We start from the raw sequence: 57671 nt of genomic DNA on the forward strand, positions 1-57671 counted from the left end.
CCCTGGCATCACATGCGCATTTTCAGACCATTCCACGGCTTCCAGTTTCGCTTCCCGGCAGAGCTCTATGATCTCACCGGCCGGTTTTTTGCGAAATGTGGCCGACACCATTCCAGGTATTATCATGATTTCCCTCCTACATATCCAGAACTTTCTGCCAGATTTCCTCATCTACAGGAATGCCCAGCTCCATGTTCTCTTCTCTGGTCCTCATCATGTTTTCTCCCGGATAGTAAACCGGACGGTCCGGGTTTACCGGAGCGGAATTCTTTAGATCGTTCAGTGTATCGTCGATATTTTGAAGCAGCTGTTCCCTGTCTCCGAAGGAATCCAGGCTGACTGCGATAAATACCTGGGAAAGTTCCGTTTCCGCCGGAAGCTCGCCCACCATTCGGGATGTCCTTCCGCCGGCCAGAACCGATGCGATTAAGTCCAGAGCCAGCGACAGGCCGGAGCCTTTCCAGTATCCGATCGGAATGCACTGGTGGGTCTCCAGGATTTCGGCAGCATTTTTCGTGATCTCCTGGGCTTTGTTGTAGCCTCCGTCCACCGGAAGCTCTCTGCCGGAGCGGGCATAGCTTTCCAGTTTTCCATAGGAAAACATGGACATGGCCACATCCACCAGCACGGGAGAATCCTTGTGGGGAATTGCGAATACCACCGGGTTATTGCCCAGTTTTGCGTCTCTTCCGCCCCACGGCGGCATGTTGGGCACCGTATTGGTCCAGAGAATGCCGATACAGTTCTCTTCTGCAGCCATCAGGCCGTAATTGCCCGGGCGCATCCAGTGGTTTGTATTGGACAATGCCACACAGCCTATGGCGTTTTGTTTTGCCAGCTCTATGGCGCGTTTCATGCAGGCATGGGCATTTAAATTGCCCGGCCCCTTCTGCCCGTCGTACCGTTCGAAGAAGCCGAAGGATTCCTTTAACACAGGAACTGCGTGAATGTCCACGCATCCCTTGTCAATGCTGTTTATGAATTTCGGAAAGCGGTTCAGGCCGTGGGTGTAAACTCCGTCCCGGCTGGCGTCCGCATAAAGTTTGGCCGATAATGCGGACTGTTTTGGTGTAAATCCCCGTTTTTCCAGCACACGCACAAACTCGGCATACATGGTATCATAGCTTACTCTCATCATTTTTCCTCCTTAACCTTTCACTGCGCCGATCATAACGCCTTTGACAAAGTATTTCTGAATAAACGGATAGATGGTCAGGATCGGCAGCGTGGCAACCACAATCGTGGCAAACTGAATGGTTTCACTGATCAGATAGTCGTCCGCTCCGGCCGTCATGGCGGAAGTATCGTTTTGAAGCAGAATCTCACGGAGAACCAGCTGCAGCGGATATCCCGACTTGTTGCGGATAAACAGCATTGCGTTAAACCAGGAATTCCAGTGAGTTACCGCATAATACAGGCAGATAACCGCGATCGTAGGCTTTACCAGCGGAACCATGATCTTCCACAAGATCGTCCAATGGTTCGCTCCGTCCAGTTTGGCCGATTCCTCTAAGCTGTCCGGCACGGAAACCATGGCCGTTCTCATGATAATCAGGTTATAGGTGCTGATGGCCGACGGGATGATCAGCGACCAGATGGAGTTATTCAGCCCCACGCCTTTTACTACCAGGTAAAATGGGATCATACCGCCGCTGAAATACATGCTGAACACGATTCCCATCATCATGATATTGCTCCACATCACATTTTTTCTGGACAGACAGTACGCCGCTACCAATGTGATGATTACGTTTAAAGTCGTTCCCACCACCACGATGAAAATGGTGTTCATATAACCGGTGATGATATTCCTGTTCTTAGCCACCGCCTTATAAGCGTCCAGGCAGAAATCCAGAGGATATAAAAGCAGTCCTTCATGGCGCACATAAGCGGACGGATTACTGAAGGATGCGGCAAGTACATGTAGCAGGGGGATCAGGATTAAAACGATCAGCGACGCCATAAAAACCACGTTGCACACATCAAATACTTTGCTTGAAAAGCTCGATTTCATCTTTGTTCTTTTTACCACAGCTTGTTTCGCTTTCATGAATGGTGCCTCCTTTACCACAAACCGTTGCCGCTGGCCTTTTTGCTGAGCTTATTGGTAATTGTAACCAGAGCAAAGCTGACCACACAGTTGAAAAGTCCAACCGCAGCACTGTAACTGTACTGGGCGTCAATCAGACCTTTCCGGTATACATAAGTGTTGATAACATCCGCCGTATCATAGATGGACGGGTTATATAAAAGCATGATCTTCTCATATCCCACGTCGAAAATCTTGCCCATCTTCAGGATCAGCATGATGATGATCGTAGGCATCAGGCTGGGAATCGTGATATAGATAACCTGTTTAAATCTTCCCGCCCCGTCCACTTTCGCTGCGTCGTAAAGTTCCTGGTCGATTCCGGCGAGAGCGGATAAGTAAATGATGGAATTCCACCCTATCGTCTGCCATAAATCGGATATGATGTAGATCGGCAGAAAATATGCGCTGTGATTTAACAACGTTTCCTGTTCAATTCCGAACAGCGTATGTAATATTGTTGTAATTCCGCCCGTACTGCTGGTCAGTTTCACAATAATTCCGCAGATAACCACCGTAGAAATGAAATGGGGGATATAAGTTATCGTCTGCGCCCATTTGGCGAACCGCTTGCTCTTCAGCTCATTTAAAAGCAGGGCGAGAATGATAGGCGCGGGGAATGTTAAAAGTGAAAATACGCTGATCCGTATCGTGTTTCTGAGCAGACGGCCGAAATAATAGTTGCCGAAGAAATTTTTAAAATGCTTTAGTCCTACCCAGCTGCTGCCGGCAAAACCTTTCGCCGGTTTGTAATCCATAAATGCGATGGACAGCCCGAACATGGGACCAAATTTGAATATCAGATAATATATAATGATGGGCAGCATCATCAGATATAACATCCAGTTATGCTGGAAGTCCCGAACTACGCGTTCTTTAAATGAAAGCTTCCTTACGTTTAAGGCCATTTCCTGACCTGAGCCTCCCGTTTTTTTCATATCCTACCACCTTTTCCTAAAGAATTTTCAAATCTATTACAGTTCCTTCCTTTGCCGAACGGTACACCGCTTCCAGCAGGCGGACGCTGACAACCGCCTCTTCTCCGTTTACGGGAAACGGATTTCCCGTCTCGATACACCGGTAAAAATCGTCGATCAAAAAGCCATGGCCGCTTCCCCAGTAATCTTTTCCCAAAACAGTTCCCGAAGAATAATCCGTGCTTGTGATCTCTCCGTTTTTCTCTGTGATCACTTCATTGCCCACCATCTTAATGCTTCCGTTTTCGCAGATAATCTCAAGCTCCACCGGCGCATTTTTCACGTAGCAGTTGGACGCATAGAAGAGAATCCTCTTTCCGTCTTCCCCGGTCATCAGAATATCCACCGTATCCTCCACCTCGATGGCCTCTTTCAGCCTTTTTGTGGAGACGCTGGCCTCCACCGTCTTCACCGGTCCGGTCAGCCACTGGAGCAGGTCAAAGGTATGTATCGCCTGGTTAATTAAAACCCCGCCGCCTTCCGTAGCCCATCTGCCTCTCCACGGAGACTGGGTATAGTATTCCGGCTTCCGATTCCAGGTCACCTGGCCCCTGGCTCCCAAGACCTCTCCTAATTCTTTGCTGTCCATGATTTTCTTCATATAGATGGAAGCCTCGTTATAGCGGTTTTGAAAACAGATTCCCAGATTCCTGCCCGCCTTGTCCCTGGCCTCCATCATCCGCTTCGCATCGGTTTCGGAAAGCGCCATGGGTTTTTCACACAACACATGCTTTCCCGCCTCCAATGCGTCCACAGCCATGCCGGCGTGGAGATAATGGGGGGTGCAGATATGAACCACATCGATATCAGGGTTTTTCAGCATTTCCCTGTAATCCGTATAAATCTCAGGAATTCCATACTGGGCGGCCGCCGCCTCTGCCTTTTCCGGCACGATATCGCATACCGCCGCGCACTCCGCATGTTCCACATTATTCAGCGCTTTAAAATGATTTTTAGATATCAGCCCGCAGCCTATGACGGCCGCTTTTAAATTCTTCATGAATCCTGCTCCTCTTTTCTCTTTTTCTCCTCCAGCTCTTTATACTGGGTCGGTGTCAGTCCTTCATATTGTTTGAAAATCCTGAGAAATGTCCGGTGGCTTCCGAAACCGCAGCTGACGGCGATATCCTCCAGGCGGTCGTCCGCCAGCAGCCGTTCTTTCACATGAACCAGACGGATCTTGTGAATGTACTGGGACAGCTTTTCTCCGTCCAGTTCCTTGAACAGCTTAGAAAGATAGGCCGGCGGCACATGAAACTGTTCCGCCATGGATGCCACGCTTAATTCAGCGTCGGAATAATGTTCCTCCACATAGGCTTTGACATCCAAAAGAAGCCTTCCCTTCTGATTTTCCCGTTCTTTTTTATTGATCTCAGTTATCTTCTGGCAGGTGGTCATCACCAGATTCTCCAATTCTTCCTGCATCCGAACTGCGTCGCCCCGGCGGCATGCCTCCATAAGGGCCTTTGAGGATACTGGAATGGAAGTTTCATGGGACGCCTTGCCTGCTGCCCGGATGATGCTGGACGCGATGTTGCTGACTAAAAACTGCATCGCTTCCGGAGTCAGGCAGTTCACCTGATTTTCTTCCAAAAGCTTCTTTATCTCCCTGCAGGCTTCTTCCCCGTCCCCGCTGCTGATGCTGTGCACCAGGCGGTTTTCCACATCAATAGGATATTTGAGCAGGGTGTCCACCGGAAGAAGGTTGATCTCACCATAGCTTATAATGTCTTTGCTCTCTTCTTTTTTCTGATAATCGAATACCGTCCTGGCTTCCCTGTAAGCCTTATGGCTCTCTTCCAGCCCGTAATGCAGCTCGCTTAACGCGGTTTGATAGGAAAGTTTAAAATGTTCCTGTATAAATTCCGATGACATCAGGCATACCCGTTTCACCGCCTCTAAAAACTCTTCATTATCCTTTTCCGGCCAGATTAAAAATACCAGTTCCCACCGGCCTTCCCTAAAGCATACGGATTCCAGTTCCTCGCCTGCGAGATTTTCTTCCGTCACATTCTGGAGGATGAACCAGGACATCTCCTGGGTGTCCACCTGCATCTCTTCCGGTAAAAATTCCACATTTTTCTCCATCCGGTAAACCAGGATACAGCAGGCCCCTTCTCCCACCCGGATTCCATATTGTTTCAGCAGCTCTTCGTCCATCATGGCAGATGCCCCGCTTTCCGTCAGAAGGCGGTGAAATAATTCCCTGCTGATGGCATTTCGCTGTTTATTGATCACACTGTTATTTTCTTTATTTTTAACTACAAGCTTGTGAACCGATTTGCTGATATAATCATAGGCGTCTGTGCTCATCTGAGCATCCGCCCCATCCTGTTGTTCCAGGATGTCCACCATATTCTTTAACGGCCAATAGTGGCGGATGGCCGCATAACCGATGGCAATGGCGCTGACTGCCAAATACAAAAGGATTAAAAGGGCTACCGTATTTCTCAGTTCGGATATCTGCATTACATACGCCTGTTCCTGGGTGATCACCGCATAATCCCAGTTCTCATATTGAGAATGAATATAGGATATGACGGAAGAACCCACTTCAAACCGGGTCTGAAATTCTCCCGGCTGGCTTTCCAGCGCCCGTTCCAGCAGCTTATTGCTCATCTCTTCTTCCATGGGGGAAACCGATACAATTCTTTTGTTTGTCCGGTCTATGATGCACATATTATCCCTGTCCTGGTTCAGCCAGTCCGACGCCTTTAAGATCTTGCCCACATCCATGACCATGATGGCATTGGCGGGAGGCGTCTGCCTGTTGCTGCTGTCCAGCGGCTTTATCAATACGGTAAGGGAATCTCCGTTTTTTGTATCCAGCGAAAATATCTGTGACGTTTTATAATCCTTGCTGATCACTTCAAACCAATCATCATAGCTGAATCCGTATCCGTCAAAAGCGATATCATAAAATTCCCTGCTGTCATTGTAGTAGTTGCCGGATACCAGAAGATCCATATTGGGGAAATAGAGATAGCAGTCATTGGCATTTCCCTCCAGGATCATCTCATTGGCCAGTTCCCTCACCAGTTCGTACAGTTCATATCGTGATTCGTCTTCGTAGGAAGTCTTTTTGCGGAGGCGTTTTACCGTTTTATTGAAATTGGCCTTATTGCAGAATATTCTTAAATTCCGCACATTTCGGTCCATCTGAAGCTGGGTCATTTCCAGCTGTACCGCATTGGTGTATTCCAGATCCTCTCTCAGGGCCTCGGAATACTTCATCGCGCAGAAGGAGATAACCGCAATGGCCAGAGTCGATATTATTACATAGGAAAGGCTCCATTTTGTGAACATCTTATATAGTTTTCTCTTTTTCTTTTCCATCATCTCTATGTCTCCTATATATTAGTCGAAAATGGAACGCCTCCGCATGTTAAGTTATAATATTACCGGCTTTTTGCAATGCTCCTGAAGCTTTTCAAGGAACAGATCCGCATCCGCAGGCAGATCCACCCACTCTCCGCCCAGCCAGGAGGACAGATGGATTGCATTGGATATCTGCAGGCCCTTGATCCCCTCTTCACCGGGTGCGATCGGTTTTGCTCCCTTTAATATGGCATCGCAGAAGTTATTGATAATTCCCGGATGGGACGTATATGTTCCCTTTAAAGGAATTTCGCACTCCCAAACCTCCGGTTTTCCCAGGCCCCCTTTATAGGTGCTGTTAAATTCCGGTTCGGGAACTCTCAGACGGTAAAATTTCAGTTTTCCATTCTCAACTACCAACTTACCATTTTCTCCGTCAATTTCCAAGCGGTTTGTGCCCGGCGCATCTCCGACTGTGGTGATATAACAGCCTGTGGCCCCGTTTTCATATTCCACCAAGGCGGTCAGATCGTCTTCCACATCGATATTTCTGTGCTTTCCATAATAAACGTTAGCTTTCACCCGTTTTGGCATCCCGCACATCCACTGCCACAGATCCAGGTTATGAGGGTTTTGGTTCAGCAGAACGCCTCCGCCTTCTCCGTCCCAGGTGGCGCGCCAGCCGCCCATATCGTAGTAGCTCTGTGAGCGGTACCAGTCCGTGACGATCCAGATCACCCGTTTCATCTCACCCAGCTCTTTGCTGTCTAAAAGTTCCTTCACCTTCTGGTAAAGCGGATTGGTTCTCTGGTTGAAATCCATGCAGTAAACCAGTTCCGGGTGGCGTTTCGCCGTTTCGTCCATGCGCTCGACCTGTTTCGCATACACTCCGGCCGGTTTTTCCACCAGCACGTGAAGGCCGTTTTCCATGGCCTCGATGGCTACGGAAGGATGGTAATAATGGGGAACTGCGATTAAAACGGCGTCACAGCAGCCGGATTTTATCAGTTCATCGCTGCTGTTAAACACCTGAAGTCCTTCGCCGAACGTCTCCCGGGCCAGTTTAAGCCTCTCCGGGTTCGTATCCGCCACAGCCGTCAGATCCACAGCTGGCGTTTTTCCTGCCTTGATGCTCCGCCCATGCTGGCTGCCGATGTTTCCATATCCGATAATGCCGAGTCTGACCTTATTCATTCGTCCGTTCCTCCAATTCCTTTAATAGTTTCAATGCCTGTTCTGCATCCTTTTCTATATCGTCGGTTTTTCCTTCAATGCTGATTCTGCCCGTATATCCGGCATTTTTTAACGCTCTCATAAATGCTTCGTATTCTTCGCCCTCTTCGGAAAGAGGATACCGTCTGCCGTTTCCTGACGCGATGTGGATATGGCCGAAGTTTTTAATCGTCTCTATATCCCCGATGCAGTCGTGATTCGCAGCTACATGGAAATAATCGGAGAGGAGACCCACATTGGGATGGGCCACGTCGGAAGCCAGAATCGCTCCCTCCGCCATGGTGCATATCATATTGGTTTCCTTTCTGCTCAGCGGTTCAATGACCACCCGGATTCCATATTGCGCGGCGATTTCGCCTGTGATCCGGTATACCTTCACCAGTTTCTGATAGGCATCCCCATAGGACAGATGCTCCGGGCAGCGTCTGCATTTTCCGCTTCCGAACACAACCACTTCTCCTCCCAGGCTCTGAATCAGAGCCATGGCCTTGTGGAGATAGTCTTTTAATTCTTCCTCGTCGGTATTTCCATCGATCAATTCCATGGTCTTTGGAAAAAGGATGTTGAACGCTTCACATTTGACTGAGGAATTTTTTAATTTTTCCTTGTATCCGCAAAGCGTTTCCGGTTCCAGCTTCATCGTAGCCGTAACCGATAATTCTATGTAATCATATCCAAGCTTTTCTAACAGCTCCAGGTTTTCAAGCCCTGTGCAGATTCCATATCTCATGCGATTCACTCCTTTTCCTTCAGGCTGACGTCGTCTGATCCCATTGTCACGGTTCTTTTATCCGGCAGCGTTACCGTTATCTGATCCTGGCTTACGAAAGCTTCCACAGCCGCGTCTTCCGGCTTAATAATGGTCAGGAAACGGACCGGCACAGGCCCGCCGGTCTTAACGGCCAGCTGAGGCGCAGGCTTTTTCCAGGCATATCCGTAAGAAAGCCAGCCTCCTATAGGTTCCTCGCTTCCTTCCAGGATTTCGTAGGACACGTCTTTCGTGGCCTTGGAGATCAGCTGGTAGCGTTTTCCTTTCTGTGAAACATAATCAAACAGCCCCTCTTCTCTCTGACTCAGCTGCCCGAATGCAAAGTTAAAATACAGCCTTATATCGTGTTCCTCAAGTCCAAGTCCAGTCACCTGATCGTCGATCACATAAATGTCCCCCGGCAGATGCAGCACTCTTCTTCTGTGGTAGATCGGGTCTTCCCGGTATACGTAGCCGTTATGGGAGATATCGATGATCTGGAAGTCCTCATTTTCCTCAAACCGGTGGCAGTAGGTTCTGACGCCTCTCACCCGGCTCACTCCCGGCACGGTTCCCATCTCATGATCGTCCACATACAGCGTGTTGTGGGCTTTGGCGGATAGGAAATAGTGTCTCCAATCCTTCCAGCAGGAACTGTTATAGATAAACCGCCCGCTGTCTGTCAAAATATCCTCGCCCTTTATATGTAATTCCAGATGTCCGGTGTCGTTATGGGAATGGGTGCTTTTCTCGCCCCGTTCCAGCTGGACGCCGTGAATGTGGAAATAACTGTCGTCTTCATCCCAGCCGGTTCTCATCACATAGATTCCGGCCTCTTTATATGCAAAATTCCTCTGTTCAGGCGCTTTTCCTTCTTTTCTGGCCGTCGCAAGATAGAGATAATCTTCCCTTCCGGTCAGCTCATACATGGTGCGGAAATAAGCGCGCATCTCATTTAAATCCACAGGGTCAAACGTCAGGTTCATTCCTTCGTAAAGAGAGGTATCGCATCTTCTTGTCAGAAGGTCATCTCTGTCTGCATCCCCGATCATCGGTGTGGAAAAGTCCGGTTTTACAAGGCTTAACAGGAAATCCGCCGATTTTTCCAATGTTGGCAGCGCATAGGGGGCAGTTGGAATATTGTTGGCTTTGCATAAGCGCCAGCACTGAAGATAAATTCCCGCCGCAACCATATGATAAATCGGGGTCCGTTCCATATGGATTCCATCGTTGTCAAAGGAATATTTCACTTCATGCATCATTCTGCGGTATCCCATTGACTTCCACTGGGATTTGATCTCAGGAAACATGATGCCGCACTGCATCAAAGTGCCGGATTCCATGGTCAGCCAGTTGCTTGACCGGTTGTGGTTGCTGTAGTGATCCATTAAGAAATCCGCGTGGTCGCAGACCTGGGTTAAAAAGGATACCCAGTCTTCCCGTCCCCAAACTTCGGATCTTCTGAACGCCTCCATACAGGGAAGCCAGGAAGTATAGATTCTCATGGCCGTTTCTATGGTTCTCCATGCATGGCCCGGAAACTTAAATTTAGTTTCAAAGGTTTCGTCTTCCATGAACGGCTTTGCCGGCCAGCTCTTTTCAAATTCTCTCATCTGATGGAGAAATTCTTTTGTGTATTTTTCATCGCCTGTCATCACATAAGCTCTTGCAAGGGGCTGCCAGTAGATGTGCCGGAACAAAGACCAGCTCCATTCGTTATCTCTGGATGTGTCCGCCGTAGGGTTATAGGACCAGTCGATCTCTCCAGGAAACTGATGTCCATAGATCTTATGCTCCATGACTTCCCGGGCGTCCGTAAGGGTTTCCTCATCCTGAAACGCTTTCATGTCTTCCTGTGAAAACAGATACACCGGCGCGGTTCTCGTGCGGAAATGGCGTACCACCGCATCCATACATCCTTCATAATCCTTCTGCTCAAACAGCTTTCCCGCTTCCGAAAGTCCCGGTACCCGGTAATCCAAACGGTTCAGCAGCTCTGTCATTCTATCCATGCTCATTTTTCTTCTTCCCTCTTTTTCATTTTCCTTATATCTAAAATGCTGTATCCGGGAGCGCCTGACCGGCTTCTCCCAGATGCAGCATTTTACTGTTTGCCGGAATGTCAGCGTGTCAGTGCACTAGTTGCTCACATAAAGATCATATGCTTTCTGCATCATAGCTGTCGCATCGTCCAGACCGAAATCTTTTAACTGCTTAATATAATTATCCCACTCGTCTAAGGATGCGGCTCCTGAGATAAACTGTGCTTCCATCTCATCTGATAAAGTTTTAACATTGTTCATGATTTCCGCATACTGTTCTGCGTCTTCGCTTGCAACGCTTGTAGGAGGATAGAAATGCTCGCCCATATCGGTCTTTTTACTCAGTTCCAACGCCTCTTTCTGATTATCCTGCTCATAATACTGTTCGATGTAGCGCGGGTCCTGAACGCAGACGCCTGATGTGGAAGCTCTTGTGTAAGCTGCCAATGCGTTAGCAACCGACAGTCCGTCAGGGTTCTTCATAATCACATCCGTATAAACCGGCTGGCCGTCTTTCATCTCATAAGTAAGACCTTCGATACCGAAGTTACAGCATAAATTGCCCTGTTCGCTGTACATCCAGTCTAACAGCCATGCTGCGGCGTCAACCTCTTTACACTGAGTTGAAATCGCTGCGGATACGCCGGATTTATCATAAATCTGGTTCATCTTGGAGAATTTGGCATTTCTGCCCTTAACAGCGGTTACCGGAACGGTACAGCGGATATCGTCCTGGGTAATTTCCGGGTCCGCCTCGTTCATAATCTGTGTATACTGTCCTAAGCCCTGTCCGAACGGCGCATAAACTGCGGCGCTCTTGCCTGTGGTAAAATACGTCTGGTTAGAAGCTTTATCCGCCACCAGATAATCGCGGTCAATCAAACCGTCTTTATACCATTCATTCATCTTAGCGATAAATTCTTTTCTGCTGTCTTCGGTCAAACCGTTCTTTACAACGCCGTCTTCCACATAAAATGAGTTCTCATTGTCAACCCAGTTGTCAAATCCCGGACACCATACCGGTTTCATCCACTCTTTTCTGGTGGTAAAAGGCACTTCGAATCCATAATCTTTAAACGCTCTTAAAACCGTATCCCATTCGTCGATGGTTTCCGGCAGTTCCAGTCCAAGTTCATCCAAAACGTCTTTTCTGACAATGATACCGGCGCTGAACTGTGTTGCGTTGGGCTGCTCCAAACCTCTCAGGAATGGGAAACAATAATAGCTGCCGTCCGATGTTTTCACCATCTTGTCAACATCCGGATGCTCATCCATCAGCTTTTTAAAGTTAGGCGCTTTGCTTTCCATCACATCGTCCAGATTGATGATAATGCCGTCGCTGATCGCTGCTCCAGGGCCGCCTGCATATGCGGTCCATTTATGCTCGATGATATCAGGATACTCGCCGCTTGCCACCATAATGGAAAATTCCTCGTCCTCTGAACCGACGGTAGGATGAATGAATTCCACCTCGATACCGGTCTGTTCCTTAACGTACTGAGCCCATGGAGTTTCACTCAGGTTTGGATATGTAGCGGAAACATTGGCATTTAATTTGGTCCACCAGGTGAGCTTCACCCCATCATAGGGTTTGTCTGAAGATGCCGCCTGAGAAGTCTCTCCTCCCGCGGTTTCTGCCGTTGAACCGGCCGGCGCCGCCGCCTCTTTTGCTGTCGTTTCCGGCGCAGAAGATGACGATCCGCCGCAGCCTGTTAATGACATGGCCGCCATGGACGCCGCTGCTGCCACGGCTGTGATTCGTTTCATTGTTGTAAATCTCTTCCTCATAATGTGTACCTCTCCTTTTCTTTATTTACCAGCCGGCTCCTGCCTGTGAAGGCATTTTCCGGTCATAATAACATGCTAAAAATATCTCTTTCAGGTTTCTGATCCGGCAGAACCGGTCTCCGTTTTCCTCAACATGTTCCAATTGATCTTCCCGTATCTGGTGAACCGGCATCTTAGCCAAAGCGTTCACCGCTTCCAAATGGGGAATTGCGCATTGAACGGTACAAACCGGATTGCCTCCATGCAGCACACATTCAATGGTATCATATAATTTCTGAAGCCGTTCGCCTTTTGGAACCTCCCCGTAAAAGCGCCTGCTTCCGTCGTTCATCTCCGCCACATAATCCATTATCGGACCATTTCCATAATCTTTTCCATAATAAATGGTTCCGTTTTCAAACTTGTACTCGGCCATAGGCCCTAATTTCTTCTCTTTCAGGTCATGGGTCGTATAGTAATAGATGGGAACCTGATTCTCCGTCCACGCGCAAACCGCCGCGGTGTCAAAATTCTCCACTTCTTTGTTCGCCCGGTACAATTCGGCCTCCACCTTTGACAGCCCGGCCGCCTGATCCATGGTGCCTCCTAAAAGGAAGGTCATGTTCTGGAACTGATGGGCGCAGGCGTTGTTAAACGGGCTGTCGTTAACCGCACACCCGTGGACCTCGATCCTTCCGGCCCAATTATTTCTATGGTAATAAGCTTCTCCGCGGCTCATGGCGTGAAGGGCTTTCATGTAAACCGGCCGGCCAAACTTTCCTTCTATAATATCCTGCTTTACCGCCAAAACATCTTTTGAATAATTCAGCTGATACCCCACCGAGATAAAGCGGCCGTGTTCCTGCGCCAGCCGGATCAATTCCTCCGCACCTTTTACGGTTGTGCACACAGGCTTTTCCGTCAGCACATGGGAACCGTTTTTTAAACACGTCTCTATCTGACGGTAATGAAGATGGATCGGCGTGGACACAATCGCCAGATCCGCCCGGTGTTCTTTATAGAACGCTTCCGGTGTTTGATAGATCGGAATGTTTTGTTCAGCAATAACCGGATATGTCTTTTCTGCATCCGGCATCACTTCACAAATGCCTTCGATTACGGCTGAAGTGACATCTTTTTCTGTCAGTTCTTTAATATAATTGCTGCCATAACCTCCGATTCCAATTAACAGAACCTTTACTTGTTTCATACCCTGCTCCTTAAATCACTGGTTATTATTGGTTTTTTCTCGTTTCGTCTGAATTTACCTTAACATCTTGGAAATCGGTTGTAAATTGACAGTATTTTTTTCAAGTGTCAATTTCTGCCGAGGGGGTTTTCTGCTTTACGTTCATTTATTTTTTGTCACATGGGGGATTATCCGATAGTTTTTGTCACTTGGACTAAGTAATTGTCACTTGTATGCCAAATAATGTTTGTGCAAAGAAAAAAAGCCGCGGGCAGCCGTGGCTTTCAAATTACAAAAAATGGTTCCCAAAATCATATTTGCGAACCATTTTTTTTACATAGAGGGTGAAGGCATTTTCAAAAATGCCTTCACGTTTTACTTTAATCTTCAAGGCATTTCTAAAAATGCCTTCACCCTTTACTTTAAAATCTATAACTTCATCTCACTCCGTCAACCGCAGGTATTAACTACCGCCTAACATAGAGAGTTTGTCACTCAATTCTCACCGTCACATTTTCAACATGAACAGATACAACAACATCTTCCTCAGCAGGATTCTGTACAGAAACGCCCACCTTGAACCATGCGCCCTTTTCTGCCTCCATTTCAATCGGCATACCAGGTGTCAAATAGATCGGTTCATAAGAGTTTTCATCCTCCCCATCTGTCTTTTTTAAGACAACTTCCGTATCCCCAAGCCCTTCTCCTGAAGAGATGGTTATCTTTCCTTTCGTTGGGGAGATTTCTTCGTCTGAGTAAACGAATTCATCCTGACTGCCGGCGGGTATCACTATTTTGATGTCAAAATCCTTATTCGAACCACAGCCGGCTATCGCGGCGATGCACGCCAATATTAAGAATACTTTTGCTAATTTTCGCATCATATTATGCCCTGCCTCCAAATTCCGCTTTGCAAAGGACGCATTCTCTGTCCTAAGAGAGCAAATACAAAATAACTTTCTTTTATTCTAATATCTGACTGTGCATATGTCAATTAACGCATTTCCGCTTGTCTCTTTCTATTGCCGCGCATAAACTCCCGGGTTTTATTCTTTATTTCTCTTTATTTATTTTCTTCCATGTATTCCCGGTAGTATTTTAAGTAGATATCCGTATCCCGCACTACACAGCCGGTAGCTTTTCCGGCGCGGATCAGGTCCCCACATTTGCCGCAGGCCACACATGTTTTCTTAGGATCGATTCTTCCCGTTTCAAAAATCTGTTTCGGGAATTCAGGATCAGCAAAGGACATGCGTCCAAACAGCAGATGGTCACATAAACCTTCTTCAATGGCTCCTGCTGCGAACAGATCGGAATACTGGCGCAGATAGGATGGGCCGGAGGCTGAGATCACCATACCGGGAACTGCTTTTTTCACTTGGCCGATTCCATTGATCATACGGGCTACACCGAACAGGGGATGCTCATCCGGAATGTATTTGCCAATGTCATACGGACGGGTTACATGAGTGGTAGCGTAAGGATTTCCCATGGTTAAGTTGACCATTGGAATCTTATAATCTTCGTACAGGGAGCGGATTAACCGGATCGGCTCCTGAAGATCAGGATTGATTCCGTTTCCTTCGCTGACGCCAAATCCATATGGATATGCATAACCGTCAAATATGCCGATTCTGGCAGTTACTAAAAATGATTCATCCTCATGGGCTTTTGCCGCTGCGATGCCATTTCTCAACAAACGGGTGCGGTTTTCAAAGCTTCCGCCGTATTCGCCCGGACGGTTATATGCGGAATTCAGTTCGGCCAGCAGATAGCCGTGGCATGATTTGATATCCACCGCATCAAAACCTGCTTCTTTGGCCAGCAGGGATGCTTCCCCGAATTTTTCCTCCAAAGATTTGAGATAATCATCGGTAACAATGCAGCTGTCGTCCGCTTTGCGGAGCTTTTCATTATAGGGGTGACGGTATGCAATTAACGGAGCCGGCTTTCCATCCGGATTGGAATAGCGGCCGCTGTGATTTGCCTGCATTACCAGATAAGGTGCAAAACCATTTGCTTTTCTTCCGGCCTCTTTAACCGCTTCGGTGAATTTCTTATAATCCTCCAGATTGTCTCTTGTCAGCATCAGCTGATGCGCGCTGGATCTTCCTTCCGGAACGATGGAAATGGCTTCGAACCAGATCAGGCCGCTTCCGCCAACCGCTTCCCGCACGTACCGACGGAGCGTCAGATCGGACGGAGAACCGTTAGGCAGTCCGTCCGCCCCTTCCATAGGAGCGATTCCCAAACGGTTTTGTAAAGTCACGGAACCAAAGGTGAGTTTTTCCTTTAACACAGAGGTGTCCTCTGCAAATGGAAGGTGAACCCCCAGTTCATCCGCTTTTGTACGGATGTCTTCTAAGCTTTTGTAATTAAATTTTTCATGTGACATAATAAATTCCTCCATGTTCTTTTCTTTTGGTTATCATTTGCAGTATCATTCCGGCCTTTTGCGGTTTGGCAACCGTCCGGCCTTCCGATGCCTTTGCCGGGTTACTGTTCACGGCTCCTTGGGCCTCTGCCGTCTGGTCTGGCTCCGCGCAGTATATACGGCCTTTCCTGTGACTTTGCAGGGCATTAGCAATTCTTAATGCGCAGAATTTTTCGTTCAAGGGAAATGTCCACCTGTTTGAGCGGAGCGAGTTTGGGCATTTCCCTTGGTTTTTAGAAAAATTCTGCACGTTTAGAAGTGCTTATGCCCGAAACCGGAACAGGAAAGGCCGTATATACTGCGCGAAGCCAGACCAGACGGCAGAGGCCCAAGGAGCCGTGAACAGTAACTTTGCCGGCTCCGGCTGTTTCCATGGCCTTTGTTTGAGTTTGACGTTTGGCTGTTTTGTAGACTATAATGATACTAATTGCTGCATCTTGTGATAGAAATTTTGTGTTAGAAAGGCGGGCAAAGCCATGATCTATACCCATGTTCCCGATATCAGCTGCTTTTATTCCGACGTTATTGACGATGAATTGTTCCTCCCTACCGCACATTTTGAATATGAAATGATCCTGATTACCGGCGGAAGGTCGCAGGCTGTGGTCAATCACAAAACTTATATGCTGACGGAAAAATCGCTGATCTTTATCAGCCGCCTGGAACGCCATAACTTTATTATCGAAGCGGAACCGTACTGCCGCTACGTGGTCACCTTGTCCAGCGATCTGGTTCTGTCATACACCAAGGATGCGGAGCTGATTTCCATCTTCATCCAGCGTCCAAGGGAATTCTGCCATGTGATGACGTTAAGCGATGAAACCTATCAGGCTGTTCTGCCTCTTTTTGCCCAAATGGCCGGCGAATACACCCGGAAACTGATGTTTTATGAAACCCGCAGCGCCGCCGGCTTCATCTCCATACTCATTGAACTGTACCGCAGCAACCCGGAATATTTTCCCATGAGAGGCCACAGCACCATGTCGGACGCGGTACTGAATGCCCAGCGGTATGTAAATGAACATTTTAACCGCAAACTGACTTTGACCGAGATCGCCGATCAGAATTTTATCAGCCGCCATGCATTGTCCCTGGCTTTTAAGGATATTGTGGGGACTACGTTTAAGGAATATCTTTTGCTCTTTCGTATTACGGAAGCAAAAAAGCTGCTGATAACCACGGATTTTTCCGTATCGCAAATCGCTGAAGCGGTTGGTTATGTCAATGTGAATAATTTCGTAAAAATATTCAAAGACCGGGAAGGAACTACACCGCTTCAGTACCGGAAACAATTTGTTGATTCCAGGTTATAATTATAGTAACACGTACAAAAGACCTGCGAAATAATTTAGAGTAAGCAAAAATATGCTTTTTGTTACCTAATATTATAAATCTTTATTTAGTGGACTAAGGTACGCCGGAAAGAAGGGGAAGCCCAGGCGGGCGGCGGAAGTAATCGGCGAAATGGGATTCGGGATTCGCCCCTAAGAAGTACTAAGACCCGCAAGGACAAAAAGAGACAGGACCGCGCCCATTCGCAGTGAACTCTTGATGACTTCACTGCTCAAGGGGCGCTTAGAACCTGATTCGGAATTCAGTTTCTACCTGTCTCTTTTTGTCCTTGCGGATCTAAGTACTTCTAAGGGGTTCCATACGATCCCATTTCGCCGATTACTTCCGCCGCCCGCCTGGGCTTCCCCTTCTTTCCGGCTGTTGCTTGGCTAGCTGAGGAAAAAAAGATTTGGTGGATGGGAGAGTAAGTTTTTACATCAACCATGAAGTCTTTTTCAGAAATGCCTTCATGATTTAATGTAAAGGGTGAGGTCTTTTTGTGAAATGCCTTCACGATCTATGTAAATTTGGCTTTACGTAAATACCGATGTACACTATTGTTTTTAACCAAGCCAGCGAAAACCAGCCCGGAATCGGGATTCGGAGCCGGGAGACGAAGGTCGGAGGGGCCGTCCGGGCCGGGGAAGGAAGATGCAGACAGATCGGATCGTATGGAACCCCTTTAGAACATCTTAGGCCCGTAAGGGCAGAACGAGGCAGGTAGAAACTGATTTCCGTGTCAGTTTCTAAGGCGCCCTTGAGCAGTGAAGTCATAAAGAGTTCACTGCGAATGGCGCCGGCCTGCCTTGTTCTGTCCTTACGGGCCTTAGTTGTTCTTAGGGGCGAATCCCGAATCCGATCTGGCTGCATCTTCCTTCTCCGGCCCGGACGGCCCCTCCGACCTTCGTCTCCCGGCTCCGAATCCCGATTCCGGGCGTACCTTTCCGCCAAATCTGTTAAATAACAATTTTAGTGTGGGAGACACTTAGTTAAGTCTGTCTCTACCATATAGATATTTAGGTTTCCTTCTTTATCTGAAGAGTAAACTATATGTTTTCCATCCGGCGTAAACACCGGATGCACATGAGCTGACTTCTTTCCGGAGCTGTCATGTGCGCACAGAAGCGACACCTCCGCCCTATGCTCTTCCTTATTATATTCAATCAGCGACACATATCTCTCGCTGTCCTTCATATCCGCTGAAATCATAGCCCGGTCCCCCACGCCCAGCGTTTCCGCCGAGTTAACGCTTACATGTCCCGGTCTCAGATATGGATAATAGAACCGTTCCTGATTTTTACCGTCGAAGTCCACGAATATATCCGCAAACATGAAAAACGGCATATCCGGCTTATACCGGTACGAATACTGAGCACCGATCCGTCCTTTCGGAGTGAAAAATTCATGCACCACGCCTTCCAGATTATGCTGCTGCACGATCAACGGCTCCACCTCGTCGGTGCTGACCCTGGCCGTCCACATTCTCTGAACCAGATGCCACGGGCCGTCATGGCAGAATAAGACGCAGTCTCCGTCATCCGGCTTCAAACTGGTATGTGTGATCCGGTGATGGCCGCCAAATACCACTTCAGCGGTATCCAGCTTGGTATCATAGCGGATCACCAGGCTGCTTGGCTCCTTAAAGAACCGTTCTCTGGCTCCGGGAGCCGCCTCTGCCAGCGGATTGGCGAATTTTGAGGTTAAAAGAGTTACCTCTTCCACCAGCGAAAATGCCAGATACCGGCAGTCATTGGTCATGGACAGGCTGTGGAAATTATAGGAATAGGGAATCCACATCAGCTCTTTGGATTCCAGCGTCTCCAAATCCACTTCCTTTAACAGCTCATTGCTGTAATAATAAGCTTTCTTTCCATCGGGAGCCATCATGGCGTGGGCTCCATGGCCCATCTTGATTGCCTCCCCCTGAGTCACCTGCAAAGCGGTGCCCGTTTCCAGTTCCAGAGTGTATAGTTCTCCGAAGCCCAGCTTTCCGATGGCGGGCGCATCCGGGTTTTTAACCACCGACGTGCCCGTAAAATCCGAAACAAATAATGTATATTTCCCGTCTCTGCTAAACTGCGGGGTGGTAAAATACGGCCGGTCATAAATTCCCTTATTGTCGGTCAGCCGCACGACTTCCACGCCCGTGACAGGATCTTTTTCAGAACTCATTTGAAAATGGTACTGTTGTCCTTTCATATAGCCCTCTGCTTTCCAAAACGAACCATTCTTAATTATTCAGTACGATCAGCGGTTTACCACGTTAACCGGGGTTCCGTTTAAATACTGAACCAGATTATCCACCGCAAAATTCATCAGCCGCTGGCGGCTCTCCTTGGACGCCCAGGAAATATGAGGGGTGATAATGCAGTTTGGCGCGCCTAACAGCGGATTGTCCGTTTTAATCGGCTCTGTGGAAACCACATCCAGTCCTGCTGCCGCAACCTTTCCGCTCTTTAACGCCTCGGCCAGGTCTTCTTCCACGATCAACGGACCTCTGGAGTTATTTAAGATGATCACTCCGTCCTTCATCTTTGCAATGTTGTCCTTATTGATAATTCCCTGTGTTTCCGGGAACAGCGGGCAGTGAAGGCTGATTACATCCGCTGTCTGAAGAAGTTCCTCCAGCTCCGCATAACGGCAGGTATCCGATTCCAGCTCCGGATTCTTATATGCGTCATAAGCCAGCACCTTCATTCCAAGAGCCTGGGCGATTCTGCCCGTACACTGGCCGATTCTTCCAAATCCAATGATTCCCATGGTCTTTCCGGCCAATTCAATCAGAGGATAATCCCAGAAGCACCAGTCTGGATTGCTGGACCATCTGCCTTCCAGAACCGCCTGGCTGTGATGTCCGATATGATGACAGATTTCAAGCAGCAAAGCGATGGCGAACTGTCCTACCGCGTCGGTTCCATAGGAAGGGATGTTGCAGACCGTGATTCCCTTTTCTTTGGCTGCTTCCGTATCCACCACGTTGTATCCCGTAGCCAGCACGCCGATGAAGCGCAAAGCCGGACATGCGTCTAAGACTTCCCGGGTCACAGGCACTTTATTCACGTATATGGCTTCCGCGTCTCCTATGTGGCTGACAACCGAATCCGTGTCATAGGGGATTCTGTCATATACAATCAGATCGCCCAGCCGTTCCAAACCTTCCCAGCTCAAATCACCGGGATTTTCCGTATAACCGTCTAAAACTACTATTTTCATATTCCCTCCAAAATCACTGTTTCAGTTCATCCGCTATTTTATTAATCAGCTCTGCAGACGGCGCTTTCTGGTCTATGGCCGATACCTTTGTGATCAGGCGGTACAGGTCCACATCCTTCTCCCTTGCAGCGTCTTCAAATAATTTGGCAAAGCTGGAATGGCAGCCGGACAGGCCGTATACAAGGTCAATCGGTTTTACCGGAGCCTGATAGCCGTATTCCGCCATGGCCGGAGCCAGTTCATCATCAATAAAATGAAGCAGGGCATATAAGTCTACATCTTCCATTTTACCTAATCTCTGGAATGTTGCAACCGCTATTTCAGTAGCGCAGTTTCCGGCACTTCTGGCCATTCCCATCAGGCCGCAGTCGAATACGCTTGCGCCCGCCTCTTCAGCAGCCAAAGCGTTGGCGGCAGAAAGTCCCAGGTTGTTATGTCCGTGAAATGCAACCGGAATCTGTACGCGTTTTACCATTTCCGATACATAGTCGTATACCTGATGAGGCATCATGGTTCCTGCAGAGTCCATAATTGTGATCTCATCTAAGCCGCAGGATTCCAACATAGCGGCTTCTTCCGCCAGATCTTTGGCGGATAAGATATAACCCTTCATCATGGAATAGCGGCATTTCATACCGTATTTTTTTACAAGGCGGATGCCGTCGCAGGCCATCTTTCCGTCTCCTGCATTGGCGCCGATTCTCAGGAAGTGAAGGTTGTAGCGGGCGCCCAGCTCGATATATTTTTCAATAGCATTTTTAACGCCCATGAACATGCCGATCTCCGCCTGGGACAGGTAAGGCTGCACCAGTTCCAGATATTCGATATCATTAAGCGGGGAAATGCAGTTGTTGGCCTCGTAAGCGCCAAGACCCAGGCAGTTTCCCATCTCAATCAGCTTAATATTGCTTTTAATGAGCCCTTCGATCATCATGGTCGTCAGTCTCGCGTCAAATCCTTTTCCTATTACATTTGCGCCGTCACGCAGCGTACAATCCATCAGTCTCATGGTTAATACCTTTCCTTTTCATTTATTTTTGTAACTGCTCAGAAGGGGCATATTCCCGCCCTATGAACAGTTACAGTTTTTTCTGATTTTCTTCCAGCCATTTATGTATATAAGTATAGTTTTTATCCCCTGCTCCCTGATTGGACGCCGCCCGGTACAGCTGATATACCAGGTTGGACACAGGAGTAAAACCGCTGATTTCTTTTGCAGTGTCAATGAACAGCCCCACATCCTTTTTCATGAGATCCAGCCGGAATCCCGGGGTGTGATTGCCTGTCATCATATATTTCGGTACATTTTTTTCAAATACAAAGCTTCCGCCGCTGCTCTGGTTCACGACTTCGCTCAGGACTTTATCGTCCACGCCCAAATCCCTGGCTATGCAGAGCACCTCCGCCGCAATCGCCGTGTTGGCCGCATTCAGCATCTGGTTCAGCATCTTAATGTTGGATGCGCTTCCCACGCCTCCCGTATGAATAATCTTTTTGCCCATGGCGTTGAAGATATCCCTATTTTCCTCAAATTGTTCATCCGTACATCCCACCATGATGGTCAGGGTGCCCGCTTCCGCGCCTGCCACGCCGCCGCTGACCGGAGCGTCGATAAACTGCACGTCTTTTTCCGTCTGCTCGATATACTGGGCGATGGCCTGTTTTGTGGTGCCTTTTGCAGAGGTCATGTCGATGCAGATCAGGCCCGGCTTGGCATTTAAAAGAATTCCGTCCTCCTTATACAGGCAGAGGATTTCCTGATCCGCCGGAACGATGGTGATCACCACGTCGCAAATCTCCGCCATGGTCTGAAAACTTCCGATAGAACCGCCTCCGGCCGCAATGATCTTCTGCTGGCTCTCCGAACTGCTGGAACATACCAGAACCTCAAAACCGCTTTTGCACAAATTAAGTGCCATTGGAAGGCCCATGTTGCCAAGGCCGATAAAACCTATTTTTTTACCCATGTCCCCTCTCCTTTCCGTTTATCAGATCGTGAAATCCACCTGATATTGATCTGCAAGCGCTTTTAATTCTCCGTATACGCTGTCAGACAGGTTAATTCCGTTTGCTTTTCTCTCCGCCCGTTTCCGGATCTCAATTTCTCCCGGCATGAAGATCTCTTCCACTCCCGGGTTCTTAGGCAGCGCTTTCATCTCCTGAACCATCTGATCCAGACTTGTCTTAAAACGCTCTAAGCCCACAAATTTATCCACATTAACCGCGCAGAAGAAATGTCCCACGTTCTGAGGATGTTCGAAATCATTCCAGAAATGATTAATATGAGGTCCTACTTCAGCTCCGCTAAGAATGCCGCAGAAGATTTCCATAAAGATGGCCAGTCCTGAGCCCTTTGCCCCGCCGATCGGAAGCAGAGTGCCGTTTTGCCCCTCCACAGGATCTGTGGTAGGTTTGCCGTCCTTAGTTACCACCCAGCCTTCCGGAATTGACTTGCCAAGCTTTGCAGCCAGTATGATCTTTCCCATGGCAACCACGCTGGGAGCCATGTCCAAAATAATCGGATTTCCCGAGGTAGGAGCGCCAAATGCGATGGGGTTGGTTCCCATATATTTCTGGGGGCTTCCCCATGGCGCCAGGTTTGGCGGCGCATTGGTTCCGGTAATGCCGATCATTCCAGCTTCCGCTGCCATTCTGGCATAATAAGCGGCCATTCCGTAGTGATTGGAGTTGCTGGCAGCCGCAAAACAGCAGCCGCTCTCTTTGGCTTTTTCAATACAGCGTTCCATGGCGTATTTGCCAACTACCATGCCCATGGCATTGCCGCCGTGTACATAAAGACTGCCTGCGCATTCATTTTCCACTTTACACCGGCCCCGGCTGTCCACCACTCCGGTTCTCAAACGTTTCATATAATTGGTCATACGGCTTACGCCGTGAGATTCCACGCCGCACAGATCCGCATCCACCAGGTTATCCGCGCAGACCAATGCATCTTCTTCCGATACATGTTCTGCCATCATAAGCTTTTGGCACAGGCTTCTCAGTTCTGTCCAATTTACATTATGTTCTACCATCATCCGCACCTTTTTCTTTCTTCATTAATTTCTATTACTCCGGCATTGCTGCAGGGCGGCTTTGGAGAAACTCCTTCGGTCCGCTCTGCATTCTGCCAATAAAACGTTAATTTTTATTTGTTGTAAAACTTGTCATAGCATTCCTGATAATATGCCGCCCATTTGTCCAGCATTTCCTGGGCTGTCATCTCGCCTGTCATGATGTACTGGCTGTCCGTATCCATCTCGCCGTAGATATCGTCATGTCCCGGAAGCCATGAATACTGGTTGTAGAACAATGTATTGTCATCCAGAAGCAGGTCTGCTGAAGATTCATACCAAGGCTGATCGTCGATCCATTTTGCATTTTCAAGCACATCCTGGTCTACCGGAACTACGCCCCACTGCTGGCAGTACTCGCTGACAGGTTCGCCGGTTGTCATATAAGTGATAAAATCAAATGCTTCGTCAGGATTCTTACAGGTTGAAGAGATTGTCATTCCGCCCGGCTGAATCATCAGGTTTACAGAAGTTCCTTTGTCATTTAAAGGCATACCGATGGCTTCAAATTTAGTCTGGTCTCCGCCAAATGCTTCCATATGGTTGGATGCTGATCCCAGGTTGTGAATAATCATGCCGGCTGCGCCTGAGTCAAATGCTGCCGCCAATTCTGTCCAGCCGTAGTTCAAATCGCCTTCTGCCGTGCATTTTCCATAAAGTCCAAGGTAACGCTCTACAAATTCCACGTTTTTCGGATCATTGATCGTACATTTTCCGTTTTCATCAAATACGGATAAGATTCCACTGTAAGCGTACATCATACGCTCCAGGAACTTCGCGCCGCCTTTTCCTCCGCGGATTGAAAGTCCATAACGTCCCTGATCCTTATCGGTCATGTTCTCAACTGCCTGGAATAAATTGTCCCATGTGTCAACCGTGGAGTTAGTCTCTTTCAGCCAGTCACTTCTCACCCATAAAACGGTGAAGGAAATGCCGTTCGGTATATAGTACAGCTGATTGTTGCCGGTTACATCATACTGGCGGACAGTCTCGATGGCCGCCGGAAGAAGCAGATCCTTTTTATCCCAATTATCAAAATATGTATCTAAAGGAATTACGTACTCGCCGTTGATATGGCTTGTGATATCAGGCCCTGACGAAAGGAAGATATCTGGTCCCTGTCCAGCTTCATAGGCGGTCATGATCTTGTCATCCGCAGAATCGGGAAGCGGCGTCACTTCGATCTTTACATTGGGATGTTCGCCCATATAGTTTTCAACCATCGTCTCCACATACTTTGTTCTCTCAGGCGTAACGAAATCCGCCCAAAGCGTTAAGGTGACATTCTCGCCTGACGCGGCTTTTGCCGTCTCCCCCTGAGCCGCCGCCTGAGTTGTCTCCGCCTTGCTTCCATCTGCCGCCGCTTTCGTTGTTTCGGCCGGTTTGCTTCCTCCGCCGCATCCTGTTAAGAGCATACTTCCTGCCAGCACCAGTGCCATTGTCTTCGCTAATTTTCTCATAACTAAACCTCTCCTTTTCTTTATTCTTTCATTTTTATAAGGCATATCGTTACCCCTTGACTGCCCCTGCATTCATGCCGCTGACCAGGTTCTTCTGAACATATGCGAACAGAAGGATCGGAGGAATGAGTGCTATGATACATCCGGCCGCAAGAGCCGAATAATCAGTGCTGTATTCACCAACCAGATATTTTAATCCTACGGAAATCGGGAATTTCTTCGCGTCCGTAAGAAGTGTATAGGACAACAGGTATTCATTCCAGCATGTGATAAATGCATATGCGATAACCGTTGTAAATCCGGGCCGCACTGCCGGAAGGATGACCTTAAATATAATCTGCGCCCGGTTGCAGCCGTCGATGGCCGCCGCCTCGTCAATCTCCTTTGGAATGCCTCCGATAAAGCTCTTCATCATCAGGCTGTTATACGGAAGGCCTGCTGCGATGTGAAGCAGACAGATACCAAACAGGGAGTTTGTCAGTTTTAACTTAACCATCATTAAAAAGATGGAGGACATATTGAAGATAAGAGGAATCATTTGCGTCATCAGAAGGATTACCATAAATACCTGTTTTCCTTTAAAATTAAATCTGCTCAGCGCATAACCGTTAAACAATGCCAGAAAACCGATAACGAACACGGAACCAAATGATGTGATCAGGGAGTTTACAAAAAACTTATTTAACTTATTGCTTGTCCACACATAAATGTAGTTAACGATGGTAGCCGGCCGCGGTATAATCTGAAACTCTCCTCTGATTACGCTGGCCCCTTCCCTGAATGACAGGGACAACGCCCACATGAGCGGTATTCCTATAAAGATCAGAAATGCAATCATAGGCAGATATAAGGTAAGAACGCGCATTACTTTCTTTTTCGTCTTTGGATTCATGTCTATTCATTCACTCCTTTTCCGAAGTTATTGGCTTTCAGGTAAATTACTACATAAACGCTGAGGATCAGGAACAGGATCACCGTCAGCGCGGCTCCGTATCCGTACTGTCCATTTTCAATGGATGTTTTGTACATGTAGATCGGAAGCGTCAGCGTTCTCCGCACAGGGCCTCCGTCTGTCATCGTAATAATCAAATCCACAGAACGGAATTCCCAGATTGTTCTCATAAGCGTTGCAAAAACGATGGATTCCTTCATATAAGGAATGGTGATAAGCCAGAAGTTCTTCCAGGCATTTCCGCCGTCCACCTTAGCGGATTCATAAAGCTCTAACGGTACGGTCTGAAGTCCGCCCAGCAAGGTGATGGTGAAAAATGGAATTCCTCTCCAAAGCTCCGCTATCACAACAGACGGAAACGCGGTCTGTACATTTTGTACCCATGCCTTCGTCATGCTTCCCATTCCAATGGCTTTAAGCACGTTATTCAAAAGACCGATGTGTTCATTAAAAATCAAAACCCACAACATAGTGGTTAACACGCCCGACACCGCCCACGGTGCGAAACAGAAGGTTCTTACAAGCCCCCGCCCACGAAACTTCTGATTCAGAATTAATGCGAATATCATTCCGAAGAACAGCTGAAGCGTAACCTGTGAAAATACCCATTTTATCGAGGTAATTAGGGTCTTCACAAACACCTTATCATCTGTAAAAATCTTTACGAAGTTTGCCATGCCCACAAATTCTGTTGCCTTTGGATTTCCGCGGTCATAATTGGTAACCGCATATCCAAACCCCCGGATCATTGGAAAAAAGCAAAACATTCCTAAAAAAACTAACGTCGGCATAATCAGCAGCCATGGAAAAATATTTTTTGCATTTTTCGAATAAATATTGTTCATCTTCCCCTTCTCCTTTTCAATTTCTTTGTTGTTTCGTCGTGTCGAAATCCGCTGTTTCCTCCCGATGCTTTAATTATAGACAATATGACAATTGTTTCAATCTAAATACAATTTATTTTTGTTTATATTTTAAACATATTCTTGTAATCCATTTTTATATATGTTATTATTGTATATAATTTAAACAGTATAGGAGGGATTCATAGAAAAATGAGCAGAAGAAAAATCAAATTATTAGCAATCGCACCGAGCGAAAGCATTCAGAGCCAGCTTTACGAGATTGTATCCTCCATGGATCAGGTAGACATGGATGCTTATGTAGGAAACCTTTACAGCGGGGTGGAAATCGTACAGCAGCGCTCTTCCATTGACTATGACGCCATCCTCTCCCGCGGCGAGACAGCTTCTATGATTAAGAAAGTAACTCCTATACCTGTCATTGAGTTTCCCCTCTCCTTCTACGACGTGCTCCACGCCATGAAACTGGCCGATAATTTCAATGAACCGTATGCAATCGTGGGATTTACCCCGGTCACCAACAGCGCACACCTGCTCCGCGATCTTTTACAGCTGGATCTGGATATCCACACTCTTTTTACATTAGAAGAAGCGGTTCCCCTGATGGAACGTTTAAAAAATAAGGGATACCGGCTGATCGTCTCCGGAATGGGCATCGATTCCATCGCCAGACGGAACGGTCTCAACTCCATACTCATAACCACAGGCCGGGAAAGCCTGACTTCCGCCATAGACCAGGCGGTCAGACTCTGCACCACCCTGGCGCAGGTTAGGGAAAAAGAAGAATTCTTACGCGGACTTTTGGAACAGAGCGATCATGAGATGCTTGTTTTTAACAAGGAAAAGGAGCTGATCTTCTCATCGCTAAAAACCATAAAGAAAGATTTGGCCGTCTCCATCGCCTCCAGACGCCTTCAAAACATCCAGCAGGCGGATTCCACCATCGTAAAAGCCAACAACGGCATGATAATAACGGTTCGGGAGAAAAATGTGGAAATTGCAGACTGCCCGTTCACCATTTTCTATTTTTCCCAGCAAAAAAAGCCCTACAACTCTCCGAAGAATGAGATCCGGGTTTTTTCCAGAGGCGAAGCCGTGGACACATTTTTATATCACTACCTGGAACTGTCCTCTTCCGGTTATGACGCTTCCCAATCCCTGCAGCAGATCATCCTGTCCCCTTACCCGGTCATGATACTGGGGGAAAATGGAGCCGGAAAGGAGCAGATTGCCGCCACCATCTACACCCAGGGCAAATACCAGAATCATCCCTATGTTGTAATTGACTTCGAACTGGCAACCGACAAAACGTGGACTTATTTATTGAATCACGTAAATTCGCCCATCAACAGCCAGGAGATCACCCTATATTTCCGCAACATTGAAAAATTAACCGCTGCCAAGACGGACAAGTTAAAATCCGTCCTATACGATACCGGTTTATGCCGGAGAAACAGGGTAATCCTGTCCTATACCACCATGCCGGGCGAAAAAATGCCTTCCCATATTCTGAATCTGGTAAACCAGCTTTCCTGTTTAACCATCCGCATGGTGCCTCTCAGAGAGCGCTCCAATGAGATACAGGCATTGGCCAGCCTTTACATCAGCACCGTCAATATCGATCTGGCAAAACAGATCATCGGCTTCACCCCTCAGGCCATGGCTCTCATCGAGTCATACCAATGGCCCGGAAACCTGACCCAGTTTAAACGGGTTATCACCCAGCTGGTAACCAACGCCGCCTCTTCCTATATACAGGAAGAAAGCGTAAAGCGGATGCTGGAATCCGAAAATTCCAACCTGGCTTCTTCCTCCGCACTTTCCAGCGTATTGAATTTGAATAAACCGCTGGAAGATATCCAAAGGGATATTGTAAAAGCGGTGCTGTCGGAAACAGGAGGGAATCAAAGCCAGGCGGCCGCAAGGCTTGGAATATGCAGGACTACGTTGTGGAGAATTATGAATAAATAACCGAGAAAGGATTTTAAAAAAAGAATGCCTGAATGCATTCTTTAATGTATATTATTTAGAGATATTTTTAAGGTATATTATCCGGGTATATTATTAAAAGCAGGTATGTTTTTTACCTGCTTTTAATATGGTCTATTCTATTATCTTTGGTTTTTCATTGTAAACTAATCCTTCAAAAAAACCATCTTTGGTTCTATATTCCATTTTTCTTTGCACTTCTCTTCAAGAGAAAAATCAAAACGACTGTCAGGACAATGAACATAAGGCAGATCGGTCTCTGTACAAATATCATCCAGCTCCCTTTCGATAATGTCAATGAGTTGCGCAGATTCGATTCAGCGATCGGCCCCAGAACCATTCCCAGCACAATCGGAACCGGCGGAAAACCAAATTTGTTCATTACATAGGCGACTACACCAAATACCAGCATGACATATACTTCAAACGGCGAGTTTGCAATTGCAAATGCACCGGCACAACAAACCACCATCAAAAGCGCCGTCAAAAGATCCTGTGGAATATGGGTAATTTTTACAAATACCGGCATCAGATACCGTCCCTGCAAATACATAAACAGCTGAGCTATTACACACCCGATCATCATCGCATAGATCACAGATCCCGACGATACAAACAGTTTCGGCCCAACCACCAGGCCGTGCATAGTAAATGCTCCCATCAGCGTTGCCGCAACCGCATCTCCCGGTATTCCCAATGTCAGCAATGGTATCAGACAAGAAGCTGTCGCCCCGTTATTTGCAGATTCCGGAGCTGCAATTCCTTTCAGTTCGCCTTCTCCAAAATGTTCATCCGGTTTTGCTCTCCTCTTAGCTTCATTATAGGATATGTAGGCCGCAATCGCGCTTCCCGTTCCGGGAATTGCACCAATAACCGAGCCGATTATCGAAGATTTGCCCATAGTAGGAAGCAGGCTTTTGACCTCTTTAAAAGATACCCGGTCGGATTTCATCCCTTTCATATCAAGACGGCTGGCCTGTCCCCCCGCTTCCGTTCCATTGATTCGGGCGATTAACTGGGCCACGGCATAAACTCCCAGCAAAACAGCGATCATCTTTATGCCGTTATACATTTTTATATTGCCAAAGGTAAACCGCGTCATTCCACTGACACTATCAATCCCAACCGTCGCAACCAGCATCCCTACCGATCCGCTGATCAGGCCTTTCATGATGCTTTTACCGCTGACAGATGCTATAATCGATAATCCAAACAGCGCTAATGCAAAATATTCCGGTGCCCCAAAGCTCATAGCCACCTTACTGATCTGCGGCGAGAAAAACAGAAGGCACAAGGCGCTTACAAGTCCGCCGAATGTGGAGGCAATCAACGCCATATCAAGAGCCTTCAGCGGATGCCCTTTTTTCGCCAGCGGATATCCATCCAGCAATGTGGCGCACGCTCCATTCGTACCCGGCGTATTGATTAAAATTGCGCTGATTGAACCGCCGAAATTTGATCCGAAAAAGATACCGCAGAGCATAAGCAGCGCCGGTACAGTCCCCATAGAAAATGTAAAAGGCAGAAATACGGTAATACCCAAATTCCCGCTCATTCCGGGAATTGCGCCAAATATAATACCGATAAAGGTTCCGACATTAATAAAAACGAAGTTTTCAAACGTCAGAAGCTGACCCAATGCAGAAATAACCAGTTCCATACTATTTCTCCCTCCTTTTCCTATGGTAATCTGACATGAAGCAAACGGGTAAATATAAAGTACAAAGCCACAACCGTAACGATGACAATCGCATAATAGGAAGCCTTTTTACATTTTGTGAAAGCCAATGTGGCCACTCCTAAAAGCATAGTTGAAACCAGAAAGCCGTGTGAAAAACCATAGCCGTACACCAAAAGGAGCAGCATATAACAGATTCCTTTTACTTCCTGTTTTATCTCCAATTCTTTTATCTCATCCCTTTTTAAAACTAAACTTTGAAAAATCAATCCCACGCCACATCCTGCCATAAGTATACAGAGCCCATATGGCAAAGACCGGGAGGTGATTCCCTGTACCGACTGATTTTCCAGTCCAACCTGTGAGGGAATGATCAGAAAAAGGATGATCGCCCCCAATACGGCCAGACAGCCCGCCGATAGATTTAATTTATATTTAATCCGCATCTGTTTCCAACTCCCCTTCCATTCATGCCAAATTCTTTCTATTTGTAATATTTATCATAGATTTCCTTACATTCATTTGCATAAAATTCAATTTCCGTACGCAGCGTATCGCTGTCCGTATTATCCGGTTCATAGCCGGAAGCTGCTGCCAATTCCTTGAATTTGTCGGTTTCCCTGCATGCGAGAACCGCCTGGAAAAATCCGTCGATTTCCGCCTTATCTACACCGGCGCGGGTAATGAGAAAGTTATAGGACGGGATAGTGATATCGTATCCAAGGCTGGCCATTGTCGGCACTTCATATCCTTCATATCCTGTATAAACATCCTTTGAAAATATACCGATCGGTATGATGTCTCCGCTCTCTACATACGGCTTAGCAAGCGTAGTTGTGGCGCTTCCGCAAATAGCATCGCCTGACATGCAGGCAAGAATATCCTTGTTGCTTCCATCAGAAGTAAGCGCCTGAGCATCCAATCCGGCTTCGCCAAATAAGGCGGTCTGAACAATATGGGTATTTCCGCCCGGTGTATTGGAGGCATATATAATCTGATTATTCTTTCCGTACTCCACCAGGTCTTCCCAGCTCTTTATTCCGCTGTCCTTAGAAACAAACAGTACAAACTCGTCGCGAATCAGGGAGCCCACCATTTCATAATCATCAATACTTATGTTTAAATCTTTATTCATCAATGGCGCCATTGTAAAAAGGCTCATACTCACAACTGCCATTTCATTGATGGACGGCTCATAGGCATTCAGATCTGCCGCTGCAACAGCCCCGCTTGCTCCTGTCAGATTATTAACAATTGCCGTTGCCCCATACTCTTCCTGAAGGCTTTGTGCGGTAATACGGGTGATAGTATCAGCAACTCCGCCTGCTGCCGCAAATACACGAATGTTAAAATCCCCCTCCGGTATATATCCGCCTGCTGCTTCAGTTTTTTCTGCTGCTTCTGCCTTTTCTGTTGTCTCCGCCTTCTCTGTAGATTCCGCTGCCACAGCTGCGGTCTGTCCGGCTGTCGTCGCTGTGTTTCCTGAATCGGAAGTTCCACATGCTGTCATGGCTGCCGCCATAGATACTATGCATACAAGTGATAACAAACGCTTTTTAAACATATTTTTTTCCTCCTGAATTTCCCTATCTGATTTTTAACGCTAATATCATGATATTGATTATTAAGTGCTTCTTGATGAAATACTGTGCATTCATCATTTTATAACAACTCCCGTCCATGGCCTTTGGTAAAGGAGCAGTTTTAGAATTTTTTATTGTATATGGAATACTCATTGTTCTGCTTCTTCTCGCCGGGTCCAACCGGGGCAAAGCGCATCAGATAATATTCCGCATCTGCCAAACAAAAGTCTTCCGTATCCTTAATACATTCCCACATCTTAGCGCATAGATTTTTTTTCTGTTCCTGATAGTGAACATTATGATTTAAATTCGTCATTTCAAAAGGATCTCGTTTTAAATCGTAGAGTTCATCTTCATCAAATGCATTAAAAACATATTTCATATCATCTTCCCAGTAAATACGCTGCGTATATGCATATCTCTGACCGAAAAATTCTGCAAAGGCATAGTGATTATCCTTTTTTTCGCCCTTAATCCATGGTGCCATGGAGATACCCACATGCTTTCCCTGCAAGTTTCTGACGCCAGCCAATTCCAGTACGGTTGGAGCAATCTCATATGTATTGATATAGAAACCGGCATTCATACCGGCGTACATCTGCTTTGGAAGCTTCATCAGCAGCGGGATATGGTAAATCTCTTCAAATGGTTCCACACTCTTCATCATCAACCCATGAGCGCCCATCATGTCTCCATGATCGGACATACAGACAATCAGTGTATTGTCATAGAGATTCTTTTCCTTTAAATACTGAATCAGCCTGCCCACCTGCTGATCTACCAAGGTACAGTAACTGTAATAGCAGCGCTTCGCCTTCAGAAAATCCGATTCCGGAAGCACCGACAGCACATCCCTCATGCGGCGGTAAACTGCCGGCTTATCTATCATAGGATCCAAAAAATTTTCTGAAAGCTGCAAATCAGTATCCTTATATAAATCATAAACCTCTCTCGGTACACAGTATGGATCATGTGGAGCATAGGTTGAAATAAAGGTACAGAACGGCTGTCCATTCGCCGTATGTTCTTCTATATCTTTCATCACTTCCTGATAGATATAGTGTTCTTCCGTCTTTTCCACTCCTTCCGAGAAAATGCCGCATACCATCTTATCCTCATATCCCGGAGTTTTCAGCACCACCTTATCTTCCACTGTCACATGAAAGCCCGGAATATGCTTTTCAGTTTTATAAGTATCAACTCCAAACTTTTCCAGCTCATGTGACCGTTCAATATGCCATTTGCCAAAATATGACACATGATAGCCCGAATCATGAAAAGCCTGAGTCAGTGTATCCAGATTATCATCAAATTCCGCCCTGTATTCAGGTACAGTATGAGTGCAGTCCACCATACCGTGTATATGGGGAAGTGTACCTGTCAGAAATGATGCCCGGGCCGGAGAGCAAATTGCATTGCACGTATAAGCACGGCTGAAATTAATTCCGTCTTCTGCCATTTTTTTCAAATTTGGCATAATACAAGAGGATTCCGGCTGCAATACCTGTTGCTGCATCTGATCCTGAATCAAAAAAATTACATTTGGTTTACTCATAAACGATTCCCTTCTTCCTCTTTCAGGGAGTACTTTCCCTTATTTCTAAACCGCAAACCAGCATACGGCTTTCGGCTTTCTGTCCATTTAATATGTCGATCATCAGCTGAGCCGCCGCTCTTCCGGAATCACTTGTCTTATTATCAATGGACGTAAGCGTGGGATAACATTCTTTAGCGCTTCTCGAATTATTAAATCCAACTACCGCAATCTGATCCGGTATTGAAATGCTGTTTCTGTTCATGTAATGGATTCCTCCCACTGCCAGACTGTCACTGGAGTAAATAATTGCATCCGTGTCGGGATGGCTGTTAAGAAGTATTTCTGTTGCCCTGATTCCTTCTTCCAAACTTTTATCATTTGTCTCGCACATGTAATCTGCAGGTAGTTTGTATTTTTTCACTCCTTGCAGAAATCCTTCATGTTTTTTCTTGTCCGAATGTGATTTATGGTAATAAATCCATCCGATTTTTCTTTTACCGCATTGAAATAAATATTTGACAGCATCTCTTGTTCCCTGAATCTGGTCCTGTAAGACTTCTCTTACGTTTGGCAGTGCAAGATTCGCATTTACGGTAACAAACGGCATCTCAGAATAACGTTTTTCGATCGCCACCCTGCAAATTTTATTTTCAAAAACAGACCCCAGCAAAATGATCCCATTTACTTTTTTCTCAACCAAATTATCTACTTGTGTGATAAATTCCCGCTCAATGTCCGGTATATTACACAGCACAGGCTCAACTTTCCAGATTCCTAATTCCTGGTTGATCGCATATGCCAGTTCCGACATATAGGCATGCCGTATATCATCCATTAACAGCCCAACCGCCAACGCTTCATTTCTTGTAAAATTGCGTGCTGACTGCTTTGGCACATAACCATATCTGTGAATTACCTCTTCTACTTTCATCTTTGTTTCGGCATTCACTTTATCGCTTCCATTCAAGACCCGTGAAACAGTTGTTATTGAAACTCCTGCCAATTTAGATATTTCATAGATTGTCAACTTCTGAATATCCATCCCCACCTCTCCCTAACCTGTTCACATTATAGTCTTGTTGCTTTCATGAAAGCAACCACGCTTTTTCTTTCACAGCACAAATTTCACTAATTTTTTTGTGCACTTTTACCTATTTTTTCTGTCCTGTTTTGTCTTTTTAACTATTGCAAAGAGGTATACATACTGCAAAATAGCTTATACAACTCATCATGCTGGTCTTCTGTTATCTCATCGTACTTGGATTGATTTCTCTTTAGTTCACATGCATCCGGTTGGGCCGAGACCATTTCGCCGGCATTGATGGTGACTGCATAATAAAATTGCGTTACGTCTATTTTTTAAACACTTTTATTCACACTTATGCTTTCTTTTATTTTTTATATAGTTTAATATTTAATCATAATTTAAATACTGTTTGGGAATAAGGAGGATTTTTATGTCAAATGTTGTAGATTTAACCCATATTATCGATCCTAAAAAAGTCCAGCGTAAATTTTCAGTAGAAACGATTGGGGCGGAGACGATTAATAAGAATGTGGTGAGAAGACAGGATCAGTGGTATATTATGAGCAATATTTCTATGGTCTCTCATATTGGAACCCATATCGAGGTGCCTTATCATATCTTGCCGGACGGTTATGATCTGGCCGATATGCCTCTGGACGCTTATTATGGGGATGCTGTGCTTTTAGATTTTTCAGATATACAGGAGCGGGTGGAAATTTCTTTGGAACGGGTGAAAGAAGAAGCCGATAAGATCGGCGGGATTCCAAAAGGAGCAATTGTGTTCTGTAACTTGGGATTTGCAGACCGTTATGGGCAGGACGAGTATTCCATGAGCCCGTATTTCTCCAATGAAGCGATCGAATGGCTGTCTCAGTCGGGCATGAAGATGATGGGCGTCGATGCAGGAGGCGTGGAACTGCCGGCTTCGGAAGAACATGTCAACCATACCGCATTATTTATAAACAACATTCCCCTGATTGAAAATGTTGCAAATCTCGATAAAATCGGCCGAAGCCATTTTAAGGTAACAGCATTTCCTTATCCGATCGCAGGCGTGGAGGCATTTCCGCTGAGAGTAGTCGCATTCCTGGATTAAATTCATATTTTCCATAGCAAACCTCCTGCTTATGCATATAGTAAAAGCAAAGGAGGTAACGAACTATGTCTAATCATCAAGTAACTCCGGGAATGCGTTTCATCGATATTCTGGAGGATAAATCCCCTCAGGCTGCAGCCTGGGTTACCGGAGGGCCGGAACAGCCGCAGATCAGCGGTCTGGTTAAATTCTATTCCACACCATATGGCGGAGTTCTGATCGAAGCTGAGGTCTTCGGTCTTCCAAATATCCATACTCCCGGCTCCACTGACTTTTACGCAATGCATATTCATGAATATGGAAACTGCTCAGATGATTTTAGTAAAACCGGAGAACATTATAATCCGGCTGACCAGCCCCATCCGGATCATGCCGGAGACCTGCTCCCCTTATTGGGGAATCAGGGATACGCCTGGATGTCGTTCTATGACAAGAGATTTACCATCGATCAGATTCTGGGGCGATCCGTTATTATTCACCAGAAACCTGACGATTTCACCACCCAGCCTTCCGGCAATTCAGGTACTAAAATCGCCTGCGGCGTAATACAGCCTTCCACCAGTTTTTAGGCCTCAGCATTTATAAGGCAGAATCCCGCAAGTGGGATTCTCCGTCTGCGGCGGGTCAATAGCGATAAGGAAGTAAACGAAACTTATCATTAACGCTGACAAACAGGGCGTAAAGCAAAACGGGCGTATCGTCTAAATGGCGGTATGCCCGTTTTATCACACAATAGAATGCCATTTTCAAGTGTGGGAATATAAACCCCTTACCCATTCCCTTATTGAGGTGGCTGTATCATACTTTCTGTTTCATAATAATCGGTTCTCGTGATACCATATAAATAATAATCGCAATAAGTATTTACCATTTTCCCGTCCCGAATATGCCCTTCTCGCTTAAATCCTGCTTTTTCCAGTGTTTTATATGACGCGATATTTAGAACATGAACATCAGACCATAGCCGTTGTAATTCTGTTTTTTCAAAACAGAAAATTACTACGTTTCTTAAAGCTTCTGCCATAAGACCATATCCTTGATAAATTGGAGAAAGCCGGAAAGCCACTTTTGCCATGCGGTCATTTTCAATGAGATATACCCACAATTCACCTATCACTTTATCGTCCTTTTTATGAACAAGCCCCCAATGGAAACTCTTTGTAGGACGCTCCTTTTTTTGAAACAGCAATTCGGGATTTAAGTCACTTTTTCCGGGACGTTTCCCCCAATATTGATACAATGATCTGTCGCCCAGCCATTCTTTCAAATCGGCAACATCATCATATTGCAAAGGACGTAATAAAAGCCTGTCCGTTTCAAGTTTCGGTTTATTCTGAACATAATCCTGCAGTTTCATAAAGCCCCCTTAAAAATTGAATACCTGCTCCCAATTAAAACAGCCGGACGCTTCTGTGCTTCTCGGCCACTCGCTGCACCATGCAGGAATACCGGGTGTTTCTACTCTGTCAAAACTCGGTGTGTACGGTTTTATATCCAGCACTGGAGTATTGTCATTTGCGTCAATAAAAGTAACCCGAATAATTCCCTTGTTGAAATCAATGCTGATAATTTCTGATGTTGTCAAAGCAATCGGGTTCGGGCGGACTGGGGACCTTGTGGCAAAAACGCCCATTACTGTTGGTGCATTTTTATAGGGCTGTTCGGTTTGTAATATATTTCTGTCTGACGGATTATCACAATCACTAAACCACCATACTACGTTGATATGGCTAAATCCGTCTAATGCCTGCAGTCCGGGAATATACTCCGGCTCTAATTCAATAAATGCTCCGCTGTCATCATTCTTTACCTTTCCAATAGGTTTTAATTGATAATCACTCATGTTGTACCTCCTCGTTTTCTATTGTGAGATCAGTATAATACCTCACATCATGTGAGATACAAGAGGGAAAATAAAAACGCCCTGCATGTTTGCTGGACGGTTCTTTCTTGGCTTTGGGTGCGGGGCTGCGCCGGAGGGGTAATATCCCAGTGTACCGCCATCTGAATACGAGCCGTAAAAATGAACGTGACTGGCGAACACATGTATTTTGTGTCCGACAGTCACGTTCATTTTTATGGCGAGTAGGAAGCCCGGCGGACACGGGATATTACCCCTCCGGCACAGCCCCGCACCCAAAGCCAAGAAAGAACCTGCAGGACATTGCTACTTGAGTTCCAACGGTATTTGGAGTTCAGTCAGGTACTTTGCCGGATTACTCTCATTCCACGATCCCCTATGCACAATTTGCCGCATAGGGTTTGACATTCGATATTTACTGTTTTTCTGCAGCCATTCAGCAAAAGCAAAATACGCTCCTTTTATATTTGAAAAGTCACCATATACCATTGTGCAGGCCATAACGGGGACAGGCTCGATAATACGGAAACTGAATGGGGCAGTATCTTTACATAGCTTACTTACAGGGACACATAACTCAATATCCACATTTTGTTCCTTGTACTCTGTGTCGTGATAAACAGAAAAAGTTTGACTGGATATTTCTATCTTCTGTTCTTTGGCAAAAGCAGAAAGTTCATTCCATAATTCACTCTCGGAGTAGTATGTAGGAACAATTCTTCGTAAAGAAAGCACTTGATACTCCGGGATTGCTTTAATGCAAATGTTGTAATGAAGTTCTCCTTTGTTTTCTTTTATTTCGTTTTTAGCAATCGCAATTTTCCGTAGTTTTTCCTGCTCATTCTGTATGGTATCCATAATTTCAAATCGCTTTTGTTCAAGGGTTTCAAGAAGTAAACAATCATTCATTTCGAGTGCAGGCGCAATTTCAGAAATATTAAAACCGCTGTCACGCAAATATAATATTCTATTTAGACGGGGTATTTGAGTTACCGAGTACATTCGGTGTCCCGTCCATTTATCGACTTCTTCCGGCTTTAACAGCCCTACTTCATCATAATAGCGAAGCATGCGAACAGATACTTGCGTTATCTTAGAAAACTCACCAATTTTAAACATCTTATCACCACCTGCATGTAATTATTTTTGCTATACTTCTATAAATTCCAGCACCTTATCGGTAAACACCTTGCCATCCAGATGTTCGATCTCATGGCAGAAGCATTTTGCCATCTCCCCTTCCCCTGTTAAGATCAGTTCTTTTCCATTCTCATCCAACGCCTGAATTGTCACCGTCTGAGGGCGTATGGTCTTTCCGAACCGTTCCGGGAAACTGAGACAGCCTTCCAGACATTCCTGTTCTCCGCTGGTTCCGATGATCTTGGGATTCACCAGTTTCAAGTACTGATCCTCATAATCGATCACAACCAGACGCTTCATAATCCCCACCTGATTGGCCGCCAGCGCCGCCCCATTTGGAAATGCATGAAGCGTATCCATCATGTCGTCCAGCAGCATGCGGATTCGGTCATCCACCGTTTTCACTTCTTTACATATTTTTTTCAGCGCCGCATCGCCCTCATACCGTAAGTTCCGCACTGCCATAAGATTCCCTCCTGTCCTGCCTACTTTTATCACTTCTGGATTTTCTCAGACTTTGATTGAATATAAATACGTCTTCAATGGAACACTCAAAAACACAGGCAATGTCATACGCCAGCCAAATGGACGGTTCAAACTTCTCTGCTTCAATTGCATGAATCGCCTGCCTGGACGCGCCAACCAGCTCTCCTAACTGTTCCTGTGTCAGCCCCATCCGCTCTCTCAACTCTTTAATTCTGTTTTTCATGACATTCTCCATCTCATATTTCTCTGAATACTTACATTTCAAAAAGTAATGTAAACCTTACTTTAAGTATACTGATTTTTACTATTATGTCAAGTATACCTTACACATTTTCTATTGACATTCATAATATTCAGGGATATAATGCAAGTATTCACTTGCAAGCATGAAATGGAGAATTACATGACTGATGAAACACAACAAAAGATCATCGATGCCACGATGAATCTGATTATGGAAAAAGGCTATTCTTCCACAACGACCAAGGAGATCGCCCGCCAGGCCAATGTTAACGAATGTACGATTTTCAGGAAATTCCAGGGAAAAAAGGACATTGTGCTGACCGCGATGAAGCAAAAGGAATGGTGTCCCGTCCTTCAGCCCGAAGACTTTTCAAACTGTACCTGGAATCTGAGGGAGGATTTAGAGCGCTTTGCACGTCTCTATATGCAGCGCGTCACCGCCAGATTTGTTAAAATATCCATCGGTTTAAGGTCCCCGGAACTGTATCCCGATACGGCCGGCGGCATCATGCAGATACCACTCACATTTAAAAATGGATTATTAACCTATTTTGAAAAGATGAATAAAAAGGGAAAGCTGAAAAAGGCGGACTACGAAAGCCTTTCCATGGCATTTTTGTCCATGTGTTTCGGTTTTGTATTTTTAAAGGCATCCTTTGAAGACAATCTCACCCCTCTTCACTCCGAAGAATATATAAAAGCCGGCGTTAAGGCCTTTGTAAAAGGGATTAAGGAGTAATTTTCTTTAATCCTTTTCTTTCACCCAATATGCAAGCAAGTACTTGCATATCAATTAATAAAGGAGGATTTGCTATGTCTTGTTATTTTATCGCCACCATCTACACGGATAATCCCCAGGCCCAGACTGAGTACCTGGAATACATCCGCCTGGTAAAGCCCATCGTGGAACGGCACTCCGGCACCTATCTGGTCCGTTCGGAAGAGCTGACCGCATTAAGCGACGCATGGCGGCCGAACCGGATCATTGTCATTCAATTTCCGGACAGGGAACACTTGGACCGTTGTTTTCAATCGCCGGAATATAAGGAGATTGCCCGAAAACGCGAAAACTCTGTGGACAGCAGAGCAGTCATCGTTGAGGGCCTCAGAAAGGAGGAACAGACCGGATGAAGATAAACGACTGCGTTCATCAAATAAAGATACCCTTCCAACTGACGCCGCAGATTCAGCGTTATGTCTATGTGTATCTGATCACAGGCCAATCCTGCTATCTGATCGATACCGGCGTAAGCGGAAGCGAGATTCTCATTCAGGACTATCTGAACTCCATAGGAAGATCCCTGTCCGAGGTGAAAGGAATCTTTCTGACCCATTCCCACCCGGATCATATAGGAGGAGCTGCGGCATTGAAGGAATTAACCGGAGCCGGTATATACGCCTGCCGCGAAGAACGGGAGTGGATGGAAGATATCGATAAACAGTGGAACGACAGGCCCATTCCCGGGTTTTATAAGCTGCTCGACAGGTCTATTATAATAGACCATTTTATTGAAGAGGAAGACCGGATCAATCTGGAACCCAGCCTTACATTAAACGTTATTGAAACCAGCGGACATTCGAGAGGGTCCCTGTCCTTTTATCTGGAAGAATACCGTACGCTTTTCACTGGGGATGCAATTCCCGTAAAAGGCGACATTCCAATCTACGTAAACCAGACAAAAAGCCAGGAAACCTTGTTAAAGCTGCTAAACTTAGATCAAGTCTTGCAGTTCTGCCCCGCATGGGATCATGCGTATGATAGAGAACAAGGAATCCTGGCCATTAAGGACGGATATGATTATTTGGAAATGATAAAAAATGCTGCTGCTTCTGTGATGCGGGACTTCCCCCAAGCTTCCGAAAAAGAGCGGTTTATGAAAGTCTGTGAACTGCTGTCCCTGGACTCCCTGTCCCTGAATCCGCTGTTTTTCCGGTCCGTTCAGGCCGCATTTGAGGCCTTAATCATTTCTCAGGGGTCTGCTGCTTCTTATACTGATAAGGCGTCACGCCATACACTTCTTTAAAGATCTTGATGAAATACTGAGGAGAATTGTAGCCCAGCATGTGAGCGATATCCTTCATGCTGTGGCCTTCTCCGATCAGTTCCACAGCCCGGGTCATCTTCTTTTCCTTGATGTACTCCGTATAGCTCTTGCCCATCATCTGCTTAAACATCCGGCTTAACACGTCCGGCCTGAGGCCAAACTGATCCGACAGGAAATCTAAAGAGATATCATTTTCCAGATTTTCATCGATCAGGCGGAGCAGCCTTGTCTGCATATCCATATCCACGGATTTTTTCTTCTGCCGCATATTCTGCAGCAGAACCTCGCAGAGATCCACAACCCACTCATTAAATTCGTCGATATCTTCAATCTGCTTATAATACTCCCGGATATCATAACCGAATACGATCCACATATCCAGCTGACGCTGAACCATGATCTGATACAAAAGTCCCACCAGATCCCTCAATGTCGAGATGCAGTAATCGATGGTGTAATTGCCTTCTTTAAAGGATACGGTAAGCCCTTCGATATGATATTTAAAGTCCAGGAAGTTTTCACTGTTGATATCCCGTTCCATGGCGTCAAACAGCTTTAAGTGGCTGCCGGAACTCTTTCTGTGTTCCATATCCACATCTTCATATTTGATAATCTGCTGTCCGGTGAAGATAAAACGGTATCTGGACACCTCATTGGCGCTTTTAAAGCTGTTCTTTATATTGTCCTTTGCCATATCAAAAACAGCTCCCGAAACCATTCGGCAGTCCGGTACCAGCCCCGCAATACACGATGTAAAATCCTCGTATATCTGGTCAAACAAGTCTTTATCAAACACCAGAACCGATACCAGTTCCCCCTTTTCCATGGTGGTGAACAGGCCGTGATACTGGCCATTTCTATTTAAAAACATCTCCTGAAGGCGGACCACCAGATCGTTTGATCCTGCAAAATCCTGGCAATACAAGACCACGGTACACACGCTGTCATGATCCAGATAAGGATTTAAGCGTTCGTAAGCGGATTCCGTCCTCCTGTTGAGTATCAGGGAACGGACTGCATTCTGGAACAGAAGCGGCTTGGAAGATTTCACCGTTTCATTCAGGGTCGTGATCTCCTGGGTCAGGGCATTTAAAGAATGGTCAAAGCTGGCTTTTTCATTCTCCAACGTGATTCCTGCGTCCTTGGAAACTTTGATCAGCCGTTTTTTATAGGCGTAATGGTTAAACCAGGAGAATACGGCAAGAATAATCAGGTTGAATATGATGGATATGAAAAAGTTCATGAGGAAAATGCGGTTTCTAACATTATAGTCCGCATAAAAGGTGCTGTTCTGTACGTAATATACATAGTTCAGATTGGTTTTTTGAGAATTGGAATAAAAAGCGGTCATGGCTTCATCGTCGATTTTTAAGGACAGTTTGGGATTAACCGCCTCCTTTTCTTCCTTAATATCGTCGAGAAGCGTTTCTGTTACTTCCCGGTCCGCTCCCTGTGTTACATATAAAAGCCGGCCCCCCGGTGACGTGATCACCAGCGTGCCCTCTTCCTCATCGATATATTCCTGAAAGCTGGATGGAGAAATGTGAATAGCGACAATAATCCCCCTGTCTTTCCATTTCGACTGGGAGATTCTCTTCACATACGTTATGACCGGCTCTTTGGTCGGGTAAATTCCTTCCGGGGACTCCATGAATACGGCATCCCTGCCTATATTCAGATATTCCTCATACCACGGAAGGTATTGGATCACTTCTCTTTCCTGCTTGATATAATGAACTCTGGAAAATCCGGTAACGATCGTCTGGGTCGCTTCATAATAGATATCCACACTGGCTACGTGAGGATAAGATTTCCGGATTTCCTCCAGCTGTGACACCAGCCCGCGGATGCGGGCCGGTGAGCCTGTGATATCTTCCTCCTGAGGAATGAGTGTATCCTCATTCTGGCGGATATCAGAAAAATACAGCTGAGGTATATCAATTGCCGCTTCCATAATCTGCTTGTCGATATTCTGGAATGCAAGGTTGGTTATCCTTTCATTATAAGCCGTAAAGCTTTCCAGATACGCTTTGCTGTTTAAATTATGAAATACCAGATAATTAAACAAGGCAAGAAATGTGATGCTGAACAGATTGATATATAACAATTTTTTAAACATTCTTATTATCCTTTAACAGAACCTACAATCATACCTTTTACAAAATATTTCTGTAAGAACGGATAGGTGCACACAATCGGTATTAAGGACAATACCAACGCTGCCATCTTCATAGTTTCCGTATGTATTACCACATCGGTCATCATCTCCATATCAGCGGTCTGGCCGTTGACTAAGATGGTCTGAATCACGTATTGAAGCACATAAAGGCTGTTCTTCGTTACGTAAAGCATATTATCCATCCAGGAGTTCCAATGCTGAACACAATACCATAAAGAAATTGTTGCCATAACCGGTGTGGAAAGCGGCATGTAGATCTTAAACAGGACCTGCAGATTTGACGCCCCGTCGATCTTCGCCGACTCCTCCAGGGCCGGAGGGATACTCATAAAAAAGTTTCTGGTGATAATCAGTGCAAAGCCCGTTACTAAACACGGCAGAATATACACTAAAAAGTTATTTGTCAGATGAAGATTCTTAATCAACAGATACTTTGGTATCATACCACCTGAAAAATACATGGTAAATACTACAAACAGCATTAATCCCTTCCTGTAAGGAAGATTGGTCTTAGCCAAGGGGTATGCCGTAAGCAGAGTGACAAGCACGCCGCTGGCCGTTCCAACTACCGCACGCATAATCGTATTCAGGTAGCTGTGCCAGAAATTATCATCCGTAGCGATCTTCGTATATCCGGAAAAGTCAAATTTCAATGGAATCAGATGAAATCCCGTTTTATTAACGATTGACGCCGGGCTCATGGAGATCGTAATCACCTGCATGAACGGAAGGACGATGGAAAGCATCAATATAATCGCAATTCCATAGGCAAATCCATCCACCAGCCAGTCCTCTGCGCTCCGTTTTCGTCGTCTTCTAATGCTCACTTCCACAGCTTTTTCCTTTTTCATAGTCATTCACTTCCTCTCCATTACCACAGTGCATAATCATTTGTTCTGCGGGCTATGTAATTAGTCAGAATTACAAGCATAAATGATATGCCGTTCTTAAATAAATCCACCGCCGTTGTAAAGCTGTACTGCATCTTTTGAATACCCATCCGGTATACAAACGTTGAGATAACGTCGCCGACGGCATAGGTGGATGGGGTGAGGAAGTTGTAAACCTGCTCAAAACTGTCATTTAAAATCTTACCGGATTCCATGATAAACATAACGGTGATAATCGGCGCCAATGCAGGCAGCGTCACATGAATAATCTTTTTAATTCTTCCCGCTCCGTCCATCTCAGCCGCTTCGTAAAGGGTCGGATCGACGGAGGTGACAGCTGCCAGGTAAACGATGGAGCCCCAGCCGATCGATTTCCATAAATCGGAGAGCACCAGCACTCCGCGGAAACATTTCGGTTCTGCCACGAAGAAGACCGGATCAAATCCCATGTTTTGAAGCAGAATATTGATCGGACCTCTGGACGGCGACAGGAATTCAATGATAATTCCTGAAACAACTACCCATGAGATAAAATGAGGCAGATAAGAAATTGACTGGGCAACCTTCTTAAAACGCATACTTTTAATTTCGTTCAGAGCCAGACACAAGATGATCGGCGCCGGGAAGCAGATCAGCAATTTATAAAGGCTGATAATAATCGTATTTTTCAACACGGACAGAAAGAATGGATCCGAAAACAGTGCCTTAAAATGCTTCAGCCCCACAAATGCGCTTCCGCTGACACCTTTTAACGGATAATAATCCTGAAAAGCGATGATCAGCCCATACATCGGTCCATAGCAGAATACCAGGAAAAAAAGCAGGCCCGGAATCAGCATAATATAATACTCTTTATAGTAGATCAGATTGCCAAGAACTCCTCGTTTAGACTTCCGTTCCATCTTTCCTTTTTCTACATTATTTACGGTTTTCACTTAATATTACCTCCCACGGCTGGCCGGAATCCTGTTATTTGTTGATTGCAGAAACTTTTTCTGCATAAGCTGCCTGTACTGCCTTTTCAGCTGTTTCCCCGCCGGCTTTCTTAAATTCTTCTACATATGTTTCAAAATAATCGAGAGGCTTAGCACCAGTAATCATATCGAAATAAGCCTGCTCTGTCAATGTATCCAGGGTAGCAATTACATTGGCGAATTCCTCTACAGGAGGCGCATTGAAACGATAATATCCATTACCTGTTACATCATGTCCAAATTTTGTTTTCTCAGGTGTAATGTTTTCTGCAAATGTAACTGTGCTGCCGAAGTCAACCTGTAAAACGCCTTCTTTTCTAAGATCGGTACCTTCCATCAGACGGATCGGTCCATTCGGTGTCATCTCGAAGTGTTTTCCTTCCAGACCGTAGTTAACTAATCTTGCATAATCCATATCTGCATAATAAGCGTCTAACATTGCTAAAAATGCATCTACTTTACGAGGATCTGAAACGCCCTTTGTTGTAAGGCAGGTTAAACGTCCTGTCAGGTTCCATCCTTCTGTACCGGATTTTCCATCTGGTCCAACCGGTGCCGGCCCGATTACGATATCTGCATTAGGATCAAGACCCTTTAATTCTTTCATACAAACGCCCCAGTTGGTCTCATCAGAGGTATCGGTACTGGAGTTCAGATAATGATACGGCTGTGCGGAAGTAAGACCGATTCTGCCGTTCATAAAGGAATGGGACAGCCATGTATAGCCGCCATGGTTTTCACCTGTGATAAATTCTTTATCCAGAATGCCTTTTTCATACCAGTCATGAAGTGTGGTTAAAGCTTTCTTTGCGTCCGGGTGAATATATGGGAAGAACGGCACATTGTCTTCGCCAAGCTGCATCTCTTCCACTTTAAATCCAGGTTTTCCGCCTGTTACGCAGCGAAGTCCGTAAGCGCCGAATACTGCGCCGAATGTACGCTCTGCCATACCTGCGGTATCTTTCTTTCCGTTTCCGTCAGGATCTTGTTCCACGAAAGCGGTAAGTACCTTTTCATAATCTTCCAATGTCTCGGGAACTTCCAGGCCTAACTTATCCAGCCAGTCTTTTCTCCAGAACATCGCCATAGGAACTGCATCCATAGGATTGGTTACGCCGTAGTTCTTTCCTTTATAAATCATGGTGCTCCACAGGGTTCCGTCGTCATGAGCGTCTGCTACTGCAGCATAATGAGGCGCTTTTTCACGGATTAATTCAATCGGAAGTTCTCCGATAATTCCGCCGTCTACATAGGTAGGAAGCAGTGACAGATCGTTAACTACCAAAACATCCGGCATCTCGCCGCCCGCAAAACGTACGTTTAAGTTCTCGCGGAATTTATTAGCGTCTACATACCATGTCTTCAGATCAATATTGAAGCGTTCTTCTATCATCTTAACAACTTCAGCGTTGTCATCAACTTCGGCTGAAGTCTCTCCAACCAGCCATTCCATCTGAACCGGTTCTTCCTTTGTCTCGGCTGCTGTTGTTTCCGCACCCTGCGTGCCCGCCGTAGTACCTGCTGCCGTAGTCTGATTTGCTGTGGTGGCCGTCGCTTCTTTATTAGAAGATCCGCAGCCTGCCAATGAGGTAACTGCCATTGCCGATACCATGACACCAGCCATAATTCGCTTTAATGATTTTCTCATACTTTCTTCTCCTTCTGCCGCATAGCAGCTTTAAAATCTAATAATCACCGTGCCGCCAAGACCTTTGGCGCCTTCCCCTGACTTAACGCGCCGGCAATTACTCTGTGCACACATGGTATCACATGGATTTTGAATTAGCAATTATGAACATTTTGTGAAATACCACTTTTTTGCAGCTGAAATTCCGGGTGTTTTTTAGGATGTTTATTTTATCAAAAAATCCCCGTAAATCAAGGCTTTTTCTGGTTTTTACATTATTTTGCGTTCATTTTTTCTTATCATATAAATGGTATTTTAACCATTTTAGGCTCAGCAGTTCCCCATATTTTCCGAGCTCAAGTACAGCTCTCCATCCGATCTTCCGGTATTTTACAAAATTATGGTATTTTTCAAAAAACCATCATTGAAGCCCATATTTCCTGATTCTATAATGAAGTCAATGGAATGATCAGAAAGGAAAAGAATATGCAGATTCATACCCACATACTGAAGGAACCGTTTACTATGGAACAGGCTTTTCACCGTTTCAGGGACCGGGCCAAAGAGCGCGTCTCCCTTTCAGACAAAGCAAAAGTCATTGACCGGGAGCTGCCGGAACTCATCGTCTCTATATTAAAGGAAGCAAAAGAGGCCAAAAACGGCTTTGTGCTGCTGCCCGGAAACAGCCAAAAATCCCAGATCGGCTGTCCGCCCGGATGGCATGAAGATCCTTACCACAATAACGAATACGTGTTTCAGATCAGCCGCATGAATCATTGGCTGCCCATGCTCTACGCCTATTCGGTCACAAAAGATGAGAGCTACGCAAAAAAGATTATAGACGAAATGATGAACTGGATAGCGGTTTGCCCGAGAGGCCCTGTGTTTGCCGAAGATAAAACTCCCCAAACCGGATATTTTAATTCTCCGGCCGCAAAAGAATGGCGCCTTTTGGAATGCGGGATCAGGCCGTACCGTACCTGGTGCCCGGTGCTTGAGGACTTATGCTTTTCGCCCCATTTTACGCCTGAGGTATTTGAAACGGCTCTGTACAGCCTTTACGAACATTGCGAAGTGGTTTACCACCTGTCGCCGTTGGCATGGCCCAAGGCAGACCACAATCACTATCTGATGGAAAATCTGGGGCTGCTGGCCGTTTCCTGCATGTTCCCGGAACTGAAAGATTCCGACGTTTGGAAAGCCCATGCCTTAAAAGAACTTTGCAGATGCATGGAACAACAGGTGGACGAACAGGGCGCACAGATCGAAGGCTGTCCTTCCTATCACAACGGATGCCTGTTCTGGTTCGCCATGGTTCTGGTCTATGGAAGAAAATACAATTTCACCATTCCCCAAAGCTACCGGGAGCGTTTTGAACGCATGGCCGTTCATTCCCTCTATGCAACCCGTCCCAACGGCACAAATGTCCCCTGGGGCGATACCAGCACCCTGACAGGCACGCTGGCCAAAGCCGCTGTCTGTTCCTATCTGGGCACCTCGGACAGCAGCATTTTAAACCTCTGTCTGAATTATTACAGCCGGGAAGACCTTTTAAAAGAAGCGGAGGAACAGATCTGGCGCATGGACGATGTGAGCGGTTTTATAACGGCTTTAAAACAATGCCAGCCTGCCCAGCCCGGACTGCCTCTTCTCTATTATAATAAAGTATTAAAACACGTGTATTTCCGGACAGGGTGGAGCCGTGAGGATTTAAGCGTCATGTTCGCCTGCCGGAGCCCGATCCAGAATAACCACGCCCATATCGACCCCTGCGGATTCGATTTCACCGCATTCGGAATACCCATGGCGGTTGACCCCGGCAAATACACCTACCAGGACGGCGAAGCCCGTAAGAATTTTAAAAGCATGCAGTGGCACAACACTTTAACCCTGAATAATCAAAGCGCCTGGGACTATATCAGTTCCTGGAGATACGGGCCGCAAAAAGAAGGACAGATCACCGGCTGCGGAGTGGAAAAAGGCATGATCTGGGCCATCGCTTCCCATTCAAACTACGAACCGGCTGTCCATACGAGGGCTTTAGCCCTGGTTTCGGGAGAATTCCTCCTGGTTATCGATGTGGTAAAGCATTTGAATCCCGACGATTCTGTTCAAATACAGTTTCACATCGACCGGCCCCATGTGCAGGTAAAGGACAATACGGGAAATGCCGGCTGGAATGAGAATATCTTCCTGTCGGTAACCAGCAATGCAGGAACTCCCGTTCTCATCCCGGCCAAAATATCGGACCGGAACGATGTCTGCCGGGATTCGGTGATCCTTCAGTATCAGAAATTCCAGCCGGAAGAAACAGAAGTATTCGTATCCGTTCTGTGCCCGTCAAAAGGAGCGCCGGCTCCTGTGCCTGAACATTTAACTATTTCCCGTCATCCGGAAGCGGCAGTGTCCTTTCTTCTCTCGGGAAAACAATACTCTTTTGTCATGACAGCTCATGAACTTAAAAAATTATAATCTTGGAGGTATTTATGGCTGAAAAAATGTATCCCAACATCCTGTTTCTCATGACGGACGAACACCGTCCCGACCTGGCCGGATTCGCAGGAAATCCTGTGATCCGCACCCCCAATCTGGACCGTCTCGCCAAAGACAGCGTGATCTTCGATAACGCCTATACGCCGTCGCCTGTCTGCATCCCGGCAAGGCAGTGCATGATGAGCGGGCAGCTTCCCCGCACCTGCGGATGCGAGGTATTCGGCGACGATCTGCCCCCGTTTTACCGCACCTTCGCCAGAACCTTCAGTGAAAATGCGTACAATACCGTCTGCTGCGGCAAACTGCACCACAACGGGCCGGACCAGATGCAGGGCTGGCAGCACCGGATCGGAAATGAAACAAGATTGACCGAACGCTTTATCGAAAACCAGGACAAAGAAAAACTGAGTCAATTTAAAGTATCCCAGGCAGACCACCGCTGGACCAACGCCAAAGAAGTCCTTCGGGCAGGCGTAGGCCATTCCAGAAATATGGTCAATGACGAATATACCTTGAGGGGCGCGTTGGATATCATTGAAGATATCTTTGAATCCCCTTATTATGATAAACAGCAGATCAACCAGCCTCTGCTGTTAAAGGCCAGCTTCGTACTGCCCCACTATCCCTATTACTGCGACGAAACCCTGTTCAAATATTACTTAAACCGGGTTCCGGTCTTTGGAGAAGAGCAGAAATTAAGCGGCCACCCGTATCTGGACACCAAACACCTGGAAATCGGCCAGGACGTGAAGCTTAGAGATATCCAGAGAACCACGGCAGCTTATTACGCCATGATCGAAACCGTTGATAACTATATCGGTCAGATTCTGGATAAGCTGGATGAAGCCGGTCAGAATCTGGATGACTGGATCATCGTGTTTACCAGCGATCACGGAGAAATGCTGGGCGAACACGGAATCTGGGCAAAACACAAATTTTACGAATCCAGCGTAAGAGTTCCCCTCTTTATCCGCTGGCCTGCCCGCTTTAAACCAAGGCATGTGAAGGAAAATGTGAATCTCTGCGACCTCTATGCCACCCTCTGCGAATTGTGCCATCTGGATGTGCCTGATAACCTGGACAGCCGCTCTCTGACCGACCTGATGGAAGGCCGCAGCGAAGGCTGGAGCAACGAATCCATCAGCCAGTATCTCGGCCAGTATCTGATGATTAAGCAGGATCACCTGAAATACCATTATTATGGAGAGGATATGCCGGAAGTTCTATGGGATCTTTTAAAAGACCCGGACGAATCCGTAAATCTCATCTCCGATCCCGCTTATTCAGAAGCAGTTGAACAGATGCACAAACGCCGCGCCCAACTGGGTTTTGGGCCGGATGGCGATAAAAACTATAAAAATGCCGGGTACCAACTCCACCCGCAGAAATGAGGACAATCATGAACCATACCATAACTGCCGCTGACATTCTGCCTGAGGGCATGACTGCCCAAGCGCTTTTAGACCGCCTGAAAGACAGAATCTTAACTGTAAACCAGGGGAAAACAGCTCTGGAACGGGGCGCTGTGATAAAAGAACAGTTCCCCCAATTAGCTGAACATACCATAACACTGGCGGATCAGGCATTAGAAGGACTTTTAGTGCTGCCGGGCACAGGCCCGGAACTCTATTTCGTAGGAAATCCGCCCAAATGGGAATTTAATCCGGTCAATGACAATGAATATACCTTCCATCTCAACCGGATGCATCACTTAAAAACCATGGCCGAGGCTTACAGTCTGACCGGAAACCTGACCTATGCAAAAAAAGCGGTTGAGGAACTGAACGACTGGATCTTAACCATCCCATGTCCCGGCCTGACAGACGAAACAGGTGCTTATACCCCGGAACGTTTTAGCGGGCTCAGCACATGGAGAGCCTTAGAGGTGGGAATCCGCGGTTACCGCACGTGGCCGCTGATCATCGAGCTTTTAGCCGATACCCCTTACTTTACCCCGGAATTTTTGGAAACTCTGGTCTGTAGCGTCTACGAACACTGCCGGGTACTTTACGAAATCTCACCGCTTTTATGGCCGAAAGCAGACCATAACCATTACCTGATGGAAAATCTGGGGCTGATGTCCTTTAGCTGCCTGTTCCCGGAGATGAAGGACAGCAGCACCTTCCTGCTCCACTCTCAGAAAGAGCTGGACCGCTGTATGGAAGCCCAGTGCACTCCCTGCGGAGGTCAGATTGAAGGATGTCCCTCTTATCACAACGGATGCGTATTCTGGTTTGCCATGAGAATGGTATTCGCCCGCAAATTCGGCATTCAGGTGCCCCGGACGTATGTGAACCAGCTGGAAAAAATGTTCCAGCACTCCGTTTTTGCCACCCGCGCCTGCGGAGGCAATTTCCCGTGGGGAGACAGCCATATCGCGGACAAGGAAACCATGTCTTTAGCCGCTGTTTCCTGCTATATGGCATATTCCGATCCAAAATACCTGGAAACCGCCCTTTATTTCTACCCTCCGTCCACACTATTAGAGGATGTGCGTGACAACTTGTGGAGGATTCCGGACACACGCCAGTTAAAAAACGTGATGGACGAAGCCGTTTCCTCTCCAAAGAAGCCGGATCTTCCCCTTGTCGCCTGGCAGAAGGATTTGGATCAGGTTTACATAAGAACCGGATGGGAACGGGACGCAATCAGCTTCATGACCGCCTGCCGGACCCCGGTTCAGAATCTGCACGCACATATCGATGCAGGAGGATTCGATCTCACCGCATTCGGAGAGCCTTTGCTCACCGATCCGGGCATCTATACCTATAGAGACGATGAAAACAGAAAGCATTTTAAAAGCGCATTCTGGCATAACTGCCTGACCGTAAATTGGAAAAACATGTGGGAATATAAGGCTTCCTGGGCTTATGGGCCGCAAAAGGAAGGAAGGCTTCTCTCCGTAACGGAGGAGGACGGCATCATTTCCGCATTTTCCTGCCACCACAACTATGAACCTGCGGCTGCCTCCAGATGTCTGGCAATGATAGACCAAACGTTTTTAGTGGTTATTGACCAGGTAAACGGGTTGGAGGAAGGGGATTCGGTTCAGATTCATTTTCACCCTGACAGAACCTTTGCCAAGGAAATACCGTTTGGAATGATCACAACGTCTCCTGACCGCCCGAATATCGAACTGGCCTATGCCGATTATATGGAGACGCAGATCGAGGCGGGAAAGATATCCACGGTTAACGACGTGTGGCACGATTCTTTAGTTGTCCACTTGAACCATACCATGAAAGCGCCGGGAACCTTTTACCATGCCGCCCTTTTGATTCCTCACAGGGCCGGACAGGGTGAGCCTTCCTGCTTCGCATATCAGACAGAACAAAGGGAGGACGGATTTTTCTTAACCTTCCGCATAGACCGGTCGGTGTACCGGCTTGTATGGAACGGCAGCCGGCTGACCAGAGTAAAGGAGACCTCATAATGATTACAATTCCAACAGACGAACGAACGATAACAGATCAACAGGTATTTGACGCCCTGAATCCGGACTATCCGGGACTTGAAGCAGTAAAATCAGCGCTTGAAGCCGGCAATATTCCGGAAGCAAAAAAACAGCTGGTACGCCATATGGAAACCCGGAACCATCCTCATTTTCTATATGATTACCGGGCTTTGCCGCTGTCTCCCATCGATACGGACAGCTGCCCCTATTCCTTTCAGGCCTCTTTGGGACTGAGCGAAAGCCTGAAAGAGTTCTGCCTCTTTGCAGGGCGCAAAATGATGGATCACGTCTATGTTCTGCCGGGGGCAGGCCGCAGGGAAGTGGATCTGGGGCGGAACTGGGAACATATGATTCATTTCAATTTCATAGAAGATATGGGAAAGAAGCACCGCAATCCCCTGGACATGATCGTCAGAGGCCAGTTTTTTGAATATCTGGCCGTCCTGTACCACGAAACAGGCGATCCCAAGGTGCTGGATTCCTTTGAAGAAGTGCTTCAGGTTTTCTTTCAAACCTATCCGCTTCAGGTTGTTAACGGCTCCCCTTCCACAGACCGGTTCCAATATACGGAAGACCGGGACGTTATGAGCGCAGGGTGGCTTTCCGTGGTATATACCGGCCTCTTTTACACAAGAGTGCCTTATGAGATCAGCACGGATCTGGCATTTGAAATCCTCAAACGAATCTGGTTTTTGGGAATTCAGTTCCGAAGATTTGACGAAGACGGCTATCGCCCTTATAATCATCATATGTGGGAACGAGGGCTTGTGCCGTTTATTCTGGGCACCATGTTTCCTGAAATCCCGGCATTCACGGCCATGAAGGAAAAAGGCGCGAAAACCGTATGCCGCCACATTGCGGAAGATTTTAACCCGTCGGGAGGATACAGCGAACATTCCATCGCCTACTGGTCCGGAGCCGCCGTGGGAGAAATGCTTTACCGGGGCATCTATCTGGCCCGTTTAAACGAAGAACCGTTTCTGGATGAAGAAACAAAACACCGGATGGAACAGACCTTCCACGTTTTAGCCTTAATCAGCCCGCCCGGCAGCAGATATCCTTCTTTAGGCGATAACGGCGGCCCGATGCTGGAACCGATCCTGAATCTGGGCGTGCGGATGATGGAACACGAGGACTGTGCTCACGTGCTGGCAGCCCGTCACGGGGATGAACATGCCGCAGAGCGCCTTCCTCTGGATTACTGCTGCGACCAGGCCGGTTTTGTCAGCGCGAGAAGCGGTTATGGTTCTGATGCAAACTATATGCTGATGTCCGCCAAAGTAAACTGTGGGTACTGCGGCCACAACCACATGGATATGCTGTCTCTGTTCCTCACATTTCACGGGGAAGAGATCATCGGCGAACCGTATGTAGACCATATGTACCACCGGGTCCGCATGAATTCGGAGATACGCGGATATATGTACAACATGGCCTCTCACAACACGGTGCTGGCCTACGGAACTCCAATCCTTCCCAACCGGATGTACGCAAACAAGTGGGGCGTTTTACGGACGCCTTCCCCTATTACCGATACATACTCAGCAAAAGACGGATTTTATGTAAATGCTTATCACGACGGTTATACCTTCTGCCGCCACCAAAGGGAAGTGCTGTTCCACCGGGAGCGCGGAGTGATCATTTCCGACCATATCCTGAGAGGAAACCGGATTGAAGGAGACCATATCCAGCGCTGGAATATGATGCCGGGCACTCAGGTTACCATCTTAAACAACGATGCCGCCCTTGTAGAAAAAAATGGAGTAAAACTTCTCTTTTTATGGACCGGAGCCGAACACCAGCTGTCTCTTAGTAAAGCAGATCTTTTAAGCCCTGAGATGATCCCATCCAGAGAAGACCTTGCGGACATCATTGACGTGGCTTTCCATGCCCGTGAAGATCAGAAAAATCAAAATGTAACCGTGACTTTAAACCTGATGATCCTGGATTTAACCGGATCGCCAACCGAACATTCCAATATTACCGCTGAACAGCTGAATCGGCTGAAAGAGGAAGCATCCGCTGTCTGCGGACAGTTAAACTGCCCTGAAACCCTGGAACGGTTTCCTATTTATTAATGTCTCTATCAAGACCTTTTGACACCCGAATTCTATCAACTTAGAAAGGATCAGAAACATCATGAATGACCAAATTTTATCCGCCAAACCGGAAATCACCGGAGAGGAAGTAAAACAGGCTTTAGACACCTGCGTCTTGCTGACGGAAAGCTGTCTTCCGGCTTTTTCAAGCCAGTTCAAACACATTTTTTCCCAGGACGGCTTTTATCAGACCGCGCCCAATGAACAGTGGACCAACGGTTTCTGGACCGGACAGCTCTGGCTGGCTTATGAGGCCACCCAAAAAGACTGCTTCCGCCAGGCCGCACTCTCCCAGGTTCAGAGCTTTTTAGAACGGATTGAGACGGGGAACCACACGGATACCCACGATCTCGGTTTTCTCTATTCTCTTTCCTGCGTTGCCGGATATAAGCTGACCGGAGATGAAACTGCCAAAAAGGCCGCTCTCATGGCTGCCGATAAACTGAAAACCAGGTTCCACGAAAAAGGCCAGTTTATCCAGGCCTGGGGTTCCCTTGACAATAAAGAGAATTACCGACTGATCATCGACTGCCTGTTAAATCTTCCCCTGCTGTACTGGGCGACGGAAGTGACAGGAGACGAAAGCTACGGACAAAAGGCGAAAGCCCACTTGGAAACAGCGTTAAAAGTCATTATCAGGCCGGATTACTCCACCTATCACACCTATTACTTTGATCCTGAAACCGGTGCGCCGTTGAGGGGCGTCACCCATCAGGGCTATTCTGCAGATTCCGCATGGTCCAGAGGCCAGGCCTGGGGCGTATACGGCATCGCTTTAAGCTACCGCTATACGAAGAACCCGGAATATCTGGAATTATTTGACCGGGTTACCGGATATTTCCTGGAGCATCTGCCGTCCAATCTGATCCCTTACTGGGATTTCATCTTCGAGGAGGGAAGCGATGAGCCGTGGGATTCTTCCGCCAGCGCGGCTGCTGTCTGCGGCATGCTGGAAATGGCAAAATACCTTTCAAAAGAAAAGGCAGACTATTATACAGCCGCAGCAAAGCGCCTGTTAAAGGCTTTAAAAGACCTTTGCGCCGTAAAATCAGAGAAGGAATCAAACGGACTTCTTCTTCATGGAGTGTATGGAAAAAAGACTCCTTTTAACGATTGTATCGATCATGGTATTGACGAATGCAATCTTTGGGGTGATTATTATTATATGGAAGCTTTGACCCGCCTCTCTAAGGACTGGAATCCATACTGGTAAGGTTGTATAAACCACCGCAGCCAGACCGGACGGCAGAGATCCCCGGAGCCATGAATAGTAACAAGGGTCAGCTTTTCAATTGCTTAAAAAGGAGAAGGAAAACATCATGAATATCATTACCGTAATGTCGGACGAACATTCCTATCAGATGATGCAGTTCGTCGACCATTCCATACTGAAAACACCGAATCTGGACCGGCTTGCAGAAGAAAGCACGGTCTTTGACAGCTGCTATACTCCATGCCCTGTCTGCGCTCCGGCCAGAGGAAGCTTTATATCCGGGCGTTATGTAAACAGGATCGGAACCTGGGACAATTCCACGCCCTATGACGGAACCGTGAAGGGTCTGTCCCACCATCTGACGGAACACGGCAGACAGTATGTCTGTATCGGAAAAACTCATTTTCATCATGAAGGGGATTATGGATTTACGCACCAGGAATTTGCAGGATACATGCACCGGCCGGATATCGGCTGTTTCTTCCGTGACCGGAAGACAGGGCGCGTGGGAGCTGAAAAGCGTTTTGAAAAGATCGGGCTGAAAACCGAAGAAAGCTATGACGACCGGGTGTTAAATGCCAGCCTTTCCTGGCTGGAAGAACATGGGAAAGAGGAAAACTGGAATCTTTATATTGGCTTTTTAGACCCTCATTTTCCATTCTATGTGAAAGAAGAGAACTGGAATCATTTTTCCAAACTGATCACTGAAGTGCCGGAAGCATTAAAACCTCCGTTTACGTCCTTAAATGAGCCGCTCAGCTGGCTGAGAACTTATTTCAAATGCGAAGATGTTCCGGAAGAAACCGTGCTCAAGCTGTTAATCGGCTATCACTGCGCCATCGCAGAGCTGGATGAGCGGTTAGGTATTCTGCTTAACAAAATGGATGAACTGGGACTGTCCGACAGCACCGTATTCTGTTACACCAGCGACCACGGCGAACAGCTGGGCTATCATGGAATGTGGTGGAAGTGCTGCATGTTTGAACAATCTGCCCATGTTCCGATGATCGTCCGCGTTCCGGGCCAAAAACCGGCCAGAATCAGCGATCCGGTCAACCTGGTAGACTGGTTCCCAACCGTTTGCGACTATATGGATGTTCCGATTCCGGAAGGTCTGGACGGCCAAAGCCTGCGGCCTTATATCGAAACCGGCGTCAATGAAAACCATCAGGACTTTTCATTCAGCGAGTACAATGCCCACGGTATTCCTTACGGCATGTTTATGATCCGCTGGAAACAGTATAAATACGTTTATTTCTGCTATGAAAAACCGCAGCTTTTCGACCTGAATGCAGATCCCGGCGAAGATCATTCTCTGTTGGAGGAAAGGCCGGACGATCCCGAGGTACGGATCGCTGCTGAAGAA

Annotated in this window: 50 protein-coding genes (2 of these 50 cut by a window edge); 13 read left to right on the forward strand and 37 right to left on the reverse strand. The window is 46.7% G+C overall.

What is annotated here, in order from left to right; translation table 11 throughout:
* The 14 genes from C0033_RS09625 to C0033_RS27010 form a co-directional block, all read right to left on the reverse strand.
* Positions 1-126, reverse strand: partial view of a TIM barrel protein gene (locus tag C0033_RS09625; RefSeq protein ID WP_180994658.1) — the 5' end (the start) only. Its footprint begins 630 nt before the window's first position; 126 of the gene's 756 nt are visible here — the first part of the coding sequence; the start codon lies at positions 124-126; its stop codon lies beyond the left edge, outside the window.
* Positions 127-136: 10 nt separating this feature from the next.
* Entirely contained in the window at positions 137-1135 is a 999-nt protein-coding gene (gene yiaK / locus C0033_RS09630) for a 3-dehydro-L-gulonate 2-dehydrogenase (protein ID WP_103227646.1), read from the reverse strand.
* 12 nt (positions 1136-1147) lie between these two features.
* Positions 1148-2050 (reverse strand): carbohydrate ABC transporter permease, encoded by a 903-nt coding sequence (locus tag C0033_RS09635; RefSeq protein ID WP_103227647.1) that lies wholly within the window; start codon positions 2048-2050, stop codon positions 1148-1150.
* A 14-nt stretch (positions 2051-2064) separates the two neighbouring features.
* Positions 2065-3027: an ABC transporter permease subunit gene (locus C0033_RS09640; RefSeq protein ID WP_103227648.1), complete on the reverse strand. Its 963-nt coding sequence runs from the start codon at positions 3025-3027 to the stop codon at positions 2065-2067.
* Between the two features lie 16 nt (positions 3028-3043).
* On the reverse strand, positions 3044-4066 hold the full coding sequence (locus C0033_RS09645; RefSeq protein WP_103227649.1) for a Gfo/Idh/MocA family oxidoreductase: 1023 nt from the start codon (positions 4064-4066) through the stop codon (positions 3044-3046).
* The gene (locus C0033_RS09650; protein WP_103227650.1) at positions 4063-6405 is read right to left on the reverse strand and encodes an AraC family transcriptional regulator; all 2343 of its coding nucleotides are present in this window, start codon (positions 6403-6405) and stop codon (positions 4063-4065) included. The genes C0033_RS09645 and C0033_RS09650 overlap by 4 nt, the downstream gene beginning before the upstream one ends.
* A 51-nt stretch (positions 6406-6456) precedes the next feature.
* Entirely contained in the window at positions 6457-7578 is a 1122-nt protein-coding gene (locus C0033_RS09655; protein ID WP_103227651.1) for a Gfo/Idh/MocA family oxidoreductase, read from the reverse strand.
* Entirely contained in the window at positions 7571-8347 is a 777-nt protein-coding gene (locus tag C0033_RS09660) for a sugar phosphate isomerase/epimerase family protein (protein ID WP_103227652.1), read from the reverse strand. The genes C0033_RS09655 and C0033_RS09660 overlap by 8 nt, the downstream gene beginning before the upstream one ends.
* A 5-nt stretch (positions 8348-8352) precedes the next feature.
* Positions 8353-10383 (reverse strand): alginate lyase family protein, encoded by a 2031-nt coding sequence (locus C0033_RS09665; RefSeq protein ID WP_103227653.1) that lies wholly within the window; start codon positions 10381-10383, stop codon positions 8353-8355.
* Between the two features lie 120 nt (positions 10384-10503).
* Complete coding sequence (locus C0033_RS09670) at positions 10504-12195, reverse strand: extracellular solute-binding protein (RefSeq protein ID WP_103227654.1); 1692 nt, start codon at positions 12193-12195, stop codon at positions 10504-10506.
* A 25-nt stretch (positions 12196-12220) separates the two neighbouring features.
* Positions 12221-13384 (reverse strand): Gfo/Idh/MocA family oxidoreductase, encoded by a 1164-nt coding sequence (locus C0033_RS09675; RefSeq protein WP_103227655.1) that lies wholly within the window; start codon positions 13382-13384, stop codon positions 12221-12223.
* Between the two features lie 470 nt (positions 13385-13854).
* The gene (locus C0033_RS09680; RefSeq protein WP_242984462.1) at positions 13855-14247 is read right to left on the reverse strand and encodes a hypothetical protein; all 393 of its coding nucleotides are present in this window, start codon (positions 14245-14247) and stop codon (positions 13855-13857) included.
* A 179-nt stretch (positions 14248-14426) separates the two neighbouring features.
* The gene (locus tag C0033_RS09685) at positions 14427-15758 is read right to left on the reverse strand and encodes a flavin oxidoreductase/NADH oxidase (RefSeq protein WP_103227656.1); all 1332 of its coding nucleotides are present in this window, start codon (positions 15756-15758) and stop codon (positions 14427-14429) included.
* A gap of 272 nt (positions 15759-16030) precedes the next feature.
* The gene (locus tag C0033_RS27010; RefSeq protein ID WP_103227658.1) at positions 16031-16288 is read right to left on the reverse strand and encodes a hypothetical protein; all 258 of its coding nucleotides are present in this window, start codon (positions 16286-16288) and stop codon (positions 16031-16033) included.
* On the opposite strand from C0033_RS27010, the gene C0033_RS09700 reads away from it, so the two are divergent.
* Positions 16274-17110 carry a helix-turn-helix domain-containing protein gene (locus C0033_RS09700; RefSeq protein ID WP_103227659.1) on the forward strand — a complete coding sequence of 279 codons (837 nt, stop codon included), beginning with the start codon at positions 16274-16276 and terminating at the stop codon, positions 17108-17110. The two genes, C0033_RS27010 and C0033_RS09700, sit on opposite strands and share 15 nt — an antisense overlap.
* Positions 17111-17955: 845 nt before the next feature.
* Here the strand turns inward: C0033_RS09700 and C0033_RS27015 are convergent.
* The 9 genes from C0033_RS27015 to C0033_RS09745 all read right to left on the reverse strand — a co-directional run bounded on the left by C0033_RS27015 (position 17956) and on the right by C0033_RS09745 (position 26673).
* Positions 17956-18096 carry a hypothetical protein gene (locus C0033_RS27015; RefSeq protein WP_180994659.1) on the reverse strand — a complete coding sequence of 47 codons (141 nt, stop codon included), beginning with the start codon at positions 18094-18096 and terminating at the stop codon, positions 17956-17958.
* A gap of 2 nt (positions 18097-18098) precedes the next feature.
* Positions 18099-19328, reverse strand: coding sequence for an oligogalacturonate lyase family protein (locus C0033_RS09710; RefSeq protein WP_103227661.1), 1230 nt, complete (start codon positions 19326-19328; stop codon positions 18099-18101).
* Between the two features lie 48 nt (positions 19329-19376).
* The gene (locus C0033_RS09715) at positions 19377-20342 is read right to left on the reverse strand and encodes a D-2-hydroxyacid dehydrogenase (RefSeq protein ID WP_103227662.1); all 966 of its coding nucleotides are present in this window, start codon (positions 20340-20342) and stop codon (positions 19377-19379) included.
* Positions 20343-20355: 13 nt separating this feature from the next.
* Positions 20356-21351 carry a 4-hydroxy-2-oxovalerate aldolase gene (locus C0033_RS09720; protein ID WP_103227663.1) on the reverse strand — a complete coding sequence of 332 codons (996 nt, stop codon included), beginning with the start codon at positions 21349-21351 and terminating at the stop codon, positions 20356-20358.
* 70 nt (positions 21352-21421) lie between these two features.
* Positions 21422-22309, reverse strand: a complete 888-nt coding sequence (locus C0033_RS09725; protein WP_103227664.1) for an NAD(P)-dependent oxidoreductase — start codon at positions 22307-22309, stop codon at positions 21422-21424.
* A gap of 21 nt (positions 22310-22330) precedes the next feature.
* Positions 22331-23380 carry an Ldh family oxidoreductase gene (locus tag C0033_RS09730; RefSeq protein ID WP_103227665.1) on the reverse strand — a complete coding sequence of 350 codons (1050 nt, stop codon included), beginning with the start codon at positions 23378-23380 and terminating at the stop codon, positions 22331-22333.
* Between the two features lie 110 nt (positions 23381-23490).
* Positions 23491-24876, reverse strand: coding sequence for a sugar ABC transporter substrate-binding protein (locus C0033_RS09735; protein WP_180994660.1), 1386 nt, complete (start codon positions 24874-24876; stop codon positions 23491-23493).
* 49 nt (positions 24877-24925) lie between these two features.
* Positions 24926-25768 carry a carbohydrate ABC transporter permease gene (locus tag C0033_RS09740; protein WP_103227667.1) on the reverse strand — a complete coding sequence of 281 codons (843 nt, stop codon included), beginning with the start codon at positions 25766-25768 and terminating at the stop codon, positions 24926-24928.
* Positions 25769-25770: 2 nt separating this feature from the next.
* Entirely contained in the window at positions 25771-26673 is a 903-nt protein-coding gene (locus tag C0033_RS09745) for a sugar ABC transporter permease (RefSeq protein ID WP_103227668.1), read from the reverse strand.
* 210 nt (positions 26674-26883) lie between these two features.
* Here C0033_RS09745 and C0033_RS09750 point away from each other — a divergent pair, with 210 nt between their 5' ends.
* A complete protein-coding gene (locus tag C0033_RS09750) occupies positions 26884-28662 on the forward strand; it encodes a sigma-54-dependent transcriptional regulator (protein ID WP_103227669.1) in 1779 nt (592 codons plus the stop codon).
* 193 nt (positions 28663-28855) lie between these two features.
* Here C0033_RS09750 and C0033_RS09755 read toward each other — a convergent pair whose 3' ends face one another.
* From C0033_RS09755 to C0033_RS09775, 5 genes are all read right to left on the reverse strand, one after another.
* The gene (locus C0033_RS09755) at positions 28856-30340 is read right to left on the reverse strand and encodes a tripartite tricarboxylate transporter permease (RefSeq protein WP_103227670.1); all 1485 of its coding nucleotides are present in this window, start codon (positions 30338-30340) and stop codon (positions 28856-28858) included.
* Between the two features lie 20 nt (positions 30341-30360).
* Positions 30361-30804 carry a tripartite tricarboxylate transporter TctB family protein gene (locus tag C0033_RS09760; protein ID WP_103227671.1) on the reverse strand — a complete coding sequence of 148 codons (444 nt, stop codon included), beginning with the start codon at positions 30802-30804 and terminating at the stop codon, positions 30361-30363.
* 38 nt (positions 30805-30842) lie between these two features.
* Positions 30843-31922 (reverse strand): tripartite tricarboxylate transporter substrate-binding protein, encoded by a 1080-nt coding sequence (locus tag C0033_RS09765; RefSeq protein ID WP_103227672.1) that lies wholly within the window; start codon positions 31920-31922, stop codon positions 30843-30845.
* 140 nt (positions 31923-32062) lie between these two features.
* The gene (locus C0033_RS09770; protein ID WP_103227673.1) at positions 32063-33496 is read right to left on the reverse strand and encodes a sulfatase-like hydrolase/transferase; all 1434 of its coding nucleotides are present in this window, start codon (positions 33494-33496) and stop codon (positions 32063-32065) included.
* A gap of 22 nt (positions 33497-33518) precedes the next feature.
* Complete coding sequence (locus tag C0033_RS09775) at positions 33519-34520, reverse strand: LacI family DNA-binding transcriptional regulator (protein WP_103227674.1); 1002 nt, start codon at positions 34518-34520, stop codon at positions 33519-33521.
* Between the two features lie 415 nt (positions 34521-34935).
* On the opposite strand from C0033_RS09775, the gene C0033_RS09780 reads away from it, so the two are divergent.
* Together C0033_RS09780 and C0033_RS09785 are read left to right on the forward strand one after the other, a co-directional pair.
* Positions 34936-35601: a cyclase family protein gene (locus C0033_RS09780; RefSeq protein ID WP_103227675.1), complete on the forward strand. Its 666-nt coding sequence runs from the start codon at positions 34936-34938 to the stop codon at positions 35599-35601.
* 65 nt (positions 35602-35666) lie between these two features.
* The gene (locus C0033_RS09785) at positions 35667-36170 is read left to right on the forward strand and encodes a superoxide dismutase family protein (RefSeq protein WP_103227676.1); all 504 of its coding nucleotides are present in this window, start codon (positions 35667-35669) and stop codon (positions 36168-36170) included.
* 212 nt (positions 36171-36382) lie between these two features.
* Here C0033_RS09785 and C0033_RS09790 read toward each other — a convergent pair whose 3' ends face one another.
* The 5 genes from C0033_RS09790 to C0033_RS09810 form a co-directional block, all read right to left on the reverse strand.
* The gene (locus tag C0033_RS09790; protein ID WP_103227677.1) at positions 36383-36958 is read right to left on the reverse strand and encodes a GNAT family protein; all 576 of its coding nucleotides are present in this window, start codon (positions 36956-36958) and stop codon (positions 36383-36385) included.
* A 9-nt stretch (positions 36959-36967) separates the two neighbouring features.
* Entirely contained in the window at positions 36968-37444 is a 477-nt protein-coding gene (locus C0033_RS09795; protein ID WP_103227678.1) for an SAM-dependent methyltransferase, read from the reverse strand.
* Positions 37445-37768: 324 nt separating this feature from the next.
* A complete protein-coding gene (locus tag C0033_RS09800; RefSeq protein WP_103227679.1) occupies positions 37769-38581 on the reverse strand; it encodes a MerR family transcriptional regulator in 813 nt (270 codons plus the stop codon).
* Between the two features lie 30 nt (positions 38582-38611).
* On the reverse strand, positions 38612-39067 hold the full coding sequence (gene def, locus C0033_RS09805) for a peptide deformylase (protein ID WP_103227680.1): 456 nt from the start codon (positions 39065-39067) through the stop codon (positions 38612-38614).
* The gene (locus C0033_RS09810; RefSeq protein WP_103227681.1) at positions 39042-39311 is read right to left on the reverse strand and encodes a helix-turn-helix transcriptional regulator; all 270 of its coding nucleotides are present in this window, start codon (positions 39309-39311) and stop codon (positions 39042-39044) included. The genes def and C0033_RS09810 overlap by 26 nt, the downstream gene beginning before the upstream one ends.
* Positions 39312-39491: 180 nt before the next feature.
* Here C0033_RS09810 and C0033_RS09815 point away from each other — a divergent pair, with 180 nt between their 5' ends.
* The 3 genes from C0033_RS09815 to C0033_RS09825 all read left to right on the forward strand — a co-directional run bounded on the left by C0033_RS09815 (position 39492) and on the right by C0033_RS09825 (position 41355).
* Positions 39492-40070 (forward strand): TetR/AcrR family transcriptional regulator, encoded by a 579-nt coding sequence (locus C0033_RS09815; protein WP_103227682.1) that lies wholly within the window; start codon positions 39492-39494, stop codon positions 40068-40070.
* A 74-nt stretch (positions 40071-40144) separates the two neighbouring features.
* Complete coding sequence (locus tag C0033_RS09820) at positions 40145-40462, forward strand: DUF1330 domain-containing protein (RefSeq protein WP_103227683.1); 318 nt, start codon at positions 40145-40147, stop codon at positions 40460-40462.
* Positions 40459-41355: an MBL fold metallo-hydrolase gene (locus C0033_RS09825; RefSeq protein WP_103227684.1), complete on the forward strand. Its 897-nt coding sequence runs from the start codon at positions 40459-40461 to the stop codon at positions 41353-41355. Before C0033_RS09820 ends, C0033_RS09825 begins: the two co-directional genes overlap by 4 nt.
* Here the strand turns inward: C0033_RS09825 and C0033_RS09830 are convergent.
* The 4 genes from C0033_RS09830 to C0033_RS09845 are packed head-to-tail and all read right to left on the reverse strand — an operon-like array spanning position 41294 to position 47067.
* Positions 41294-43495 carry an AraC family transcriptional regulator gene (locus C0033_RS09830; RefSeq protein ID WP_103227685.1) on the reverse strand — a complete coding sequence of 734 codons (2202 nt, stop codon included), beginning with the start codon at positions 43493-43495 and terminating at the stop codon, positions 41294-41296. The genes C0033_RS09825 and C0033_RS09830 overlap by 62 nt on opposite strands.
* 5 nt (positions 43496-43500) lie before the next feature.
* Positions 43501-44406 carry a carbohydrate ABC transporter permease gene (locus C0033_RS09835; protein ID WP_180994661.1) on the reverse strand — a complete coding sequence of 302 codons (906 nt, stop codon included), beginning with the start codon at positions 44404-44406 and terminating at the stop codon, positions 43501-43503.
* Positions 44407-44426: 20 nt separating this feature from the next.
* Complete coding sequence (locus C0033_RS09840) at positions 44427-45380, reverse strand: ABC transporter permease subunit (protein WP_242984463.1); 954 nt, start codon at positions 45378-45380, stop codon at positions 44427-44429.
* A gap of 34 nt (positions 45381-45414) precedes the next feature.
* Complete coding sequence (locus C0033_RS09845; RefSeq protein WP_103227687.1) at positions 45415-47067, reverse strand: extracellular solute-binding protein; 1653 nt, start codon at positions 47065-47067, stop codon at positions 45415-45417.
* Between the two features lie 444 nt (positions 47068-47511).
* Between C0033_RS09845 and C0033_RS09850 the strand changes: the two genes are divergently transcribed.
* From C0033_RS09850 to C0033_RS09875, 6 genes are all read left to right on the forward strand, one after another.
* Positions 47512-49518, forward strand: a complete 2007-nt coding sequence (locus C0033_RS09850) for a heparinase II/III family protein (protein ID WP_103227688.1) — start codon at positions 47512-47514, stop codon at positions 49516-49518.
* A 14-nt stretch (positions 49519-49532) separates the two neighbouring features.
* Entirely contained in the window at positions 49533-50930 is a 1398-nt protein-coding gene (locus C0033_RS09855) for a sulfatase-like hydrolase/transferase (protein WP_103227689.1), read from the forward strand.
* Positions 50931-50938: 8 nt separating this feature from the next.
* Positions 50939-52972: a heparinase II/III family protein gene (locus C0033_RS09860; protein ID WP_180994662.1), complete on the forward strand. Its 2034-nt coding sequence runs from the start codon at positions 50939-50941 to the stop codon at positions 52970-52972.
* Positions 52972-55071, forward strand: coding sequence for a heparinase II/III family protein (locus tag C0033_RS09865; RefSeq protein WP_180994663.1), 2100 nt, complete (start codon positions 52972-52974; stop codon positions 55069-55071). Before C0033_RS09860 ends, C0033_RS09865 begins: the two co-directional genes overlap by 1 nt.
* A gap of 61 nt (positions 55072-55132) precedes the next feature.
* Positions 55133-56305: a glycoside hydrolase family 88 protein gene (locus C0033_RS09870; protein WP_103227692.1), complete on the forward strand. Its 1173-nt coding sequence runs from the start codon at positions 55133-55135 to the stop codon at positions 56303-56305.
* A gap of 106 nt (positions 56306-56411) precedes the next feature.
* Positions 56412-57671, forward strand: partial view of a sulfatase-like hydrolase/transferase gene (locus C0033_RS09875; RefSeq protein ID WP_103227693.1) — the 5' portion only. 153 nt of this gene lie beyond the right edge of the window; only the first 1260 of its 1413 coding nucleotides appear in the window; it begins with the start codon at positions 56412-56414; its stop codon lies off the right edge, out of view.

The organism is Clostridium sp. chh4-2 (assembly GCF_002899675.1).
Classification (GTDB): domain Bacteria; phylum Bacillota; class Clostridia; order Lachnospirales; family Lachnospiraceae; genus CHH4-2.

What these genes read in the sequence shown, in the direction of transcription:
- yiaK (WP_103227646.1), bottom strand. Translation starts at nt 1,135, where the DNA reads ATGAGAGTAAGCTATGATACCATGTATGCCGAGTTTGTGCGTGTGCTG.
- C0033_RS09635 (WP_103227647.1), bottom strand. Translation starts at nt 2,050, where the DNA reads ATGAAAGCGAAACAAGCTGTGGTAAAAAGAACAAAGATGAAATCGAGC.
- C0033_RS09640 (WP_103227648.1), bottom strand. Translation starts at nt 3,027, where the DNA reads ATGAAAAAAACGGGAGGCTCAGGTCAGGAAATGGCCTTAAACGTAAGG.
- C0033_RS09645 (WP_103227649.1), bottom strand. Translation starts at nt 4,066, where the DNA reads ATGAAGAATTTAAAAGCGGCCGTCATAGGCTGCGGGCTGATATCTAAA.
- C0033_RS09650 (WP_103227650.1), bottom strand. Translation starts at nt 6,405, where the DNA reads ATGATGGAAAAGAAAAAGAGAAAACTATATAAGATGTTCACAAAATGG.
- C0033_RS09655 (WP_103227651.1), bottom strand. Translation starts at nt 7,578, where the DNA reads ATGAATAAGGTCAGACTCGGCATTATCGGATATGGAAACATCGGCAGC.
- C0033_RS09660 (WP_103227652.1), bottom strand. Translation starts at nt 8,347, where the DNA reads ATGAGATATGGAATCTGCACAGGGCTTGAAAACCTGGAGCTGTTAGAA.
- C0033_RS09665 (WP_103227653.1), bottom strand. Translation starts at nt 10,383, where the DNA reads ATGAGCATGGATAGAATGACAGAGCTGCTGAACCGTTTGGATTACCGG.
- C0033_RS09670 (WP_103227654.1), bottom strand. Translation starts at nt 12,195, where the DNA reads ATGAGGAAGAGATTTACAACAATGAAACGAATCACAGCCGTGGCAGCA.
- C0033_RS09675 (WP_103227655.1), bottom strand. Translation starts at nt 13,384, where the DNA reads ATGAAACAAGTAAAGGTTCTGTTAATTGGAATCGGAGGTTATGGCAGC.
- C0033_RS09680 (WP_242984462.1), bottom strand. Translation starts at nt 14,247, where the DNA reads ATGATGCGAAAATTAGCAAAAGTATTCTTAATATTGGCGTGCATCGCC.
- C0033_RS09685 (WP_103227656.1), bottom strand. Translation starts at nt 15,758, where the DNA reads ATGTCACATGAAAAATTTAATTACAAAAGCTTAGAAGACATCCGTACA.
- C0033_RS09700 (WP_103227659.1), top strand. Translation starts at nt 16,274, where the DNA reads ATGATCTATACCCATGTTCCCGATATCAGCTGCTTTTATTCCGACGTT.
- C0033_RS27010 (WP_103227658.1), bottom strand. Translation starts at nt 16,288, where the DNA reads ATGGGTATAGATCATGGCTTTGCCCGCCTTTCTAACACAAAATTTCTA.
- C0033_RS09710 (WP_103227661.1), bottom strand. Translation starts at nt 19,328, where the DNA reads ATGAAAGGACAACAGTACCATTTTCAAATGAGTTCTGAAAAAGATCCT.
- C0033_RS09715 (WP_103227662.1), bottom strand. Translation starts at nt 20,342, where the DNA reads ATGAAAATAGTAGTTTTAGACGGTTATACGGAAAATCCCGGTGATTTG.
- C0033_RS09720 (WP_103227663.1), bottom strand. Translation starts at nt 21,351, where the DNA reads ATGAGACTGATGGATTGTACGCTGCGTGACGGCGCAAATGTAATAGGA.
- C0033_RS09725 (WP_103227664.1), bottom strand. Translation starts at nt 22,309, where the DNA reads ATGGGTAAAAAAATAGGTTTTATCGGCCTTGGCAACATGGGCCTTCCA.
- C0033_RS09730 (WP_103227665.1), bottom strand. Translation starts at nt 23,380, where the DNA reads ATGATGGTAGAACATAATGTAAATTGGACAGAACTGAGAAGCCTGTGC.
- C0033_RS09735 (WP_180994660.1), bottom strand. Translation starts at nt 24,876, where the DNA reads ATGAGAAAATTAGCGAAGACAATGGCACTGGTGCTGGCAGGAAGTATG.
- C0033_RS09740 (WP_103227667.1), bottom strand. Translation starts at nt 25,768, where the DNA reads ATGAATCCAAAGACGAAAAAGAAAGTAATGCGCGTTCTTACCTTATAT.
- C0033_RS09745 (WP_103227668.1), bottom strand. Translation starts at nt 26,673, where the DNA reads ATGAACAATATTTATTCGAAAAATGCAAAAAATATTTTTCCATGGCTG.
- C0033_RS09750 (WP_103227669.1), top strand. Translation starts at nt 26,884, where the DNA reads ATGAGCAGAAGAAAAATCAAATTATTAGCAATCGCACCGAGCGAAAGC.
- C0033_RS09755 (WP_103227670.1), bottom strand. Translation starts at nt 30,340, where the DNA reads ATGGAACTGGTTATTTCTGCATTGGGTCAGCTTCTGACGTTTGAAAAC.
- C0033_RS09760 (WP_103227671.1), bottom strand. Translation starts at nt 30,804, where the DNA reads ATGCGGATTAAATATAAATTAAATCTATCGGCGGGCTGTCTGGCCGTA.
- C0033_RS09765 (WP_103227672.1), bottom strand. Translation starts at nt 31,922, where the DNA reads ATGTTTAAAAAGCGTTTGTTATCACTTGTATGCATAGTATCTATGGCG.
- C0033_RS09770 (WP_103227673.1), bottom strand. Translation starts at nt 33,496, where the DNA reads ATGAGTAAACCAAATGTAATTTTTTTGATTCAGGATCAGATGCAGCAA.
- C0033_RS09775 (WP_103227674.1), bottom strand. Translation starts at nt 34,520, where the DNA reads ATGGATATTCAGAAGTTGACAATCTATGAAATATCTAAATTGGCAGGA.
- C0033_RS09780 (WP_103227675.1), top strand. Translation starts at nt 34,936, where the DNA reads ATGTCAAATGTTGTAGATTTAACCCATATTATCGATCCTAAAAAAGTC.
- C0033_RS09785 (WP_103227676.1), top strand. Translation starts at nt 35,667, where the DNA reads ATGTCTAATCATCAAGTAACTCCGGGAATGCGTTTCATCGATATTCTG.
- C0033_RS09790 (WP_103227677.1), bottom strand. Translation starts at nt 36,958, where the DNA reads ATGAAACTGCAGGATTATGTTCAGAATAAACCGAAACTTGAAACGGAC.
- C0033_RS09795 (WP_103227678.1), bottom strand. Translation starts at nt 37,444, where the DNA reads ATGAGTGATTATCAATTAAAACCTATTGGAAAGGTAAAGAATGATGAC.
- C0033_RS09800 (WP_103227679.1), bottom strand. Translation starts at nt 38,581, where the DNA reads ATGTTTAAAATTGGTGAGTTTTCTAAGATAACGCAAGTATCTGTTCGC.
- def (WP_103227680.1), bottom strand. Translation starts at nt 39,067, where the DNA reads ATGGCAGTGCGGAACTTACGGTATGAGGGCGATGCGGCGCTGAAAAAA.
- C0033_RS09810 (WP_103227681.1), bottom strand. Translation starts at nt 39,311, where the DNA reads ATGAAAAACAGAATTAAAGAGTTGAGAGAGCGGATGGGGCTGACACAG.
- C0033_RS09815 (WP_103227682.1), top strand. Translation starts at nt 39,492, where the DNA reads ATGACTGATGAAACACAACAAAAGATCATCGATGCCACGATGAATCTG.
- C0033_RS09820 (WP_103227683.1), top strand. Translation starts at nt 40,145, where the DNA reads ATGTCTTGTTATTTTATCGCCACCATCTACACGGATAATCCCCAGGCC.
- C0033_RS09825 (WP_103227684.1), top strand. Translation starts at nt 40,459, where the DNA reads ATGAAGATAAACGACTGCGTTCATCAAATAAAGATACCCTTCCAACTG.
- C0033_RS09830 (WP_103227685.1), bottom strand. Translation starts at nt 43,495, where the DNA reads ATGTTTAAAAAATTGTTATATATCAATCTGTTCAGCATCACATTTCTT.
- C0033_RS09835 (WP_180994661.1), bottom strand. Translation starts at nt 44,406, where the DNA reads ATGAAAAAGGAAAAAGCTGTGGAAGTGAGCATTAGAAGACGACGAAAA.
- C0033_RS09845 (WP_103227687.1), bottom strand. Translation starts at nt 47,067, where the DNA reads ATGAGAAAATCATTAAAGCGAATTATGGCTGGTGTCATGGTATCGGCA.
- C0033_RS09850 (WP_103227688.1), top strand. Translation starts at nt 47,512, where the DNA reads ATGATCAGAAAGGAAAAGAATATGCAGATTCATACCCACATACTGAAG.
- C0033_RS09855 (WP_103227689.1), top strand. Translation starts at nt 49,533, where the DNA reads ATGGCTGAAAAAATGTATCCCAACATCCTGTTTCTCATGACGGACGAA.
- C0033_RS09860 (WP_180994662.1), top strand. Translation starts at nt 50,939, where the DNA reads ATGAACCATACCATAACTGCCGCTGACATTCTGCCTGAGGGCATGACT.
- C0033_RS09865 (WP_180994663.1), top strand. Translation starts at nt 52,972, where the DNA reads ATGATTACAATTCCAACAGACGAACGAACGATAACAGATCAACAGGTA.
- C0033_RS09870 (WP_103227692.1), top strand. Translation starts at nt 55,133, where the DNA reads ATGAATGACCAAATTTTATCCGCCAAACCGGAAATCACCGGAGAGGAA.